Source organism: Cohnella thailandensis, from assembly GCF_014212135.1.
Lineage (GTDB): Bacteria > Bacillota > Bacilli > Paenibacillales > Paenibacillaceae > Cohnella > Cohnella thailandensis.
Window position 1 is genome coordinate 401,227 of sequence record NZ_JACJVQ010000006.1, and the last position, 57,671, is coordinate 458,897.

The 57,671-nt window shown below is 59.3% G+C and carries 42 protein-coding genes (1 of these 42 running past the window's edge); 30 read left to right on the forward strand and 12 right to left on the reverse strand.

Features of this window, described 5'->3' with window-relative positions; all coding sequences use genetic code 11:
* The 12 genes from H7B67_RS09760 to H7B67_RS09815 form a co-directional block, all read left to right on the forward strand.
* Window positions 1–742, forward strand: partial view of an alpha/beta hydrolase family protein gene (locus H7B67_RS09760; RefSeq protein ID WP_185119603.1) — the 3' end only. Its footprint begins 1,514 nt before the window's first position; only the last 742 of its 2,256 coding nucleotides appear in the window; the start codon falls outside the window, past its left edge; its stop codon occupies window positions 740–742.
* A gap of 187 nt (window positions 743–929) precedes the next feature.
* Window positions 930–1,586, forward strand: a complete 657-nt coding sequence (locus tag H7B67_RS09765; protein ID WP_185119604.1) for a nitroreductase family protein — start codon at window positions 930–932, stop codon at window positions 1,584–1,586.
* 127 nt (window positions 1,587–1,713) lie between these two features.
* Window positions 1,714–2,076, forward strand: a complete 363-nt coding sequence (locus tag H7B67_RS09770; protein WP_185119605.1) for a response regulator — start codon at window positions 1,714–1,716, stop codon at window positions 2,074–2,076.
* Window positions 2,077–2,115: 39 nt separating this feature from the next.
* Window positions 2,116–5,211: a hybrid sensor histidine kinase/response regulator gene (locus H7B67_RS09775; protein WP_185119606.1), complete on the forward strand. Its 3,096-nt coding sequence runs from the start codon at window positions 2,116–2,118 to the stop codon at window positions 5,209–5,211.
* Complete coding sequence (locus H7B67_RS31085) at window positions 5,186–6,358, forward strand: response regulator (RefSeq protein WP_185119607.1); 1,173 nt, start codon at window positions 5,186–5,188, stop codon at window positions 6,356–6,358. The genes H7B67_RS09775 and H7B67_RS31085 overlap by 26 nt, the downstream gene beginning before the upstream one ends.
* 544 nt (window positions 6,359–6,902) lie before the next feature.
* Window positions 6,903–8,036, forward strand: a complete 1,134-nt coding sequence (locus H7B67_RS09785; protein WP_185119608.1) for an acyl-CoA dehydrogenase family protein — start codon at window positions 6,903–6,905, stop codon at window positions 8,034–8,036.
* An 82-nt stretch (window positions 8,037–8,118) separates the two neighbouring features.
* Window positions 8,119–10,125, forward strand: coding sequence for a GTP-binding protein (locus tag H7B67_RS09790; RefSeq protein WP_342592364.1), 2,007 nt, complete (start codon window positions 8,119–8,121; stop codon window positions 10,123–10,125).
* Window positions 10,126–10,196: 71 nt separating this feature from the next.
* Window positions 10,197–11,150 carry an alpha/beta hydrolase gene (locus tag H7B67_RS09795; protein ID WP_245363144.1) on the forward strand — a complete coding sequence of 318 codons (954 nt, stop codon included), beginning with the start codon at window positions 10,197–10,199 and terminating at the stop codon, window positions 11,148–11,150.
* Window positions 11,151–11,369: 219 nt separating this feature from the next.
* Entirely contained in the window at window positions 11,370–12,668 is a 1,299-nt protein-coding gene (locus tag H7B67_RS09800; protein WP_185119609.1) for a GGDEF domain-containing response regulator, read from the forward strand.
* Window positions 12,665–13,738 carry a HEAT repeat domain-containing protein gene (locus tag H7B67_RS09805; RefSeq protein WP_185119610.1) on the forward strand — a complete coding sequence of 358 codons (1,074 nt, stop codon included), beginning with the start codon at window positions 12,665–12,667 and terminating at the stop codon, window positions 13,736–13,738. Before H7B67_RS09800 ends, H7B67_RS09805 begins: the two co-directional genes overlap by 4 nt.
* The gene (locus H7B67_RS09810) at window positions 13,731–15,176 is read left to right on the forward strand and encodes a glycosyltransferase family 2 protein (RefSeq protein ID WP_185119611.1); all 1,446 of its coding nucleotides are present in this window, start codon (window positions 13,731–13,733) and stop codon (window positions 15,174–15,176) included. Before H7B67_RS09805 ends, H7B67_RS09810 begins: the two co-directional genes overlap by 8 nt.
* 15 nt (window positions 15,177–15,191) lie before the next feature.
* Window positions 15,192–18,530: a hypothetical protein gene (locus H7B67_RS09815; protein WP_185119612.1), complete on the forward strand. Its 3,339-nt coding sequence runs from the start codon at window positions 15,192–15,194 to the stop codon at window positions 18,528–18,530.
* A gap of 76 nt (window positions 18,531–18,606) precedes the next feature.
* Here the strand turns inward: H7B67_RS09815 and H7B67_RS09820 are convergent, their stop codons facing one another.
* From H7B67_RS09820 to H7B67_RS09840, 5 genes are all read right to left on the reverse strand, one after another.
* Window positions 18,607–18,759, reverse strand: coding sequence for a hypothetical protein (locus tag H7B67_RS09820; RefSeq protein ID WP_185119613.1), 153 nt, complete (start codon window positions 18,757–18,759; stop codon window positions 18,607–18,609).
* Window positions 18,760–18,837: 78 nt separating this feature from the next.
* Complete coding sequence (fumC, locus tag H7B67_RS09825) at window positions 18,838–20,220, reverse strand: class II fumarate hydratase (RefSeq protein WP_185119614.1); 1,383 nt, start codon at window positions 20,218–20,220, stop codon at window positions 18,838–18,840.
* A 439-nt stretch (window positions 20,221–20,659) separates the two neighbouring features.
* Complete coding sequence (locus tag H7B67_RS09830) at window positions 20,660–22,495, reverse strand: ABC transporter ATP-binding protein (RefSeq protein ID WP_185119615.1); 1,836 nt, start codon at window positions 22,493–22,495, stop codon at window positions 20,660–20,662.
* A complete protein-coding gene (locus tag H7B67_RS09835; protein WP_245363142.1) occupies window positions 22,485–24,263 on the reverse strand; it encodes an ABC transporter ATP-binding protein in 1,779 nt (592 codons plus the stop codon). Before H7B67_RS09835 ends, H7B67_RS09830 begins: the two co-directional genes overlap by 11 nt.
* A 34-nt stretch (window positions 24,264–24,297) precedes the next feature.
* Window positions 24,298–24,705 carry a MarR family winged helix-turn-helix transcriptional regulator gene (locus tag H7B67_RS09840; protein ID WP_185119686.1) on the reverse strand — a complete coding sequence of 136 codons (408 nt, stop codon included), beginning with the start codon at window positions 24,703–24,705 and terminating at the stop codon, window positions 24,298–24,300.
* Window positions 24,706–24,901: 196 nt separating this feature from the next.
* Here H7B67_RS09840 and H7B67_RS09845 point away from each other — a divergent pair, with 196 nt between their 5' ends.
* Both H7B67_RS09845 and H7B67_RS09850 read left to right on the forward strand, forming a co-directional pair.
* Complete coding sequence (locus H7B67_RS09845; RefSeq protein ID WP_185119616.1) at window positions 24,902–25,912, forward strand: aldose 1-epimerase; 1,011 nt, start codon at window positions 24,902–24,904, stop codon at window positions 25,910–25,912.
* 173 nt (window positions 25,913–26,085) lie between these two features.
* On the forward strand, window positions 26,086–28,095 hold the full coding sequence (locus tag H7B67_RS09850) for a Na+/H+ antiporter (RefSeq protein ID WP_185119617.1): 2,010 nt from the start codon (window positions 26,086–26,088) through the stop codon (window positions 28,093–28,095).
* 55 nt (window positions 28,096–28,150) lie between these two features.
* Here the strand turns inward: H7B67_RS09850 and H7B67_RS09855 are convergent, their stop codons facing one another.
* The 3 genes from H7B67_RS09855 to H7B67_RS09865 form a co-directional block, all read right to left on the reverse strand.
* Complete coding sequence (locus H7B67_RS09855; protein WP_185119618.1) at window positions 28,151–29,410, reverse strand: ammonium transporter; 1,260 nt, start codon at window positions 29,408–29,410, stop codon at window positions 28,151–28,153.
* A 46-nt stretch (window positions 29,411–29,456) separates the two neighbouring features.
* The gene (locus H7B67_RS09860; protein ID WP_185119619.1) at window positions 29,457–30,143 is read right to left on the reverse strand and encodes a type 1 glutamine amidotransferase; all 687 of its coding nucleotides are present in this window, start codon (window positions 30,141–30,143) and stop codon (window positions 29,457–29,459) included.
* 351 nt (window positions 30,144–30,494) lie between these two features.
* Window positions 30,495–30,650, reverse strand: a complete 156-nt coding sequence (locus H7B67_RS09865) for a DUF1540 domain-containing protein (RefSeq protein WP_185119620.1) — start codon at window positions 30,648–30,650, stop codon at window positions 30,495–30,497.
* 158 nt (window positions 30,651–30,808) lie between these two features.
* On the opposite strand from H7B67_RS09865, the gene purT reads away from it, so the two are divergent.
* Together purT and H7B67_RS09875 are read left to right on the forward strand one after the other, a co-directional pair.
* Entirely contained in the window at window positions 30,809–31,969 is a 1,161-nt protein-coding gene (gene purT, locus H7B67_RS09870) for a phosphoribosylglycinamide formyltransferase 2 (RefSeq protein ID WP_185119621.1), read from the forward strand.
* Window positions 31,970–32,092: 123 nt separating this feature from the next.
* A complete protein-coding gene (locus tag H7B67_RS09875) occupies window positions 32,093–32,515 on the forward strand; it encodes an Rrf2 family transcriptional regulator (RefSeq protein WP_185119622.1) in 423 nt (140 codons plus the stop codon).
* Window positions 32,516–33,019: 504 nt separating this feature from the next.
* Here the strand turns inward: H7B67_RS09875 and H7B67_RS09880 are convergent.
* Window positions 33,020–33,517 carry a VanZ family protein gene (locus H7B67_RS09880; protein WP_185119623.1) on the reverse strand — a complete coding sequence of 166 codons (498 nt, stop codon included), beginning with the start codon at window positions 33,515–33,517 and terminating at the stop codon, window positions 33,020–33,022.
* Window positions 33,518–33,752: 235 nt separating this feature from the next.
* Between H7B67_RS09880 and H7B67_RS09885 the strand changes: the two genes are divergently transcribed.
* The 9 genes from H7B67_RS09885 (at window position 33,753) to H7B67_RS09925 (ending at window position 48,165) form a co-directional block, all read left to right on the forward strand.
* A complete protein-coding gene (locus tag H7B67_RS09885) occupies window positions 33,753–35,129 on the forward strand; it encodes an extracellular solute-binding protein (RefSeq protein WP_221468712.1) in 1,377 nt (458 codons plus the stop codon).
* A gap of 96 nt (window positions 35,130–35,225) precedes the next feature.
* Entirely contained in the window at window positions 35,226–36,617 is a 1,392-nt protein-coding gene (locus H7B67_RS09890) for a sugar ABC transporter permease (protein WP_185119624.1), read from the forward strand.
* Window position 36,618: 1 nt separating this feature from the next.
* Window positions 36,619–37,461, forward strand: coding sequence for a sugar ABC transporter permease (locus H7B67_RS09895; RefSeq protein ID WP_185119625.1), 843 nt, complete (start codon window positions 36,619–36,621; stop codon window positions 37,459–37,461).
* A gap of 27 nt (window positions 37,462–37,488) precedes the next feature.
* Window positions 37,489–39,879 carry a glycoside hydrolase family 31 protein gene (locus H7B67_RS09900; RefSeq protein ID WP_342592361.1) on the forward strand — a complete coding sequence of 797 codons (2,391 nt, stop codon included), beginning with the start codon at window positions 37,489–37,491 and terminating at the stop codon, window positions 39,877–39,879.
* 192 nt (window positions 39,880–40,071) lie between these two features.
* Window positions 40,072–46,494: an S-layer homology domain-containing protein gene (locus H7B67_RS09905; protein ID WP_185119626.1), complete on the forward strand. Its 6,423-nt coding sequence runs from the start codon at window positions 40,072–40,074 to the stop codon at window positions 46,492–46,494.
* Window positions 46,495–46,644: 150 nt separating this feature from the next.
* Window positions 46,645–46,872 carry a hypothetical protein gene (locus H7B67_RS09910; protein WP_185119627.1) on the forward strand — a complete coding sequence of 76 codons (228 nt, stop codon included), beginning with the start codon at window positions 46,645–46,647 and terminating at the stop codon, window positions 46,870–46,872.
* Window positions 46,873–46,893: 21 nt separating this feature from the next.
* A complete protein-coding gene (locus H7B67_RS09915; RefSeq protein WP_185119628.1) occupies window positions 46,894–47,154 on the forward strand; it encodes a hypothetical protein in 261 nt (86 codons plus the stop codon).
* Window positions 47,155–47,267: 113 nt separating this feature from the next.
* Window positions 47,268–47,594 (forward strand): DUF3024 domain-containing protein, encoded by a 327-nt coding sequence (locus H7B67_RS09920; RefSeq protein ID WP_245363139.1) that lies wholly within the window; start codon window positions 47,268–47,270, stop codon window positions 47,592–47,594.
* 10 nt (window positions 47,595–47,604) lie between these two features.
* Entirely contained in the window at window positions 47,605–48,165 is a 561-nt protein-coding gene (locus H7B67_RS09925) for a nucleotidyltransferase family protein (RefSeq protein WP_185119629.1), read from the forward strand.
* A gap of 16 nt (window positions 48,166–48,181) precedes the next feature.
* On the opposite strand, the gene H7B67_RS09930 is transcribed toward H7B67_RS09925, so the two are convergent.
* Complete coding sequence (locus H7B67_RS09930; RefSeq protein ID WP_185119630.1) at window positions 48,182–49,111, reverse strand: AraC family transcriptional regulator; 930 nt, start codon at window positions 49,109–49,111, stop codon at window positions 48,182–48,184.
* Window positions 49,112–49,292: 181 nt separating this feature from the next.
* On the opposite strand from H7B67_RS09930, the gene H7B67_RS09935 reads away from it, so the two are divergent.
* The 5 genes from H7B67_RS09935 to H7B67_RS09955 all read left to right on the forward strand — a co-directional run bounded on the left by H7B67_RS09935 (window position 49,293) and on the right by H7B67_RS09955 (window position 55,803).
* On the forward strand, window positions 49,293–50,030 hold the full coding sequence (locus tag H7B67_RS09935) for an SDR family oxidoreductase (protein WP_185119631.1): 738 nt from the start codon (window positions 49,293–49,295) through the stop codon (window positions 50,028–50,030).
* Window positions 50,031–50,220: 190 nt separating this feature from the next.
* Window positions 50,221–51,768: an ABC transporter substrate-binding protein gene (locus H7B67_RS09940; RefSeq protein ID WP_185119632.1), complete on the forward strand. Its 1,548-nt coding sequence runs from the start codon at window positions 50,221–50,223 to the stop codon at window positions 51,766–51,768.
* Window positions 51,765–53,564, forward strand: coding sequence for a sensor histidine kinase (locus H7B67_RS09945; protein ID WP_185119633.1), 1,800 nt, complete (start codon window positions 51,765–51,767; stop codon window positions 53,562–53,564). The genes H7B67_RS09940 and H7B67_RS09945 overlap by 4 nt, the downstream gene beginning before the upstream one ends.
* Entirely contained in the window at window positions 53,561–55,153 is a 1,593-nt protein-coding gene (locus H7B67_RS09950; RefSeq protein WP_185119634.1) for a response regulator transcription factor, read from the forward strand. The genes H7B67_RS09945 and H7B67_RS09950 overlap by 4 nt, the downstream gene beginning before the upstream one ends.
* A 308-nt stretch (window positions 55,154–55,461) precedes the next feature.
* On the forward strand, window positions 55,462–55,803 hold the full coding sequence (locus tag H7B67_RS09955) for a winged helix-turn-helix transcriptional regulator (RefSeq protein ID WP_245363137.1): 342 nt from the start codon (window positions 55,462–55,464) through the stop codon (window positions 55,801–55,803).
* A gap of 37 nt (window positions 55,804–55,840) precedes the next feature.
* Here the strand turns inward: H7B67_RS09955 and H7B67_RS09960 are convergent, their stop codons facing one another.
* Together H7B67_RS09960 and H7B67_RS09965 are read right to left on the reverse strand one after the other, a co-directional pair.
* Window positions 55,841–56,956: a response regulator gene (locus tag H7B67_RS09960; protein ID WP_185119635.1), complete on the reverse strand. Its 1,116-nt coding sequence runs from the start codon at window positions 56,954–56,956 to the stop codon at window positions 55,841–55,843.
* 144 nt (window positions 56,957–57,100) lie between these two features.
* The gene (locus tag H7B67_RS09965) at window positions 57,101–57,526 is read right to left on the reverse strand and encodes a MarR family transcriptional regulator (protein WP_185119636.1); all 426 of its coding nucleotides are present in this window, start codon (window positions 57,524–57,526) and stop codon (window positions 57,101–57,103) included.
* Between the last annotated feature and the right edge of the window lie 145 nt (window positions 57,527–57,671).

Below are 57,671 nucleotides of genomic sequence, written 5' to 3' on the forward strand. Positions count from 1 at the left end.
GTTTCTGGAAGACGCCTTGCACGGCAACGCGGGCTATCGTCCTCTCTTCCGCGATTACCGGGCGGGAGCCGGCTTCCTTCCCGACACGTCGTATTGGAGCCAATACGAGGATGCCGGCTTTGTCCCCGTCGCTCGTTACGAGAATGCCGGGAGCTCGGAGGAACGGCCGGAAGCGGGAATAACCGCTTCGGCGGCAGGAGCGGACGCTTGGGAACGCGAAGAGGCTCTTGACCGGCAGAAGCATGGCAAAGGGAACAGCGGCGTCGTGCTGAGCTGGAGCGAGGAAGGGGCTTCCTACGCGCTCCAAGCCGACTCCTCCTTCCGGATGTCCGTGACGAACGCCGAGGATGGCTCTTTGCCTATGCTGAGCTTCTCCATGGCGAACCTGAGCTGGCTCTTGAAGGAGAATCAAGGAGCCGAAGCCGCAGCGAAGGATCTGAATATCCGAGTAGAAGCGGAGGACGCGGCCGGCCGTACGGCAAACGTCTCGCTAAGCGGCATCTTCCCCATCCAGGCGACGCCGAGAACGTCGTTTACTTGGTTAGGGTGGCCGGAAGCCGGGCTTGGACGGGGACAATACGCTCAAGAGGCCGAATCGGTATTCCAGACGTATCTTCTGCCTCTGGAACGATTCGGGGCCGCGGGCCATGACGTCGATTGGAATCATCTTCGCCGCATCGTCTTTTATTTTGGAGGGGCGGCAGGGCAAGTCATGCTGGACGATATCGGATTTGCGCGGTAGGGCGGGGGGCCGGAGACGGACGTGCGTTCAAAGGCCCCCATCGCTTGCTCGTTGACAAAACCTTCAAGCGGGGCGTATACTGTGCGTAAATGAACACAGTATACGGATGAACGTCATAAAACTTTCCTTTTCCTCGACCGATACTGTGCTAATTAAAATCATAGATAGACGAAGGAGAGTGCCATTCATGAGTACCGTTCAAGAGCAAAGCGTAGCCGCGGATTATTCCGCCGTCGTAAGGGAACGCCGTTCGGTTCGCCACTACGATCCGTCGGTTCAAATTCCGGAGAGCGTGCTGACGGAGATTCTCGAAGAAGCTTCGCTGGCTCCTTCCAGCAGCAACACGCAATCGTGGAGATTCCTCGTCATCAACGACGAGGCGGCCAAGCAAAGATTGCATCCTATTGCCAACAGCCAGAAACAAGTGCTGACCGCCTCCGCAACGATCGTGGTGCTCGGAGACCTCGACGGCTACAAGGAGATCGGGCGCATCAACGAAGAGTCCGTTCGGAGAGGCTACATGCCCGCCGACTTCGCGAAACAATTCACGGAGAACAGCTTGAGGCTGTATAGCGGCCTTCCGGCCGAGAAGATGAAGAGCATCGTACAGATCGACGGCGGCCTGGTGAGCATGCAGCTGATGCTGTCCGCCAAAGCCAGGGGCTACGATACCGTGCCGATGGGCGGCTACGACGAGCAGAAGCTGATCGAGGAGTTCCGGATTCCGAAGAACCTTGTCCCGATCATGCTGATCTCGGTCGGCAAAGCCGCGGCTGACGCCCCGGGACGGCTGACCGCCAGACTCCCGATCCAAGACATCGTATCCTGGAACGAGCTGAAGTAACTTTTGATTGGACACTCGAATAGCGGACTTCCGAAGCGGCCGATCTTATCGGCCGTTTTTTGGCGTGTTAAGAAGTTGTTCAGTCCTTATTGCTAGGATAGGAGTATGGAAGAAAGGATGATAGACCATGTCTAGCAAAATACTAGTGGTGGACGACGCCGTATTTATGAGAAATATCCTGAAGGATTATTTGGAATCGAACGGGTACGAAGTCGTCGCGGAAGCTTGCAACGGGGCCGAAGCCGTCCATTTATATAGGCAATACCTGCCGGATTTGGTTACAATGGACTTATCCCTGCCCGTGGTAAACGGGCTGGAAGCCCTTAAGGAGATCAAACAGTTCGACCCCGATGCGAGAATCGTCATTTGTTCGACTCTCGGCCAGAAGAACATGATCATCCAGGCGATCGAGGCCGGGGCGAAAGACTTTATGATCAAGCCGATCCTCCAAGACCGCCTTATCGAGAGAATCGAAGCGATTCTGGCCTAGGGGGGCTGGGACCGGCATTACAGTCCAGAGGTACGGGGAATGAATCGGATGCTTATCGGAAGGAAGACGGATCGATTTCAATGGATTCTCGCGGCGGCGGTCGCGGCGGTTCTCGCCGTGATCGCTATTACCTATCTGTCCAAATCCGATTCCCCGCAAGCGAAGAACGGGATTCTGGATCTTACGGCATGGGATCTCCAGGTTCAAGGGAATCTGCCGCTAGACGGCGAATGGGAGTTCTACCCGAATCGTTTGCTGGAGCCGAAGGACTTCGCCGGGGAGAACCCGAGCCCGGAGGGCGGCCTGCTTAACGTTCCCGGAGTCTGGAACGGTCCCGACATGAAGGCGCTCGGCGCCGGAACCTATCGGCTCACCGTCCTGCTTCGGCCCGGCTTGGACGAGCAGCTCGCCATTCAGAAACAAATCATTCGCTTCTCGGATAAATTTTACGTGAACGGCGAGCTTCTGGGGCAGTCAGGAATTCCTTCGGAGAGCCGCCGGGACTACAAGCCGGGCAACGCCCCTTATACGATCTACTTTACGGCGCCTGCCGACGGCAGGCTGGAGATCGTCATTCAAGCGGCCAATTACGAATATCGTCAGGGAGGCGGATTGTTCTTCTCGCCGACCTTGGGGCTTATCGGCAATATCGTCATGGACAGGCAGGTACAGATCTCTCTGGAGTGGGCCGGAGTGATCGTGCTGTTCATTTTCGGATTTTTCTTTATCGTGCTGTTCGGCCTGTTCAATCGCAATACCGGATTTCTCTTCTTCGGAATCTTCTTCGCGATCTTCGGCATCATGATCTTCCTGAACGGGCAGCGTTCCTTCCTGGAGATGTTCCCGGACGCGCCATTCCAGCTAAGCTGGAAGCTCAAGGATGTCACCCTGAACGTCACCTATCCGATTACGATTCTATATACGAACAGCTTGCTGAAGCTGGGCAGGTGGAAAAGATTCCTTCAGGCTGCAGCCGCCCTCTACGCGGCTTATGCCGTCTGCATCGTCCTGCTGCCCTACTCCGTCTATTCCGCCTTCTTGGAATACTTTATCTACGCGCTGCCGTTCTTCTTCGGCTTGCTCGTCTTCGTGCTGCTTCGAATGTATCGCAAACGCGACTACGGCGTGTTCGACCGGCAGGAGATGCAGCTGTTTATCGCGGCGATCATGTGCATCGTTCTTTTTCCGATCAATATTTTCGTCAGCTTCTCGGATGCCAGCGATATCGCGGCCAGAGCGCTGACCGACGTGCTCGTTCTGGCGTTTATCGTTCTGGCTCTCATGATGGTGGCGAGGCGTTACCTCAGCCTGTATACCTCTATGGAGGGGCTGACGGACCAACTCAAGCGCTCGGACGAGCGAAAGGACGAATTCCTGCTTCAGACGTCCCACGAGCTGAACACGCCGCTTAACGGCATCATCAACCTGTCGCAGTCCGTCCTGGACGATCCGGCGCGCACTCCGAACGCGAAGCGGACCCGGGAGAAGCTTCTGCTTATCCGCAATATGGCTTTCCGGATGTCGAACATGGTACACGACGTCATCGACTTGGCTCAGCTGAAGGACGAGCGCCTGGTCGTCTCCCGGGAGCGGGTCGACCTGCAAGCCTGCGCGAGCAACCTGTTCAGCGTCTATGGCTTTCTCGCCAACGAGAAAGGGGTCCGGCTGGACAGCCGGATCGGGCCGGACTCCATGTACGCGCGGGCGGACGATAGGCGGCTTCTGCAGGTGCTGTCCAACATCCTGGACCTATGCTTGAGGCATATGGAGCAATCCCTTCTGCAGGTGTCGGCGACGAGCCTGGGAGAAGAGATCCTCCTGACGGTGGAGGCGATGCAGCATCGCAAGCCGTCCGAGCAACAGTTGGAATCGGAGGGCTTCGGGATCGGCTTATCGATCGCCGGCGAGCTCGTTCGTCTGATGGAAGGGCGGTTGGAATGGAAGGAAGCCCGGGACGGGGAAGGCATCCGCTTCGAGATCTTCTTGCCTGCCTATAAAGCGGAGGCAGATTCCCCGCACGAGAAGGAGCCGCAATCGGCCGAGACGCTCGTCGCGGCGTCGTCCGAAGGGGGAGAGGGCGGGCGAGGAGAGGATCAGTCGATCTTGGTCGTCGCGGCTCCGGCCAATCTCGAACTGCTCGTGAACCTGCTCGCGATCGAAGGATACCGGGTGGAGACCGCCCACAGCGCGGCTGAAGCGATCGAGGCGATGCGCGAATCCGGCCCGCCGCCGGATCTTCTGCTGCTGGACGTCATGATGCCGGGCGGGGAGAGCTACGAGGTGGGCCGTTGGATACGCAGAACCTATTCGCCTATCGACCTTCCGATCCTGTATCTTATCGCGAGGAATACGCCGGCGGATATCGAAGCGGTGCTCTCCGCCGGCGGCAACGATTTCATCGTCAAGCCGCTGGACGCGGGGGAGATCCGGGTGCGGATCCGCACGCTGCTGGCCATGAAGAACCTGGCCAAGGAAGCGGCCGCGAGCGAGATGGCGTTCCTGCAATCCCAGATCAAGCCTCATTTTCTATACAATGCGCTCGGAACGATCATGTCGCTCTGCTATACGGACGGTCCGAGGGCGGGAGAGCTGCTGGCGGTGCTCAGCCGCTACCTGCGTATCATCTTCCATCAGGACCAGCGGAGCGACGCGGTGACTCTCGCGCAGGAAGTGGAGCTCGTGCAAGCCTACGCGGACATCGAGCAGGCGCGCTTCGGCAGTCGTCTCGAGCTGAACATCGAGATCGACGACGCTCTGCTGTCCGTGCCGGTCATGTCGCTCACGATCCAGCCGCTTGTCGAGAACGCGATCCGCCACGGAGTGGCGAAGAAAGTCGACGGCGGAACCGTGCGGCTTGCCATCGAGAAGGCAGGCCAGTACGTGAGAGTCGTCGTCGAAGATAACGGAATCGGAATGACGGCGGACGAAGTGCGGCGATTGCTGGAGGGAGGCCAAGGGGAAGAAGGGGTCGGCTTCCGCAATATTCTCAAGCGGGTCCTTCACCTGTCCGGCAAGCCGCCGGAGGTGGAAAGCGCTCCGAATGTAGGGACGAGGGTAACGCTGTGGCTTCCGGCTTCCGATAGTAAAGACAGGCACGGGAGGGATAAAGATGATACGAGCGTTGCTGGTCGATGACGAAGAGCATGCTCTAAGAATATTAAGGATTTTGCTGGAGAGGGTCGGAGAGGTCGAGATCGTCGGAGAGGCGAATAACGGCTTCGACGCGTTGGAGAAGCTGAAGCGGCTGCGTCCGGACGTCGTCTTCTCGGACATCGAGATGCCGGGAATGAACGGAGTCGAGCTCGCCGAGAGAATCGGCAACGAGAATCTCGATATTCAGGTGGTGTTCGTGACCGCGTACGATCGCTATGCGATCTCGGCCTTCGAGCGGGATGCCGTGGATTACTTGCTGAAGCCCTTGGAGATGGACAGGCTCGTCAAAACGGTGCAGAGAGTGAAGAAGGAAGCGGCGAAGAACGCCGGAAGGGACGAGATCGCCGCCGCGGCGGCGGTTGCCGACGAGCGGAAGGCGGCGGACGAGTCGCCCCTGCTCCGCGTCCGAATCCTGGGCGGAATCTCCGCGTGCAACTCCCGTCAAGAGCGAATGAAGTGGCGCACGGGCAAGGAGAGGGAGCTGTTCGCTTACCTGACGTTCCGGAAGGGGGAGAGGATCCACCGGGACGTCATCGTGGATGCCCTTTGGCCGGAAGAGCATTACCAGAAGTCCAAGGTCTATCTGCATACTTGCGTGAGCTTCCTGCGGAAGGATCTGAAACAGCTGGGCTTCGAGGGCGCCCTGCTGTACGAGGGAGAAAAATATCATATCAAGGAAGAAGTCATCGAGACGGATTACGAGCTTTTCTTAAGCCGGGTGCAAGAGCTGAAGGCGGCTCCGGCAACGACGCCGGAAGCGCTGGAGAGCGTGCTCGCCCTGTATAAGGGGCAGCTATTCAAGGATGAGGATTACGCCTGGGCGGAGGAAGACATCCTGAAGATCGAGCAGGTCGCGGGAGAGCTGCGCATGGAGCTGGCCGCTTTATACGAGAAGAGCAGGGAGTACATGAAGATGACGGACGTCGTCTTCAAGCATCTCTCCGTATCGCCTTACGACGAGGAAGCCTACCGGCTGATGATGAGGGCGCAATTCGCCTCGGGCAAGCACGAGGAAGTGTTCCGAATCTACCATGTCCTGCTGGAGAGACTCGGCGAGCTGGGCATCGAGCCCTCGGCCATGACGGTCGAGCTGTATAACGAGATCAGGCAGAAGAAGGAGCGGGCTTAGGCTGGGTATCGGAGGCTAGTTTAAACTGGCTGAGATATTAAAAGGCCGAATTATTAATAGGCTTAGATATTAATAGACTGGAATACCGGCTTCAGGCGAGCAAGGGGGAATGCCCCGGCGTCTGAAGCATTTTTTGATTGAAAGAAAGATTGGATTCGGTTTTTAGGCTGTTGAGAAAGTATCGGCTCGGAGAATTATGTATGTAATTTCAACTATAATTCTTCCTTTTTTCGAATGGAGCCCATTAAGCATGAAATATCAGCTATAATCATCCCATTTTTCGATATGAAGATAATTATGGATGATATTTCATCTATAATTTCCGATTTTGGTCTTCAGGCGAAAAATAAACATGAAATTTCATACCCATTTGCTTAAGCGAGGACCTATCCCCCGGACGAACATTCGGTGCTTTCCGAGCGCCGCCTTCGACAAAAGCTCCTCTTTTTCATCGAAGGAGAATGAGGGTCTTTCAAGGAATTTAGAGCGGTTGGACGAGAGTCCATCGCGACGAAAGACTTGGAAGGATCAGGTGAGAACGGAAATGAACGAAGCTTTGTATCGCAAGCTGCAGGAGGATGTGAAGGTTTACGTGAACGGTCCGGCCCGCGCCTTGTCCGAGCGGATCGAGGAGACGGGAGAGTGCGGCGCCGAGGTGCGGGAGGAGCTGAAGGAGCGGGGCTTCCTAAAGCTGGCCGCGCCTGAGGAATACGGGGGAATGGGGCTGAACTTCCTTCAATACCTGGAGCTGCTGGAGCTGTTCTCGCAGCTTCACGGATCCATTCGGATGATCGTGCACGTGAGCAACGGCATCTGGAGACCGATCCATTACAAGGCGTCCAAGGAGCAGAAAAGGAGGTTCGTCAAGCCGCTCGTCCAAGGGGAGCTGACCGCGGCGTTCGCGCTGACGGAGCCGACGACGGGAGCGGGGACGGACATCCGGACGTCGGCGAGGAAGGAGAACGGCGAGTTCGTCCTGAACGGGGCGAAATGGATGGTCGCCTTCGGCGATACCGCCGATTACGTTCTGCTCTTCGCCCGTATGGAGAATTCGAGCGGGCAGGAGGGAACGATCGCTTTGATGGTGCCGAGCGGTTCGCCGGGCTTATCGATCAAGAAGATGCCTCCGACTCTCGGCCTGACCGGCACGGGGCACGCGCACCTATACTTCAAGGACTGCCGGGTGCCGGAGGACTGCCTGATCGGGGAGGTCGGGCAAGGGCTGTCCGTCGCCATGAACGGGTTCTTGAACCCGAGCCGGATCAGCGTGGGGATGACGTGCGTCGGGCTGGCGCAGAGGGCGCTGGATCTGTCCGTCGAGCGCAGCCGCAAGCGGGTCACCTACGGGAAGCCTCTTAGCCAGAGGCCGATCGTGCAGACCTGGCTGGCCGAGATGGCGACCGATATCGAAGCGGCGAGGCAGCTCTGCCTGCACGCGGGCAGGGCCCAGGTCGAGGGGGAGCTGACGCCCGCCCATGCTTCCATGGCGAAGCTGTTCGCCCTGGAGATGCTGCAGCGGGTGACGGATAAGGCGCAGCAGATTTACGGAGGAATCAGCTACTTCAAGGGCATGGAGATCGAGAGGATTTACCGGGACGCGCGGGCTCAGAAATTCGAGGAGGGAACGTCCGAGATTCAGAAGGCGGTTATCGCCCGTCAGCTGCTCGCGAAGGATTGAGGAGCGGCTGCGAATTGACACGCCCGGACGATCGGGTACAATGGGGGTCAGAACGACAAGCGGACCCCAGGGGATGAGAGAAGTGCGGGATGAGATGCGGCGGATGAGGAATATCGGAATCTTCGCTCACGTCGACGCGGGCAAAACGACGACGACGGAGCAGATTCTCTATATAAGCGGCAAGATCCGGGCGGCCGGCAGCGTCGACGACGGGACGGCCCAGACGGATTACCTGGACGTGGAGCAGGAGCGGGGAATCTCGGTCCGGGCGGCGGTGACCCGGTTCGAATGGAAGGGGACGGCCGTCAATCTGGTCGATACCCCCGGGCACGTCGACTTCCTGTCGGAGGTGGAGCGGGCGCTTAGGGTAATGGACGGCGCGGTGCTTATCGTCTCCGCGGTTGAGGGCGTTCAAGCTCAGACCGAGGTCGTCTGGCATGCGCTGCGGGAGCAAGGCATTCCAACCTTGATTTACGTGAACAAAATGGATCGGATCGGCGCGGATCCGGCCGCGGCCGTGGAGCAGATTCGGCGGCTGCTGTCGCGTTCGGCGGTGCCGATCCAGACGCCCGTCGGAGCGGAGGCGGATTACGCAGGGGCCGAGAGTCTTCTGCCCGCGGCATTCGAATCTGAAGCGGAAGGGCCCTCCGAATGGGGGGCTCTGTTCCGTTCCGTCCTTCAAGAGACGATGGCCGAGAGCGACGAGGCTTTGCTTGCGGCATACTTCGAGAAGGGAGAGCTTGCCGAAGAGGAGCTGGTCTCCGCGCTGAAGGCCTCTTCCCGGCAAGGAACGGCGTTCCCGATCCTGTTCGGAGCTTCCGCCCGAGGGCTCGGGGTGAAGGGGCTGTTGGACGCGATGGCGGAGCTTCTTCCGCCGCCGAAGGGAGACCCGGAGGCTCCCGTCTCGGGCGTCGTGTTCAAGCTCGACCGGGATCCTTCGATGGGGCGCATCGCTTATGTCCGACTGTATAACGGAACGATCAAGAACCGGGACAACCTCTATAACGAATCCCGGGACGTCGTGGATAAGGTGACCCAGATTCGCCGGATCGACGGCCGGAAATCGGAGGATCTCGGCATCCTTCAGGCCGGGGATATCGCGGCGGTATACGGTCTTAGCCGGGCACGGATCGGCGACATTCTCGGGACGGCGGAAGGGGTGCCCGGCGAGAGAAGGCTGGCGGTTCCGCTGCTCACCGTGCAGGCGAAGTGGCGCACGGAAGCCGATTATCCGGCCGTCGTCGCCGCTTTCCAGGAGCTGGCCGACGAAGATCCGCACTTGGATCTGCAATGGCTTCCCGACGAGCGGGAGCTTCATCTGAAGGTCATGGGACCGATACAGATGGAGGTTCTCGTGCACGTGCTCCGAAGCCGTTACGGCCTTGACGTCGACCTGGGAGCTCCTTCCGTCATCTACAAGGAAACGCTCGCGGGAGCCGGCGAAGGCTTCATCGCCTATACGATGCCCAAGCCATGCTGGGCTATTCTGCGCTTCCGAATGGAGCCGGGGCCTAGAGGCAGCGGTCTCGCCTACCGGTCGATCGTTCGGCCCGAGCATCTGCTCGAGAGCTATCAGAACGAGGTCGCCAGACGGGTGCCGGAAGCGCTGCAGCAAGGCATGAAGGGCTGGGAGGTAACGGATCTTACGGTGACGCTGGTCGAAGGCGAGCATCACGTGTGGCACACCCATCCGCTCGATTTCGTCGTGGCGACGCCGATGGGGATCATGGACGGCCTCGCCCGGATCGGAACGAAGCTGTTGGAGCCGATGCTGCGCTTCCGGCTCTCCGTGCCCGAGGAATTCGGCGGCAAGGTCATGAACGAGCTCATTCTCATGCGCGGCGCATTCGATTCCCCGGAGCTAAGGAACGGGAGAATGGAGCTGGAGGGGACGATTCCCGTCGCCACCACGCTCGACTGGCCGGCAAGGCTCGGCTCCATGACGAAGGGGCGGGGCATCCTGTCGACGTTCTTCGCAGGCTATGCGGAATGTCCTCCGGACGTGCGGGAAGAACGCCCTCGCAGGGGAGTCAATCCGCTCGATCAGGCGAAGTACATTCTGGCCACGCGCAATGCTTTGTCTTCGTAAGCGCGCATGTTCCTCCATCGCCTTGCCAAACTAAAGAGAGGATTCAGGGATATCCGGGAGGGGGAGAACCGTTGACGAGAGGTTGGATGATCGTGCTGGTCGGCGTCGTCGCCATGGGAACCCTTCTCGTTCTTTTTTGCTGCAGCTTATACCGCATGGCCATTCACCGAAGCCGCAAAGCTTTTTTGTCCGCGGACCCGAATATGCCCAAAGTCGAGGATTCCCGGATTCGCGAGGTGAAGGAATGGTTCCATGCCCAATCCTTCGAGAAGGCGGAGATCGTCTCGGACGACGGCTTGAAGCTTCGCGCCCATTACCTGGAACCGGAGCAAGGCGGACGGGACGCCGTTATTCTGGCGCATGGCTATTCCGGCAAAGGGGAGGACATGGCGGTATTCGCCCGGTTCTACCGCGAGCGCGGCTTCATCGTGCTTATGCCGGACAGCCGCGGGCACGGCCGGAGCGACGGGCATTACATCGGCTTCGGCTGGCACGACCGGAAGGATTACGTAAGGTGGATCGAATATCTGGTGAAGAGGCTCGGCGAGCAGGCCCGTATCGTCCTTCACGGAGTGTCGATGGGCGGCGGCACCGTCCTGATGACGGGAGGGGAGCCGCTTCCGCCGCAGGTCAAGTGCATCATCTCCGATTGCGCTTATACCTCCGTGAAGGGAATTCTGACGTACCAGCTGAAGCAGATGTTCAAGCTGCCGTCGTTCCCGTTGCTGCCGATTACCAGCCTTATCTGCAAGCTTAGAGCGGGCTACTTCTTCGGGGAAGCCTCGGCGATCCGGCAGCTCCGGAACTGCTGCAAGCCGATTCTGCTCATCCATGGCGGCAAGGACACCTTCGTTCCGACGAAGATGGCCGACGAGCTCTACGAGGCCATCAGAGGGGAGAAGGAGAAGCTGATCATTCCCGAAGCCCAGCACGGGACTTCCGTTCTGGTCGATCCCGCCTCTTACGCCGAATCCGTTCTTCGTTTTATCCAGGCCTCCTTCGGCAAACAAACTCAAAATGCCTGATACCCAGCCTCGGGGATGGACGTCATCCTTGAGGTTTTTTCGTTTGAAGGCTTATATATCCTATGTTTCATCCCCTATATTTTGGGTTAATAGAGTTTACGATTTGTGCTTAGTTTTTGTGAAGAATCGTGTGTTATAATCTCAGAAGCTTGATATAGACCTGTGACAACCGCCAGAATTCGACAGATATTCAATAGGGCTATGTAGGTGAAGGACACCATGATTGAACAACATAAGAGGACGCAGCCGCTTATTGGCGTGGCGAACGATCCGCGCGGGAGAACCGTCGGGGATCGGCATTTGGAACCCTACCGAGCGGTTCGCATAGACGGCGGCTCGGCGTCGGAGCTGGTCGCCCGGTTCGACCAAACGCGTCCGGACTGCGCCGTTATCGTGCTGGAATCGGAAGATCTGGCTAGCGGGGATCTCGCCGCTTGGAAGGAACTTAGACAATATTGCGATTCCATGCACATTCCCTTCGTTATCATAACCGGGGCCTATGATCGCGAACTGACCGGCATGCTATTGGCCGATGCGGTTCTTCGTCAGCCTCTGGATTCCTCTGAGCTTCGAATGAATCTCGACCATTTGATCGAGAGAAGATTTCGCATTCTCGATCAGATCCTTATCGACCCCGCTACAGGAACTTACAATTATCGATACATGCGACGCGAAGTGCAGAAGCAGCTTCAGGATATGAAGCGTTCCTACATAAGCTTCTCTTTGGTTTATATGGAGATCGATTCCGCTCGGCGGCTGGATCTTAACGATAGGCGATCGGCCGAAAGGGCGCTGGCGGATTTTATTCAGGCCAGCGTGCGTCCCATGGATTGTTTGGGACAGGACAACGGGCGAGGCTTCGTTCTGCTGCTTCCGAAGACCGTCAAGGCGGATGCCATCAAATTGATGACCAGGCTGACATCCCTCTTCTCCAAGCAGATGGCAGAGACCTCGGGGGGAACCCGATCGGTTACATTTTCCGCCAAAGTGAGGGATTTCAACGATCCCGACCTGACGGCGGAGGAGTGCCTGGCGGCAATGCCCTTCTCCGAAGAGACGGATCCGCCGGAGCGTGCCGGACTGGTGCTGGACGGCACCATGCACGATAGCAATCCCCATACCCGCAAGCTGATGATCGCCGTTATCGACGACGACCGGCTGATTCGCGAGATGCTCAAGCATCAGCTGGCGGATGTCGGGGGCGGCCGGTTCGACGTGGAGATAAGGGACTTCGCCGACGGCGAGGATTTCTTCAACGACCCGTGGCATCGTCAGAACGAGCGGTACGTGCTGATTATCGATCGGATCATGCCCAAGATGGACGGCTTGGAAGTGCTGCATCGCATTCGCAACGGATACGACAGAAATCGTTACATTTGCGTTATGCTCAGCAGCAAAGGAGCGGAGACGGACATTACGCTTGCCATTCAAAGAGGCGCCAACGATTATCTGGTCAAGCCGTTTCGAATGAAAGAGCTTCGGGCCCGGCTCCATCGGCTTGTAGGCGGCGCGACATGACGTTCGTTCTCGTTTTTCTGCTGACCGCCGTATCGTTGGCCCTGCTGGCGACGATCTACTTCTATCTGTTGATTAGAAAATGGGTGAATATCCGCGAGAGGAACAAAAGAAAGAAATGGTATGACGAACACTCCCGCGCGATCGACGCTTTTCTATTTGCCGGGGGGAGCGCCGATTCCTTCGTTCCCCGCAAGAAGCACCACTTCGAGGCGCTGGAAAATACGTTCGGCGATTTTCTGAGCAACGTCAGAGTAGAGGGGGACTTCTCGCATTTCAACGACGTTATGGAGCGGTATTTCGTGCCCTGGTACCGGGAGCAGCTCCGCTCGCGGTCCTGGAGCGAGAGGATGAACGCGTTGTATTTTATCCATCGCTTTCGCTTGGCATCGATGCAGCCGGAGCTGATTCGCCATTTATCCGGCAAGAGCTGTTCGGAGGAAGAGAAACACGAAATTTTCTTGTTGCTGGCGGATTTCGGTTACGAGGGCCTGCCCGATCTTATGGGGGGCAGCAGAGAGCTCCCGACCTTTCTGCTGAACGAACTGATGTGCAGGATCGTCTCCCAGGACAAGATCGACGAGTATGTCGAACGCTTCGAGGATTTGTCCGCCCCTTGGCAAAGCGCTCTGCTGGAAGCCGCGAGGGAGCTTCATCTGCGAACGGACAAGCTGCAGGAGCTGCTCGAAAGGCTTATGAGCTCGGACCGGCCCGAACTCCGGGTCAAGGCGCTGAAGACCCTCGCCGCTCTGGGACACCTTTCCTCTATCGAGGCTTTCCTGAATTGGTTGGAGACCAGCAAGAAGAGCGGCGAATGGGATCGTCCTCAGTCTGCCGGGGAGAAGCTCATGGCGGCCAGATTGATGGGCAGCATCCGCCGGGAGCGATTCCTTCCCCACCTGCAAGAATTGATCGGAGATTCCGCGTATGGCGTGCGGGCGGAGGCGGCCCGATCGCTTCGGCAATACAGCCAGGGCAAGAGAATGCTGTCCGAGCTGTCCGTCAATCATCCCGACGCTTACGCTCGCTCCATTGCCCAAGAATGGATAGAAAGGAATCCGGATCATGAATGAGCTGACGGAGATCATCCGCTCTATTTTCCTTATTGTCAACAAACTCATCTTCGTTTATTTTATCCTGCTCTGCGGCTTCTATCTATTCTTGTTTCTCTTATCCTACAGCCGGTTGAAAAGGGAATGGGGCTTGCACAAGATCGAGCCCTACAAAAGAATGAAAAGCTCGTCCTTCACCCCGCCGTTGTCGATTATCGTGCCGGCCTATAACGAGGAAGCGGGAGTCATCGGCACGATCCTGTCCCTGATCACGGGAAGCGGCAGGCTTGACTACCCGGAATACGAAGTCATCGTCGTGAACGACGGTTCGAAGGACGAGACGCTGGCGAGGGTAATCGAGCGGTTCAAGATGGCGCCGGTTCGCAACAAGGTGCATCTGAAGCGCAACGGCATCGAAACGAAGCCGGTCAAGGAAGTGTACCAATCGGAAATTTATCCGTATCTCTATATCGTCGATAAGGCGAACGGCGGAAAAGCCGACGCTCTGAACGTGGGAATCAACCTGGCCAAGTACCCTTACTTCGCCTCCATTGACGGGGACACGGTCCTTGAACCGGATTCGTTCCTTAAGATCATGAAGCCGATCGTCGAGCACGCGGACGACGAGATATTGGCCGTAGGCGGCAACGTCCTGATCGCCAACGGCAACCGGTCCGCGAAGGGGCAGGTCCAGGAGGCCAAGCTGTCCCGCAAGCCGATCGTCATGATGCAGAGCATCGAATACATGAGGGCATTCTTGATGGGACGGATCGGCCTTAGCAGCCGAAACCTGCTGCTCGTCATTTCCGGCGCGTTCGGCGTGTTCCGGACGCAGCGGGTCATTCAAGCCGGGGGTTACAAGGCGGATACGATCGGGGAGGACATGGAGCTCGTCGTGCGGCTTCATCGACTGAACAGGGAGCTGAAGTGGGGGGCGAGAATCGAATACGTAGCCGACCCGATCTGCTACACGGAAGCGCCGGAGGCGCTGAAATATTTATACCGGCAGCGAACTCGCTGGCATAGAGGCTTATTCGAGAGCCTCTGGACCCATCGCCGGATGATGATGAATCCGAAGTACGGCGCGATCGGGTTCGTCGCCATGCCGTTTTATTTTTTTGTCGAGTTTCTCGGGCCATTGGTCGAGTTTTTCGGATATGCGACCTTCGTCGTCGATCTGCTTCTCGATCGGGTCTTTCTCCAATACGCGGGGATGCTCTTCGCGCTCATGGTGATTTACGGATCGTTCCTGTCCATGGGAGCCGTGCTCCTCGAGGAGTGGAGGCTTAGCAAATACCAGAAGATCTCCGACCTGAACCGGCTGTTGCTGTACGCGCTGTCGGAAGCCTTCTGGTACCGGCCGCTGATGACCGTTTGGCGGGTAGTCGCCACGATATCGATCTTGTTCCGCAGACGGCAGGGTTGGGGCGAAATGAAGCGCAAAGGCGTCTCGGCTTAGAGAGGGCGGTAACTTATGAGAAGATCATGGATCTTGCTGACATCATTGTTCGTCATCATTCTCGCGGCGGCGGCCGTCCCGGTTCTGGCATGGCAGGGCAAATCCGACCATGTGCTGAACGCGGCTATCTTGGACAAGACGGTCCCCGATACGAGCTATCGCGAGCATAAGGGCTTGATGTGGCTCCTAAACCAATCTAAATATGTGAAGAGCGATCGTTCCGCTTACTCGATCAAGAACGATTATTTCGGGTACGTTCCCAAGGGCGACGGCTCCCGCGCGCTGCGGGATCTGAAGCTGGAAGACGATTACGATCTGCTCTATATCGCGGACACGTACGGCGTGTACGAGGACGATCTGAACGAGACGACGGCGGTTCGCGGCAACCGTTCCGACAAGATTTACGGCGGACTCGAGCAATCGGATATCGAGCAAATCAAGAACGGGATCTATAAGGGGACGACGTTGGTCGCGGAGTTCAACACCTTCGGAAGTCCTACCGGAGAAGCGGAACAGAAGGAGCTTGGCGAAATTCTGGGGGTCCGGTGGACGGGCTGGATCGGCCGCTACTTCCCCGATCTGTCGAGCGGGGGAGAGGTGCCCGAATGGGCGGAGACCAACTATGAAGCCCAGACGGGACGGAAATGGGAATTCGACGGTCCGGGGTTCCTGTTCGTGGACGACGACGACCGGGTGGCCGTGCTCGAGGAAGGGAAGGATACCGGCAAGGGAGGCAACGTATTCAGGCTGACGGACGAGGGCAAGGATTTCGTCGGCAAGTCGGCCAAAGCGCGATACAATTACTGGTTCGACGTCATTGAAGCCGAAGACGGCGGAAGCGTCCTGGCCGACTACGATCTCGACCTGACCGAGTCCGGGGAGGAGAAGCTGAAGGAGCTGGGCATCCCCTCTACCTTCCCGGCCGTCGTCAAGAACGATACGGGCGTATATACGTCGTATTATTTCGCGGGCGACTTTGCCGATAACGACGAGGTTCCGGATTTCTACCAGGCGCAATGGTTGGACAAGCTGTTCGCCTTGCTGTCCTGGAATTCCGGCAAAAACCAGCAGAGCTTCTACTGGAAGGCCTACCGGCCGCTCTTGAAGCGGGTTCTGCAAGAGATCGAAGAGAAGAAGAAGAAGCCGGCCGTCATCCCGGACAATGCCCCTGTCGTCACGACGAACGGCATTACGATTCCGTCCCGCGTCGGCGAACAGTATTTGCAGGTTTACGAGAATAACGGCTGGAAGGACCTGCTGCTTAAAGGCGTCAACATGGGGATGGGCAAGCCCGGGGCATTCCCCGGGGAGGCCGCGATCGCCAAATCGGAATATCTTCGCTGGTTCGAAGAGATCGGCGAGATGAACGCCAACGTCATCCGGACGTATACGATCCACCCGCCCGGGTTCTACGAAGCGCTGCTCGAATATAATCTTCGCTCCGCGAAGCCGCTCTATCTGCTTCAAGGCGTATGGATCAACGAAGAGGAGCTTGTCTCCTCGCAGGATGCTTACACGGAAGCGCTGTGGAAGGAGTATATCGAAGAGATGCATCGCACCGTCGATATCATTCACGGCAACGCGACCGTGCCGGCGAACCCGGGCCATGCTTCGGGGGCCTACCGGGCCGACGTCTCGAAGTACGTGCTCGGATGGGTGCTCGGCATCGAATGGGATCCGGAGGTCGTGACCGCGACGAACGAGAAGCATAAGGGACAGCCGGACTACGACGGGAAGTATTTCCGGACGGAGCAAGCGTCCCCGTTCGAAGCTTGGCTGGCATCCACGATGGACGAGATCGCGACTTACGAGACGGACAAGTATCAATGGCAGCGGCCGGTCAGCTTCACGAATTGGCCGACGACGGACCTCCTGGAGCATCCGTCCGAACCTCTGGAGGAAGAAGACATGGTCTCGGTCGATCCGAACGTCATCTGGGCCAAGCCGACGTTCCAGGCCGGTTATTTCGCTTCCTACCATGTGTACCCCTACTACCCGGACTTCATGAATTACGAGACGAAGTATACGGATTACGTGGATTCCCGAGGGGAGAAGAACAGCTATGCGGGTTATCTGAACGATCTTAAGCGGCATCACCGCATGCCCGTCCTCGTGGCCGAATTCGGCGTTCCTCAATCGAGGGGGATGACTCACCGCAACGTTCAAGGCTGGAACCAGGGTGCCCACAACGAACGAGAGCAGGGCGAGATTGCGGCTCATTTGTTCGAGGATATCGCGGAAGAAGGAATGGCCGGGGGGCTCGTCTTCGCCTGGCAGGACGAATGGTTCAAGAGGACGTGGAACACGATGGACCTGGACGATCCGAACCGAAGGCCGTTTTGGTCGAACGTTCAGACGAGCGAGCAAAACTTCGGCTTGCTGGCGTTCGATCCGGGCGAGCCGGGCGAAGGGGTGTTCGTCGACGGGGATGCGAGCGATTGGACGCAAGAAGGGGCGGTTCCGATCCCGATGAAGGGATCGGCCGTTGCGGCGGCCGTCCCGGATGCGGAGATTAAGCAAATGTTCGTCTCCAGCGACGAACGAAGCGTCTATTTCCGCCTCGACTTCGGCCAAGAAGGCGGGCCGCTCGACTGGTCCAAGCTTGGGGCGACGATTCTGCTCGATACGATCCCGAATCAGGGGCAGCATAGGATTCCGGGAGGAAGCGGCCTGACGACGGACGCCGGAATCGACTTCGCTATCGACTTGAAGGGTCCCGGGCAGTCGCGGATCTGGGTCGACAGCTATTACGATTCGACGTATTACCAATACGGAAGCATGCTGAAAATGGTCCCTTGGCTCGAGTACGCGAATAAGAAGGACAACGGCATTTTCCACCGCATGACTCTTGTTTTGAACAAAAGAATGAGCGTTCCGAACGTTCGCAGCCGGACGCTGGAGCTGCCTCTTGAATCCTACGAGACAGGGAGCCTGCGCTTCGGCAACGGCAATCTGAACAGCCCCGACTACGATTCGCTGGCCGACGTCGCCTACGACGAGAAGACGAACGTCGTCGAGGCGAGAATCCCGTGGCAGCTGCTCAACGTGAAGGACCCGAGCACGCGGGAGATCATGGGCGATCTCTGGCAGGTCGGGCTGGAAGGCTCCGAGAAGACGGCGGGCATCAAGATCGCGGCGGTGACCTATCGGGCGAATGCGAAGACCGGCGAGGACGCCCCCGCCAGCCGGGACATCGCGTACGCGATGCCGGCCCTCTCCGGAACCGTGCTGCGCGCTCAGGATATGTATCTCTATCAATGGGATAAATGGGTGACGCCGACGTACCGCGAACGGCTCAAAAAATCGTATTACATCATGCAAGATTTGTATGCGAAGACGGTTTTGCCGAATTAACGGCCGAACCAAATAATACCGAACAAGGCATCCTGGCGGACAGGATGCCTTGTTCGATATTCGCGCTTCCTAGGAGTCATTGCTCCTTGCTTGGCTGCTGCTGTTCCTCGTAAGCGATCAACGTAATCGGATGGCCGCTCGATTCGGCCAAACGCTCCTCCAGCTGCCGGATCTGCTGAATGTCCTCTTGGCGCAGCTGGGCGAACGAGTAGGGATCGGTATTATTCATGCTAGGGCTGCTCCTCCTTTTATCGTGATCTTGTTAGTATGTGGCAAAAAAGGAGGATTCATAAGCGCGCCCCGCGTTCTAGTTACCGATCATGTCCTCGGGACGAACGTAAGCATCGAACTGCTCCTCGGTCAGAAGTCCGGTCCGGAGCGCGGCTTCCTTCAGGGAGAGGCCTTCTTTGTGCGCCAGCTTGGCGATCTTGGCCGCGTTCTCGTAGCCGATATGCGGGTTCAGCGCGGTCACGAGCATCAGGGATTGCTCCAGGTTGCGGCGGAGCACCTTCTCGTTCGGCTCGATGCCCACGGCGCAATGCTCGTTGAACGAGCGGATCGCATCGGAGAGCAGGCGGACCGATTGCAGGAAGTTGTGCAGGATGACCGGCTTGAACACGTTCAGCTCGAAGTTGCCCTGGCTGGCGGCGAAGCCGATGACCGCGTCGTTGCCCATGACCTGGCAGGCGACCATCGTCAGCGCTTCGCATTGGGTCGGATTCACCTTGCCGGGCATGATCGAGCTTCCCGGCTCGTTCTCGGGGATGGTGATCTCCCCGATGCCGGACCGCGGGCCGCTCGCGAGCCAGCGGACGTCGTTGGCGATCTTCATCAGATCGGCGGCGAGCGCCTTAAGCGCGCCGTGGGCGTACACCATCTGGTCGTGGCTCGTCAGCGCGTGAAACTTGTTCGACGAGGAGACGAAGGCGTGGCCCGTGTAGGCGCTCAGCTCCGCGGCGACTTTGTCCCCGAAGGAAGCGGGAGCGTTGATGCCGGTTCCGACTGCGGTGCCGCCGATGGCCAGCTCGGACAGCGATTTGACGCTCTCATAGATCATCAGGCTCGATCGGTCGAGCATCGCCCACCAGCCGCTGATCTCCTGTCCGAGAGAGAGCGGGGTAGCATCCTGAAGGTGGGTGCGCCCGATCTTGACAATATCCATGAACGCCTCCATTTTCTCGCGCAACGTCTCTTTAAGCTCGTCGATGGCCGGAAGCAGATTCTCCATTATGGCGACGGTCCCCGCGATATGCATCGCCGTCGGAAACGTGTCGTTCGAGCTCTGGGAGCGGTTCACGTCGTCGTTCGGATGGACCTTAAGCTCGCTCTCCGTCGCCTGAAGCCATTGATTCGCGCGGCGGGCGAGCACCTCGTTCACGTTCATGTTCGTCTGGGTTCCGCTGCCCGTCTGCCAGACGACAAGCGGGAAGTGGTCGTCCCAGCGCCCGTCGAACACTTCTTCGGCGGAGGCGATGATGGCTTCCGCCTTCTGCGGGGCCAGCGTGCCCAGTTCGCGGTTGGCGGCGGCGCAGGCCTTCTTCAGCAGCGCGAAGGCGCGGATCAGCTCCAGCGGCATTTTCTCCGTTCCGATTCGGAAGTGCTGGCGGCTGCGCTCGGTCTGCGCCCCCCACATCGCCTCCGCCGGGACTTGAATTTCTCCCATCGTGTCGTGCTCCGTACGGTATTCCATAGATGCGATCCGTCCTTCCTCGGTTGGTTGGGTTCATCCAGATTTTACACCGAAACGGAGTGATCGGGATGAATAAAGATGAAGTTATAGGCTCCCTATCGATTCTTACCCTTATGGGCGGATTTATTGCGCGGGGAGGCAAACTATTCCTAAGAAAACATTTTTGGCGGTTTACGGAGGGTGGGGTGAGTTGAAAGCGCCGAGGGTGGCCGACAGGGAGCGACGAGGGTGCGGAGATCGTCTCGCATGAGTTTATCTATCGTTATCTTGACAGCCCGATAGGTACCGCACTTTGCGTAACGCAGGCGAGGGGATTAGGGAGAGGCGCTGAGCATAACGCGCGAACGAACAAAGAGCCGAGCAGCCCCATCCGGGAGCTCTCGGCTCTTTGTTTATGCTTCTGGCCTTTGGCGATCATATGCTTCAACAAGCCGACAAATTAAATCGCTTCGCCCGCGAACTGGGTCCGGTACAGGCGTTCGTAAAAGCCGCGTTCGGCCAGCAGCTCCTCGTGCGTGCCGCGTTCGACGATCCTTCCGCCGTCGATGACGAGGATCTGGTCGGCATGGCGGACCGTGTTCAGGCGGTGGGCGATGACGAAGCTGGTGCGCCCCTGCATCAGCGTCTCCATCGCCTGCTGGATGTGAACCTCCGTTCTCGTGTCGACGCTGCTGGTCGCTTCGTCGAGGATCAGGATGGCGGGATTCGCGAGGATGGCCCTCGCGATCGTAATCAGCTGGCGCTGCCCCTGGCTCAGATTGCCGCCGTCCGCGGTCAGCATCGTATCGTAGCCTTGCGGAAGCTTGCGCACGAAGGAGTGCACGTTCGCCAGCTTCGCGGCGGCAACGATCTCCTCGTCCGTCGCGTCCAGGCGCCCGTAGCGGATGTTCTCGCGGATCGTATCGGAGAACGTGTACGCGTCTTGGAGCACGATGCCGAGCCGGCCGCGCAGGCTGTCCTTGTCCAATCCCCGAATGTCTTCGCCGTCGATGGAGATGCATCCGTGCCCTTCCTCGATGTCATAGAAGCGCGTCAACAGGTTGATGACCGTCGTCTTGCCGGCGCCGGTCGGACCGACGAGGGCGATAACGTCGCCGGGCTTCGCGCGGAACGAGACTTCCCGGAGCACGGGCTTATCTTGGCGATAAGCGAAGCTGACCTTGTCGAAGACGACCGCTCCCGTCAGCGTATCGACCGGCTTGCCCGGATCGGACTCCGAATATTCGCTCTCGGCGTCCATCAGCTCGAACACCCGCTCCGCTCCGGCGATGCCGGCTTGAATCAGGTTGTATTGGTTGGCGAGGTCGTTGATGGGCGCGCTGAACAGCTTCGAATAGTTGAGGAAGCTGACGATAACGCCGACCGAGGTCCATTCCTCGTAAGCCATCCAACCGCCGACCGTGGCGATCAGAATAAACGTGAGGTGGCCCATCGTGTTCATGACGGGACCCATATAGCCGGATAAGGTTTGGGCTTTGACGGAAGCGGACTTGAGGGCGCCGTTCATCTCCGAGAAGTCCTCGATCGCTCTGCCTTCGCGCCGCAGCGTTTTGACGACCTTCTGCCCGGACAGCGTCTCCTCGATAAACCCGTTCAGGCGGCCGAGGCTCGCCTGCTGGTCCGAGAAGTGCTTCTTGGTTCGGGAGGCGATGCTCTTCGAGGCCCGGGAGACAAGCGGAATGGTGATCAGGCAGACCAAGGTAAGCCATACGTTCAGGGCGAACATCAGCGCCAGGGAGCCGATCAGCGTGATCGCGCTGGTGACGATCTGAATCAAGCTCTGATTCAGCGTCGTCGAGACGTTCTCGATATCGTTGGTCGCCCGGCTCATCAAGTCGCCTTTGGCCGAGCGGTCGATGAACGGAATCGGAAGCTTCTGAAGATGGCCGAACAGGTCCTTGCGCATGACCCGCACCGTCTTCTGCGAGACTCCGGCCATGAGGTGGGCTTGAAGCCAGGAAGCCGCCGCATTGCCGAGATAGACGGCGCCGAGCATGACGCAGAGGCGCAGCAGCCCGCTCTTGTCATGATCCAGGATATAATCGTCGATGGCCCTTCCCAGCAGATAGGGAGCAAGCAGGCCCAGGCCCGTTCCGACGATCGCGAACAGGATCGTGAACACGAGCCCGGCGCGCTGGCGGCTCAAGTAACGCCAGATACGGGAGATCGTCCGCCGGGTGTCGCGGGCCCGCTGCTTCGGAACCGGCATTCCGCGGGCGGGAGGGCCTCCCGGGCCTCCTCCGGGCCCGGCATTGGGTCTGACATTAAGTTGCATGGGACGCTTCCTCCAATCCGAGCTGGGATTCATAGATGTCGCGGTACACCTCGCTGGAAACCATGAGCTCGGCATGGTTGCCCTGGGCGACGATCCGGCCGTCCTCGATCACGAGAATCCGATCCGCATCGGCGACCGAGGAGATCCTCTGCGCGATAATGAAGCAGGTGCTGCCCTGCAGCCGGTCTCGGAGTGCGGTTCTTATGCGGGCTTCGGTGCGGAGATCCACCGCGCTCGTGCTGTCGTCGAGAATCAGGATGCCCGGCTGCGCGAGCAAGGCGCGCGCGATCGAGATTCGCTGCTTCTGGCCGCCGGACAGGGTGACGCCGCGTTGGCCGATCTGCGTATCGTAGCCTTCGGGGAAGGATTGGATAAAATCGTGCGCCTCCGCCGCCCGTGCGGCGGCTTCGATCTCGTCTTGCGAAGCGTCCGGTTTGCCGTAGCGGATGTTGTCCCGGATCGTCCCGCCGAACAGAACCGCCTGCTGCAGCACGATTCCGACTTGGCTCCGCAGCTCCTCGAGAGGAATGCTTTTCACGTCGACGCCGTTCACGAGTACGGAGCCTTCCGTCGGATCGTACAGCCGGGGCATCAGATTCACCAAGGAGCTCTTGCCGGCCCCGGTCGAGCCGAGGATGCCGATCGTCTCTCCGGGCTTCGCGAGGAAGCTGACGTCCTTCAGGACCGGCTCTTCCCCTCCTTCCTCGTAGCCGAAGAAGACATGGCGGAATTCCACCTGCCCGTAAAGGGCAGAGAGAGCGGAAGGGGCGGAAGGGGCCGATGGGGTCCCGGCCGCAAGCGGAGCCGCTACCGGCTCTGCCATCGAAGAAGGGGTGTCCAGCACCTCGATGATGCGGTCGGAGGAAGCCTTCGCCCGGGAGATGTTCATCAGCGTATTCCCGAGCGAGACCATCGCGTTCAGCGTCTGGGTGACGTACGTGATAAAGGCGGCCAAGCTGCCGATCGCGAGACCGCCTTCCCACGTCTGCGCTCCCCCGATCCATAGAATACAGACGATGCTGGCGTTCAGCAGCAGCGTCATGATCGGGTTGTTGATGGCAAGCAGGCGCGCGGCTTTAAGGCCCACCTCGTAATTCTCTTCATTCGCCCGCTTAAACCGGACCTTCTCGAAAGCCGCCCTGACGAACGCTTTGACGACGCGAATTCCGTTCAGGTTCTCTAGCAGAACGGAGTTGACCCGGTCCAGCTTCGCCTGCAGGGTTCGGTAGAGCGGGATGGATTTGCTCAGCAGCGCATACAGGAAGATAAAGAAGAGCGGCAGACTGACCGCGAAGACAAGCGAAAGCTTCGGGCTGATCAGGAACGCCATCGCGATGCTGCCGAAGAACAGCATGCTGCTGCGAATCAGCATCCGGAGGAAAATCTGAACCAGCATCTGAACCTGCATGACGTCGTTCGTCAGCCGTGTGACGAGGGTGCCTCCCGAGAATTTGTCCAGCTCGCGGAAGGCGAAGGCCTGAACCTTGCGGAAAAGCGCGTTGCGCAGATCGGTTCCGAATCCGACGGACGCGCGGATGGCGTAGTAGGCGCAGCCCATGCCGCCGAGCAGTCCGCAGACCGCGGCAAGAATCATCCATATGCTCATAAGGCCGATATGCCCGAGATCGCCTTTCATGACCCCGTCGTTCACGATGCTCGCCATCAGGCTGGGCTGAAGCAGATCCATGACGACTTCGAGCACCATGAGCAGCGGAGCGGCCAAGGCGGCTGCGCGGTAAGGCTTTAAGTAACGGAGCAGCTTAACCAATCGAACCTTCTCCTTCTTTCGTTAGTTGACTAATTTAATCTTCGGGCGTCCAGGTCGTCAGATTGTCCTTCATCTGGAGCAAAAATCGCCGCAGAAGCAGCTTCTCTTCCGGAAGGAATCCCTCGAAGCAGCGTGCCTCCACTTCCTCCATCGCCTGCTTGACCGCCTCGGACGCCCCGCGGCCTTTTTCGGTCAGATAGACTCGCGTAACCCGTTGATCCTTCTCGTCGGCCGCCCGCCGGATCAGCCCCGTTTTCTCCATTCGTTGCAGCATGACGGTAAGCGTCGCCGGCTTCACTCCCTTGCTGTCCGCGAGCTCGCGCTGGCTGAGGCCATCCGTGTCGGAGAGCCTCAGAAGCAGAGGGGGCTGGCCGGGATAAACGTCGTAGTCGCGAATCAGACGATCCACGTGGGAACGGTGGTTTTTGAGCACATGTCGCATAAGGTGGGTGAGATTCGATTCCGATCTCAATGGCAATAGACCCCCTGGGCAAAAAAAAAGTTAGCTAGCTAATTATAATATACGAGGGGGAGGCGCGGCTGTCAAAACGATTGTTTCGTTCGGCGGATGTCCCTGCCGGCCCTGGATATGATATGCTAGTGAAAATTGGCTTTTTGCGCCTATCGAGGGGGATCTCATGTCTACGGTTATTCGCGCTTATGAAGGTAATTTTCATGATGAGCAAGCCATCTGGCTCCAAGCGGGCCCTTACGAAGCGGCCGTTCTGCCGAGAATCGGCGCCAACCTGATCGCTTTCCGCGACACGAGCCGGGGCTACGTTTTCCTTCGCGAGCCGGGAGCGTCGGAGATGGACGCGTTCCGCGGCAACCCGGGCGTGCATGGCATTCCCGTGCTCTTCCCGCCTAACCGGTACGATGCGGGGAAATTCCCGTGGGAAGGGACAACCTATCAATTGCCTGTCAACGAGACGGCCCGCGGCAACCATCTGCACGGCTTCGCGCATACGACTCCGTGGAAGGTCGAGCGGTTCGGGGCGGACGAGGCGGAGAGCCGGGTCGCGCTGTCGCTGACCGTATCGGAAGGTCATCCGGTCTACGAGCACTATCCGTTCGAATTTACTCTTAAGCTGGAATACGTATTGAGCGAAGAGGGGCTGCTTCAGCGCGTGAGCGTACGCAACAACGGAAAGAAGCGCCTGCCTTGTCTCCTTGCGTTCCATACCGCGATCAACGCTCCTTTCGCGCCGGGGAGCGAAGGGGCGGACATGAGCTTCAAGCTGACCATCGGCGATCGTTGGGAGATGGGGGCGGACGACCGCATGCTGCCGACCGGCCGATTCCAGACGCTTACGGAGGGCGAAGCGAAGATGCGCGAAGGCACGCAGTCGCCGTTCTTCGAAGCGATGGACAACCACTACACCGCGAAGACCCAGAACGGCCGCAACTACATGGAGCTGACCGATTCCCGCGAAGGCGCGAAGCTTGTCTACGACGTGGGGACCGGCTATAAGATGTGGATGATCTGGAATAACTTCGCGCGCGGGGGCTTCTTCTGTCCGGAGCCGCAGATCAACCTGGTCAACGCCCCGAACGTCGATCTGCCGGCGGAGGAGATCGGCCTGATCGGGCTCGAGCAAGGCGAGATCTGGGAAGAGACCAGCCGCCTCTACGTGATCGATAAGGCATAGTTTGGCCATGGGCGGAATTTCGGGTGTCGCGAACGTCGCTCCGAAGTTCCGCTTATTTTTGTTGGCCTTTAGCTGAGAGGATTTTCTGGATTTCGTCAAAAATAAGTGCACTTTCGCTCTTCGCCTAACAGCATCTTATAACATTCAGTCACAGGGAAAGGGCAGGTTGCTGCATGGAGTTATTTCTCCTTATTCTAGGGCTGCTGGCCCTCATCGCCGTGTCGAACGTGCTGAGCCGCATCGTCCCGGCCGTTCCGGTCCCTCTGTTCCAGATCGCGCTCGGCGCCTTGCTCGTGCTGCTTCCGACGGGGATCGAGCTGGAGCTGGAGCCGGAGCTGTTCTTCGTCTTGTTCGTCGCCCCGCTGCTGTTCAATGACGGGAAAAGAACGCCGAGAGACGAGCTGTGGAAGCTTAGAGGCTGGATTCTGGTGCTGGCGGTCGGGCTCGTCTTCGTGACCGTGGTCGTCGGCGGATACGGCATCCACTGGTTGATCCCTTCCATTCCGCTGTCGGCGGCGTTCGCCTTGGCGGCGATTCTCTCGCCGACGGACGCGGTCGCGGTCGGAGCGCTGGCCGGCCGGATCAGCCTTCCGAAGGGAATTCTCCGCCTGCTGGAGGGCGAAGCCCTTATGAACGACGCCTCCGGCCTGGTCGCGTTCAAGTTCGCCGTCGCCGCCACGGTGACCGGCGCCTTCTCGCTCGCCAACGCAAGCTGGAGCTTCGTCGTTATCGCGATCGGGGGCGTTCTGGTCGGCATCGTGCTGTCGTTCGTCTTTATCGGGGTCCGGTCGTTCCTGCGCAGGCTCGGCATCGAAGACGCGACGATGCACATGCTCATTCAGATCCTGACTCCCTTCGTCATTTACATGCTGGCCGAGGAGCTCGGCGTGTCCGGCATTCTCGGCGTCGTTGCGGGCGGGATCTTCCACGCGGTCGCGAAGGACCGCCTGGAGCCCTATGCGACGAAGCTGCAGGTCGTCTCCGCCAGCACGTGGTCGGTCCTTCTTTTTATCCTGAACGGTTTGGTCTTCCTTATTCTTGGCTTGCAGATACCGCATGTTGCCGAAGTCATCTGGGAGGATCCGAAGTTCAACAACGCGCAGGCGATCGGTTACGTCCTGATCATCACGCTGGCGCTGTACGTGCTCCGATTCATCTGGGTGTATCTGTTCTCCTCGCTGGAGAAGATCGGCAAGCCGGGGAAGGTACGCCTGAAGTCGACGTTGCTGACGACGTTGTCCGGCGTTCGCGGGGCGGTCACTTTGGCGGGCGCGTTCTCGATTCCTCTCGTGCTCGATGACGGGAGCGCTTTTCCCGAACGGAACCTCATTATCTTCCTGTCGGCCGGGGTTATTCTCGTCACGTTGATCGTGGCCAGCGTCGCTCTGCCGCTTCTATCGAGGAAAAAGGTCGGGGAAAACGAGGAGAACAAGCATTTAAGCGAGCACGAAGCGCAGGTTCGGATCTTGGAGATGGCCGTTCGTTCGCTGAAAGATGAGATCACCGACGAGAATCGCGGCGTCGTGATGGCGGTGCTCGGAGACTATGGGCAGAAGCTTCGACAAGTCGGCTCCGAGCCGGGCTTCAGGCAGAATAGGGCGTGGAGAACGGCCGTGTGCGACAGGTGGCTGTACGCCATGCAGGCGGAACGGGAGGAAGTGGCCCGCTTGGTGGCCAGCGGAGAGGTCGCGGCGGATACCGCGAAGCGATTCGATTCCATCCTCTCGCGGATGGAATCGATTCTGGCGAATCGATCGCTGGCCGTCTTCTATTCGCTTCGGCTTGCGGCGAAGAAGTTGTGGAAGAGCCTGACGGGGCATAAGAACGCCCGTTGGTCCGCCGCCGAGATGGACGCGCTGCGCGAGCTTCGCTTGAAGACGTCCAAGGTCGCCATAGCCGAGCTGCAGGAGACGATGCGGGCGACCGACAACCGCGCCTGCTCCGCCGTCATTCAGCATTATCAGGAAGGAATTCGCCGAACGAACGAAACGCTGTACTCCTCCGCCCAGAGCGAGCAATTCCAACAGGAGAAGAAGGAGTGGGAGCGGAGAGCCATTCAGATGGAGAGAGACGCGCTCCAGACGATGTACGCGAACGGCGAGGTCTCTCTGGCCATGGTGAACAACTTGCGTTTCTTCATCAATACGATGGAAGCAAGCTTGACCGAAGGAGAGATGGAGTAAATGAAAGAGCACCGTCGCCGATTAATTGGCGCGGTGCTCTTTTTTTCTATAACATTTAGATCGATTGCTTCATCTGCTCCGGATAGCCGTAAGAGCCGTGCTCGCTGATGTCCAGGCCGACGATTTCCTGTTCTTCCGTGACGCGCAAGCCGATCGTCTTCTTGATCGCGAACAGAATGACGTAGGAGACCGCGAAGGCGAACAAGCCGCAGACGACGACGCCGAGAGCTTGAATGCCGAGCTGGTGGAGACCGCCTCCGTAGAAAAGCCCTTCGCGGCCGACCCCGACTTGCTCGGCGAGCTCTTTGGTGGCGAAGAAGCCCGTCGACAGCGTGCCCCAGATCCCGGCCAAGCCGTGGGCGGAGATCGCGGCGATCGGATCGTCGATGCGCAGCTTGTCCACCAGGCGCATTCCGGCGAAGACGAGCAAGCCGGCGATGAGGCCGATGACGAGCGCCGCCCAGGATTCGACGAAGGCGCAGGAGGCGGTGATGGCGACGAGGCCGGCGAGAGCGCCGTTCAGCATGACCGGAATGTCCGCCTTGCCGGTCACCGCCCAAGCGATAAGCAGCGCCGCGATCGCTCCGCCGGCGGCGCCGAGCTGGGTGTTGACGGCGATGAAGCCGAAGAAGCTGCCGTCTCCCGCGGTGATGGAGCTGCCGGCGTTGAAGCCGAACCACCCGATCCATAGAATCATGACGCCGAGGGTCGTGAACACTTGGTTATGTCCGGGAATGTGGTTCGAGACGCCGTTTTGGCCGAACTTGCCGATTCGGGGCTTAAGCAAGAGGGTGGCGGCGAGGGCGGCCATCGCGCCCGTCAGGTGGACGACCGTGGAGCCCGCGAAGTCTTGGTCGCCGTGCTCCGAGAGCCATCCGCCGCCCCAGATCCAGTGCGCGATGACCGGATAGACGATAGCCGAGAACAGGACGGCGAAGATCAGGTAAGCGGATAGCTTGGCTCTCTCCGCGAAGCCGCCGAAGGCGACCGACATCGAGATCGTCGCGAACGCGAGCTGGAAGAGGAACATGACGGTCGGAGCGACGGTCGAGCCTTCCGGAACGGCGAGAACGTCGAAGCCGAAGTAGTCGCCCCAGCCGAGGAAGCCGTTGCCCTCGGAGCCGAAGATGAACGCGTAGCCGACCGCCCAGAAGACGACGGAGGTGACGCCGATCGTGAAGATGGTTTTGCCGGCGATGTGTCCGGCATTCTTCATCCGGGTGGAGCCCGCTTCAAGCAGGATAAAGCCGCATTGCATAAAAAGCACGAGAATGGCGCCCAGCATCGTCCAGACGGAGTTGAGACCTAATTCCATACGAAGTTCCCCCTAAGTTGTGCGTCATGCGCTTATTGAATCGGGATCAGATATTCTCGAACCGATCGAGAATGCTCCGGAGATAGCCGTGAGAGTCTTCTATCCGACTCCATTGCTCGCGAATCTGCTTCTCCGGCTGAATGTAAGGCGCGTCCTTGATCTCGCCGCTCCACTGCTCGAGCATCGTTTCGGCGCAGGAGCGCGTCGTCTCGAGATGGAATTGCAAGCCCAGGATGCTCGTGCCGTAGGCGAACGCCTGGTGGCGGCAAGCCTCGGAGGAGGCGAGAGGCAGGGCGTCCTCGGGAAGCTCGAAGGCATCCCCGTGCCATTGGTAGGAATGGAACTTCTCCGGCATTCCGGAGAATAGGGGATGCTCGTTCCCGTTCCGTTCGATCGGGTGAAAGCCGAGCTCCTTATGCTCGTTGCGGAAGACCCGTCCTCCCAGCGCCTCCGCGAGAAGCTGTCCTCCGAGGCAGATGCCGAGGATTTTCTTGTCCGCATCGATGGCATCCCTCAGGAATCGCTTCTCCGCCGCGAGCCATGGGTAGGACTCCTCCTCGTAAACGCTCATCGGCCCGCCGAGAACGATAAGCAGCTCGAAGGAATTCATGTCAGGTAAGTTGTCTTCGGAAGACGGATCGATGATGGTATATGGATGCCCTTTGGAGCGGCACCAGCTCACGATCGCGCTTTCGTCGTCGAAGTCGAAATGCTTCAGAATCGCGATATTCATGCCGGATATCTTCCCTCCTTCAACTGCGGAACACTTGCGCCGAATAAACCATTATCAAAGTTATGTCGGTAATTCTACCAACGTTATTATTTGTTGTCAACATATCTAACATTAATAAACAGAGAACATAACATGTCTTTTTGGGGAGATTCGCTAATTCGGTAGGTATGCTCCGAAGTTCGGAGGCTTCCGGAAGGATTCGAACTTCGGAGAGGAAGAGAGAAAAAAATTCTCAAGAAGCTGATAATTGTTCTCACTCGAGGGAATAATGCTGGATGGAGACGGTCAAAGCATAAGAGCGGCCCTCGCCGGACCGCTCTCGTGCCAATCATCTTAAGGGGAAAGCTCGAATTAAACCTTGGGCTCGAAGGTTTTGCAATCGGTCTCTCCGGAGCTGCGCGCTTGATCGCCTCGATTGTTGACCACATAAATCGAAGAAGCCGCGCATTGGTTGCCGGGTGCCCAGTACTTGCAAGAGTTTACTTCGCAAAGGACGTCTTTGGCCATCGTGATTCACCTCCCATTCCTTCTTAGGATGGGTGAATCGCGTTCGGTTCATACCTTGAAGCCAATTCGATCGCGGACTGGCTTCTTTGGCGTGGGCAGGGGAATAAGAAGGTGTATAATGTAGGTATTCCATTTTGCTCAGGGGGTTTAAGGCACGGATGTTTCACACGACGAGATTGATGCTTCTCGGTTCCGGGGAGCTTGGCAAGGAAGTTATCATCGAAGCGCAGCGGCTCGGCGTCGAGACGATTGCGGTCGACCGATATGAAGGAGCTCCGGCCATGCATGTCGCGGATCGGAGCTACGTGATCGATATGCTGGACAAGCAAGCTCTTAGGGAACTGGTGGAAAAGGAGAAGCCCGATCTCATCGTTCCGGAGATCGAGGCGATCGCGACCGCGGAGCTGATTAAGCTCGAAGAGGAAGGCTACCGCGTCATTCCGACGGCAAGGGCGGCCCGGCTTACGATGGACCGCGAGGGAATTCGCCGCTTGGCCGCGGAGACGCTCGGCCTGCCTACGGCCAAGTACCGCTTCGCCGATACGTACGAAGAGTTCGAAGCGGCAACGCGGGAGATGGGCTTCCCGTGCGTGGTCAAGCCGCTCATGAGCTCCTCCGGCAAAGGCCAGAGCGTCTGCCGCTCCGAGGAGGAGATCGGCCGCAGCTGGCAGATCGCGATGGAAGGCGGACGCGTGCAGCAAGGACGAGTTATCGTAGAAGAGTTCATTCGCTTCGACTCGGAGATCACTCTCCTTACGGTAAGGTCGGTGAACGGGACGCAGTTCTGCGCCCCGATCGGGCATATTCAGAAGGACGGAGACTACATCGAGTCCTGGCAGCCTCATGAGATGACCGAGACCCAAATCGAGGAATCCAAGCGGATCGCCAAGATCATCACGGACGAGCTGGGAGGCGCGGGGATCTTCGGCGTGGAGCTGTTCCTCTCGGGCGACAAAGTCTACTTCAGCGAAGTGTCGCCGCGACCGCACGATACGGGACTGGTCACGCTGGTCAGCCAGAACCTGTCGGAGTTCGCTCTGCATGCGAGAGCCATTCTCGGCTTGCCGATTCCGGAGATCAAGCTGACGGCGCCGGGGGCGAGCCGCCCGCTGAAGGCGGATGCGGAATGGTCATCTTACCGCCTGCTCGGCGCGGAGGAAGCTCTGGCGCTGCCGGACACGCAGCTTCGCATCTTCGGCAAGCCGGTCACCAAGGCGGGCCGCCGGATGGCGGTCGCTCTCGTGACGGCGGAGACGGTGGAAGCGGCTCGGGAACGGGCGACGGAAGCTCTCGGGAAGCTTCGGCTGGAAGGGAAGTAAGAAGGGGATTCTCGGCCGGTTGCAGCCGCGGAGATGGCGCTCGAATCGGGGCTTCCTTCCATTGACAGTTTGTTCGGCTGTAACTATACTGAGTACACTTGAGGGAGAAGGAGGGAGCCTCCCATGGCGATAAGCAGCCGATTCTCCGTAGCGGCGCACATTCTGACCCTGATTCATCAGAGCGAGGGCACTCGCATCACTTCGGAATATATCGCATCCAGCGTCAATACGAACCCCGTCGTCATTCGCCGGATTCTCGGCATGCTGAGCAAGGCGGGGCTCGTCCGGACGAGCGCCGGGGTCGCAGGGGCGACTCTCGCCCGCCCGCTCGGGGAGATCACGATGCTCGACGTCTACCGCGCGGTTCAGCCCGAGCAGGAGGAGCTGTTCTCCATGCACGAGCATCCGAATCCGGCCTGTCCGGTCGGCCGTAACATCCAGGCGTCGCTGGACGGCGTCTTCACGGGCGCCCAACGGGCCCTGGAAGCCGAACTCGCAAGCGTGACGATGGAGCAGGTCAGTCTGGACGTGGCTAGCAGGGCGTAGAATAAGATCGCATAGTATAGCGTTTCGTCGCTTCATACAGGGGAGAATCTCTCCTTAGGAGCTGCGAGACGCTTTTTTTCGTGCTAGGAGATGATCAAGATTATCGCTGCCCGTACCATACATCAGCCGCCTGGAGCAGGATGCCGCGAAAGTATGGTACCCCGTACCACACATCGGCCAAATGGCGCAGGATGCCGCGAAAGAATGGTACCCCGTACCACACATCGGCCAAATGGCGCAGGATGCCGCGAAAGAATGGTACCCCGTACCACACATCGGCCGAATGGCGCAGGATGCCGCGAAAGTATGGTACCCCGTACCACACATCAGCCGCATGGAGCGGGATATCAATGGGAACCCTGTCCGGCGCCCGTTCAGTGAACAAACTGGATACTCTTTTGAGGCACATTCGGTGGATGTGCGCGCGGGAGGGTAGTCTGGTTGCTCTCTTAAGCTACTTTCGGAGGAATCCTGCTCATGAGCGTAGTCTAGTTACTCTCCGTACTAACCTGAGCGGGACTTCGATACTGCGAGGTGGATCGGAATTCGAGCGATAGAGTAGAAGACAAGCCCGATCAGGCTGCCGGCCATGTTCAAGATAACGTCGTCGATGTCGGCCATGCCGAGGCCAGTGAACTGTTGGATGATTTCGACGGCGAGGATAATAAACAGAGCCATCGACATCGCCTTCCAAGCGGAGGGCTTCTTCATGATCAACGGGAGCAACAGGCCGAGCGGCGCAAAGAAGAAAACATTATAGGTAGCCGTTCGAAAAGCCCGACTGTCCCAGCCGTAGCGCTGATAGGAGTCGAGCGCGTCTTTTATCGTCAGGAAGGGGCGAAAGCTCAGGTCCCAGTAGCCGTATTCCCGCCTTGCCTCCCAGGCGGAATGAATTCGATACCACACGTCCTGAAAGCTCATGTCGTTGCGTTTCATGATAACCAGATCGACGACCAACCAAAGATAGATGATAAAGGCTACCCAAGAGATTTTTCGTAGCAACTTGTTCTCCCTCTCTTCTATCTCTCTATTCTTTCCGTACTCTCTCCTGGCGAGGAAACCCACAACCTCCTAATAATACCATTTTCGCCCACTTGTTTAAAAGCAGCCTACAGGGCCGTCATGTCACAATCGTGTTCTTACGAGTCATAAGAGTGGTAGTGAGCCCCTCCCCGGATTTCCTATGATGAGATCAAGAAATCATTCATTCGATCCATCACTAGAGAGGGGTTTTACGATGTCTACCGAGATCAAATCCATGAGCAAAAAAATCGCCCTGCCGCTCGGAGTCGTGCTCGCCGGCTCGCTGGTCCTGTCGGCTTGCGGAAGCAACGGCAACAGTAACAACGGCAACGAAGGGGCGGCGCCGTCCTCTAGCGCTCCGGCCAGCGAATCCGCCTCGGCCAGCCCAAGCGCCAGTGCGAGCGCGAGCGAGAGCGCAAGCCCGTCGGCGGAGGCTAACATGCCGGAGAAGCCGGCCGAGCTGACGATCTGGCCGGACGACAACGCGGATAAGCTCGACGTCATCAAGGGCTTCGCGGACAAGTACACGGAGAAGACGGGCATCAAGATCAACATCCGGCCGGTGCCGATGAACGACCAGCCGGACACGCTGTCTCTCGACGGCCCGGCGGGCAAGGGGCCGGACCTGTTCTACCAGCCGGGCATCGGAGCCCTCGTCGTGAAGGGCCTCGTTCAACCGCTGAAGACGACCGAGGACGTACTCTCCACTTACACGCCGGAAGCGCTCGCCGCGCTGAGCCAGGACGGCACGCTGTACGGCCTGCCGCTCGTTACCGAGACGTACGCGCTCTTCTATAACAAGAAGCTCGTTCCTCAAGCGCCAGCCACTATCGCCGACCTCGAGAAAATCATGCAGGAGCAGACGGACGCGAAGAAGCAGAAGTACGGCTTCCTGTTCGAAGCGACGAACTTCTACTACGCCTGGTCACTCATGGGCGGCAACGGCGGCTACATCTTCAAGGACAACGGCGGCAAGTTCGACGTGAACGACATCGGCCTCAACAAGGAAGGCGCGGTCGCGGGCGGCAAGCTGATCCAGGATTGGGTCGACAAGGGCTACATTCCGAAGGACGTGAACGGCGACATCGTGGGCGGCCTGTTCACGGCGGGCCAAGTCGGCGCCGTCATCAACGGTCCGTGGGCCGTGCAGGATTACAAGAAGCAGCTCGGCGACGACGTCGCGGTCGCTCCGCTGCCGACGCTGGCGAACGGCAACCGCCCGACCTCCTTCATCGGGGTCAAGGGCTGGATGCTCTCCAAGTTCTCGAAGAGCCCCGAGTGGGCAGCCGACTTCGCGGCGTTCCTCACGAACGAAGAGAACGCGCTCGAGTACTTCAAGCAGACGGGCGAGACGCCTCCGGTCAAGAACGTGCTTAACAACCCGGCGCTGACCGACGACCCGATGGTAGCCGGCTTCTCGCAGCAGATCCAATACGGCATTCCGTTCCCGACCGTGCCGGAGCTCGACCACGTGTGGGATCCGATGGCGAACGCGCTCAAGTTCATCGTCGACAAGAAGGACGTGCAGACGTCCCTCGACGACGCCGTGAAGCAGGTCCAAGACAAGATGAAGATGGCGGGAGCGAAGTAATCCGCAAGCTTCGCCGCTAGCCGCTAGACACAAGCTGGGAGGAGAAGGGGCTGTCCGCAGTCCCTTTTTCCTCTGCCTAAGGAAGGTGGAACACGCATGACTACCGAACATACCCCGACCCCGGCCGCGAGCCGCGTCACTCCAAGCGGCGGAACCGGCAGCGGCCTCGGCGCGAACCCGGGGACCAACCGCGGCCCCGACCCGGGCACGCCTCCGGGCGCTAACGCCGGCGCGAGCCCGGCGACCGCCGCCTGGCTGTCCGTCGTCCCCGGGCTCGGCCAATATTACAACCGCCGCTGGATCAAGGGGACGATTTTCCTCGCGCTTGCGGTCCTCTTCGCCATCGCGATGACGGCCCCCCTAATCAACGGAATCTGGGGCCTGATCACCCTGGGAGACGACCCGGCCGCCGACGACTCGCGCACGCTGCTCGTCCAAGGCATCCTGTCCGCCATCGTCGTCGTCATCCTGGCGATCGCCTATGTCCTGAACATCAAGGACGCCCATAGGGACGCGGTTCGGCGCCGCGAAGGCTTCGCGATTCCGTCCGTCCGCAAGGCGTTCCACGACAGCTGGGAGCACGGCTTCCCGTACTTCATCGTCGTGCCGACGTTCATCCTGTTGACGATGATCGTCATTTTCCCGCTGCTGTTCATGGTGCTCCTCGCGTTCACCAATTACAACCTGTACAACTCGCCGCCCGCTCACCTGCTCGATTGGGTCGGCTTCGAGAACTTCGTCCAACTGTTCACCGAATCGATCTGGTCGCGCAGCCTGCTGGCCGTCATGGCCTGGACCGTCGTCTGGACGCTCGTCGCCACTTCGCTTCAGATCGCCCTGGCCTTCTTCCTCGCGATGATCGTGAACGACCCCCGGGTCCGCTTCAAGAAGCTCATAAGAACCGTCTTCATCCTCCCGTGGGCCGTGCCCTCGTTCATGACGGTGCTCGTCTTCGCGGCCATGTTCAACGACACGTTCGGCACGATCAACCGCGACATTCTCTCGATTTTCAACGTTTCGATTCCGTGGCTGACCGACCCGACTTGGGCTCGCATCGCCATTATTTTCGTCCAGGTGTGGCTCGGCTTCCCGTATGTGTTCACGCTCGTGACGGGCGTCCTGCAGAGCATCTCCAAGGACTGGTACGAGGCGGCGGACGTCGACGGCGGCACCCGCTTCGCCAAATTCCGCTACATCACGATGCCGCACGTCCTGTACGCCACCGCGCCGCTGCTCATCATGCAGTATGCTTACAATTTCAACAATTTCAACATCATCTATCTTTTCAACAAGGGCGGACCTCCCGTTCCGGGGCAGAGCTCGGGCGCGACCGACATCCTCATCTCGTGGGTTTACGGCCTGACGTTCGACCAGAACAATTACAAAATGGCCGCCGCGATCTCGATCATCATGGGCCTTGTCGTCGCCTTCTTCGCTTTCTATCAGTTCCGCAGATCCCGCTCATTCCGAGAGGAGGGCATGTACTAGAATGAAACGCACGATGAAATCGAATCTGGAAGTGTCGGGAATCTACCTGATCATCCTGGTCATGTTCGCGGTCATCCTGTATCCGCTCCTGTGGGCGGTCGGGATCTCTCTCAACCCGGGAACGAGCATGTTCAGCGCCAAGCTCATCCCGGATAATTGGTCGTTCGACAACTACAACTGGCTGTTCAACGATCCGCGAAGCGATTATACGCTCTGGTACAAGAACACGCTGATCGTCGCTTCCTTCAACGCGCTGGCTTCGGTCGTCATGGTCGGGCTCACGGCATTCGTGTTCTCCCGTTACCACTTCGTCGGCCGCAAAAACACCATCTACGCGACGCTCCTCATGCAAGTATTCCCCGTGCTCATGGGCATGGTGGCGATCTATCTGCTGCTGAACCTGGTCGGCTTGCTCGACACGTTTACGGGGCTCGTTATTTTCTACACGGTGGGCGGACTGCCGATGAACATCTTCCTGGTCAAGGGGTACATGGACACGATTCCGCGAGACCTCGACGAATCCGCCAAAATGGACGGAGCCGGGCACATCCGAATCCTGACCCGAATTCTGCTCCCTCTGATCGCTCCGATCCTGGCGGTCGTGGCTCTGTTCACCTTCATGGCGCCGTTCATGGACTTCCTGACCCCGCGCATCATTCTTCGGTCCCCGGAGAAGTACACGGTGGCGCTCGGCTTGTTCAGCTTCATTAACGATAAGATGGGCAACAACTTCACGAGATTCGCGGCGGGCACGATCCTGATCGCTCTCCCGATCTCGACCGTATTCCTGTTCTTGCAGCGCTACCTGATCTCCGGATTGGCGGAAGGCGGCACCAAGGGATAAACGGACATCAGGCAGGAGGTAGTTAACGTGGAAAATAGTTCGGCAATTCACCCGGATCAATACGCTGGTGGAGGGCTGGCGGGTGCGAGGTGGCGCGACATCGGCAATTTGGTCCGATTCTCCGAGGAGTCCTCGTTTTATCGGTTGGAATGCGAGGGGGGCGTCGTCGCGATCGCGTTCCGCACGGACCGCATCGTGCGCGTTACGATGAATCCGGCCGGGGAGCCGGATCTCACGCGCAACGCGGGCCTGCTGGAGTCGGCGGAGGCCGGCCCGGGGCGCATTCTCGTGGAGGAGAAGGAGCGGGAGATCTGGCTAAGCTCCTCGCAGCTCAAGGTCGTGATCCGCAAGGAGCCGCTGCGCCTTTCCTTCTTCGACCCTTCCGGCAGGGAGCTCGTCTCCGAAGGGGAGCGGGGCATGATGATGAATTCGAAGGGCGAGGTGCTCTGCGTCAAGAAGACCGGGGAGGACGATCGCTTCTACGGCTTCGGAGAGAAGTCGGGCTTCCTGGACAAGCGGGGCGAGAGGTTCGGCATGTGGAACACGGACGTCTACGCTCCCCACAATCCGGACACCGACGAGCTGTACGTGTCGATCCCTTTCTATCTGACGCTTCGCGGCGGCGCGGCCCACGGGTTGTTCTTCTTCAACACGTTCCGGTCTGCGTTCGATCTTCGAGGGGAGAGGGAGCATTCGTTCCAAGCGGAAGGCGGCCAACTCGATTACTTCGTGATGGCGGGTCCGACGCCGAAGGACGTTCTTGCGCAGTACGCGTCGCTGACGGGACGCGCCCCGATTCCTCCGCGCTGGGCGCTCGGCTACCACCAGTCCCGGTACTCGTACGAGACGGAGACGGAGGTTCGCGAGCTGGCGGCGAGGTTCAAGGAGAAGGGCATCCCGCTGGACGTCGTTCACCTCGATATCCACTACATGTACGGATACCGGGTGTTCACTTTCGATAAGGATCGCTTCCCGGATCCTCGAGGGCTGGTGGAAGAGCTGCGTTCTCAAGGGATTCGCGTCGTGCCGATCGTCGATCCGGGCGTCAAGGCGGACCCGGAATATAGGGTGTTCCAGGAGGGCGTCCGCGAGGGCATGTTCTGCGGGTACTTGGACGGGCAGCTTTTCTACGGGCAGGTTTGGCCGGAGAAGAGCGTTTTCCCGGACTTTACGGACGGGAAGGTTCGCGAGTGGTGGGGAGACCTGCATTCGTTCTACTCGGAGCTCGGCATCGAGGGCATCTGGAACGATATGAACGAGCCGTCGGTGTTTAACGAATCGAAAACGATGGACCTGGACGTCGTGCACGCGAACGACGGACGTCCGGCATCTCACCGCGAGCTGCACAACGTGTACGGCTATCACATGTCGGCGGCGACGTACGGCGGCATGCGCCGGCAATTGGAAGGGCGCCGGCCGTTCGTGCTCACGCGAGCCGGTTACGCGGGCATCCAGAAACACGCCGCCGTCTGGACGGGCGACAACCGCAGCTTCTGGGAGCACCTCGAGATGAGCGTGCCGATGTGCCTCAACCTGGGGCTGTCGGGCGTGCCCTTCTGCGGGGCGGACGTCGGCGGGTTCTCGAACGACTCGAACCCGGAGCTGCTGGCGAGGTGGACGCAGCTCGGCGCGTTCCTGCCGTTCTTCCGCAACCACAGCGAGATGAAGTCCATCCGGCAGGAGCCGTGGGTTTTCGGAGAGCGGACGGAGGCTGTGGCGAGGAAGTACATTAAACTGCGCTACCGCTGGCTGCCTTACCTGTACTCGTTATTTAAGGAGGCTAACGATAGCGGCGTTCCGGTCGTGAGGCCGCTGTTCCTCGAGTTTCCGAAGGACGCCGAGACGTACGCGATCTCGGATCAGTTCTTGCTCGGCCCGTCGGTGCTGGTCGCGCCTATCGTAAGGCCGCACGCCAGGAAGCGGATGGTTTATCTGCCCGCGGGCGGCTGGGCGAATTACTGGACGGAGGAGAGAGTCGAAGGGGGACGGTACGTTCTGGTCGACGCTCCTCTGGACACGATTCCGCTGTTCATTCGCGAAGGAGCGGTGATTCCGCTGGCTTCGGAGCGGATGAACACTTCCGAGAGAGTGGAAGAGCTGGCGCTGCACGTGTATCCGCCCGCGGCCGGAGAGAGCGTGGAGTTCGTCCTGTACGAGGACGACGGCGCGACCTTCGGGTATGCGGCGGGGGCTTGCTACTCGGAGAGGGTGAACGTGCGGCGGAGCGGCGAGAGCCGATTGGAAATCGTCAGCCGCGTCGAGAAGGAAGGCTATTCGCCCGACTGGGGCGGCCGCAGGCTGGTCGTTCACGCGGGAGCCGCCGGGGCCGAGAGGCTCGAAGTGACGATTAACGGCGTTAAGGCGGAGCTTCTGGAGGCGCGTTCGGGATCGGGCGATGTCCAGGTTTATTCCTTTTAAGCGGCGGGCTGCTGCAGCCCTATAGAACCTAAGCGATGCCGATAGTCGAAAAATTCGACTAACGCCGTCCGCTGAAGGGCGAACGCGATGCTGATAGTCGAAAAAATCGACTAACACCGGTTGCCACATGGCGACTGCGAGGCCACGGCCGTTGCGGTGTTAAGAATCCAAATTCAGAAAGGGAAGAGGAGAATGGCTCTGATCCGCAAGCTTATCGCAAGCGTATTGGCACTCGTCCTGCTGTCTCCGCTGGGCGCCCTGGCGTCCGTGTCGGCGGAGACGGATTCTCCCTCGGGCGGCGGCGCCGTCTCGGGAGGCATGGCCGGGGATTCGGAGGCGTATGTCCGGTTCAAGAATCAGTGGCAGGGCACGTATTTGTACGAGGATAGCGCAGGCAAGGTCCGCTACGGCTACACGGCCGTGGAGGACCCGGCGGCGCAATGGCTGCTGGAGGAGGCGGGAGACGGACTCAAGACGATCCGGAACAAGGCGACCGGCCGTTACCTGAACATGGCCAGCGTCGTTCCGAGCGACAAAATCACGCAGCCGTTGGAGAGCACGGACATCTCGCCGGGGCTGACGACGGCCCTGTGGAAGGTGCAGGATTCGGAGCCCGGCTACGTCAACGTGGTTAGCGCGGACTTTTCGAACCGGGTGCTCAACATTCAGACGCTGGACGGCTTCGCGCACGTGAACGACTGGGCGCAGGCGTCCTGGGGCAGCGCCCAGTGGCAGCTCGAGCCCGCGAGCGATCTCGCTCCGGTGAGGATCGTCGATCAATGGCAGGGCGGCTATTTGTATGAGGCGGACGGCGTCGTAAAGGTCGGCCGGCCCGCGATGAACGACGCCTCGTCCCACTGGTACGCCATCGACGCCGGCGACGGGAAGAAGCGGCTTCGGAACCGGGCGACCGGGCATTTTGTTAATGTCGCTAATGTAATCGCTTCCGAGGACAAGACGATCCCCATATCGGTCACGGAACTCGGGGACGGCGCCGTGACGGAATGGACGATGACGGCATCCGGGGAGGCGAACGTCTACGGATTGGCGATCGACGGTTATCCGGAGCTCGTGCTTAACGTTCAGTCTCAGGACGGCTTCGCTCATTGGAACAATTGGGCTCAACCCGGATGGGGGAGTGCCCAGTGGAGGCTGGAGCCGGCCTCCGATACGCTTCCGGTCCGGCTGAAAGACCAATGGCAGGGCCAGTACTTGTTCGAGCAGAACGGGGTTGTCGCCTACGGGACGCCGGCAGCGACGGATAAGAGCTCGCAATGGCTGGTTGAGAGCGCCGCCTCCGGAACGACGCTGCGCAACTTGGGCTCCGGCAACTACGTCGTCGCCTCCGCTTCGGGCGAAGAAGCGGCGGACGTCCGCGCCAAAAGCGTGGCCGGGACGGTATACGACACGGACTGGACCATGAACGCGGCGGTGAACGACGCGGGCGGCTCGGTGAGCGGCTACTACACGTTCTCCGTTCCGGGGGCCGAAGGCAATCTGCTGAACGTGCAGGCCCAGGACGGCTTCGCTCACGCGAACGACTGGGCGCAGCCGACCTGGGGAAGCGCGCAATGGAAGCTGGAGGATCCGCTGACGGAGCCGGAGCCGGAGAACCCGGACCCGACTTACATTCGGATCCGCAATTCCTGGCTGCAGCTTTACCTGTATGAAGAGAACGGCATCGTGAAGTACGGCAACGCGGCATCCGGGGATCAAGCGGCCCAATGGCAGCTGGTCGACGCGGGAGACGGGAAGACCCGGATCCAGAACCGCGCGACCGGGCATTTCGTGACGCTGGAGGGAGTGGACGGATCCCGAGCGGCTGTGCGGGCGGGCGATCTGGCCGAAGGCTCGACGGCGGGCGACTGGGTCGTCGTCGACTACCAGGGACTTAAGCTGATCCGGTCAGCCGGCGATCGGAGCGAGAACGAGAGCGCTCAGTCTTATCTGAACGTGGAGAACAAGCTGAAGACGCTCCAGTACGGAATCGTGCCGCGGGACTGGGGCAGTCCGAAGTGGGAGTTCCTCCCGGTTTCGGAGGATGCGAGCGGCTATGTGCGGCTGAAGAACGGCTACCGGGGATCGTATTTATACGAGGAAGACGGCATCGTCAAGGACGGCCAGCCGGATCTCCTGAACGCGGCTTCCCATTGGGAACTGAAGCAAGGGCAGCAAGGAACGCTGATCGTCAACCGGGCGACGGGTCATCTCATTACCAACGAGAACGTAGGAAGCTATGAGGATCCGCTGGAGAGCTTGGCGCTCGATCCGACCTGGGGCAGCGTCCAATGGACGGTGGAAGACGTCGACGGCGCGGAAGCCAAGGTGCTTCGCAGCGTCTGGAAGAACAACGTCTTAATCCACGACGAGGATAACAAGGGCTTCGCGCAGGCAAGCGACATTCCGGCGAACTGGGGCAGCGCCCAGTGGCTGCTCGAAGAGGCGCCGGAGCTTCCGGCGGAGCTGCCGGAAGGCTTCGTTCGCATCCAGAATCGGCAGACAGGGCAGTATCTCTTCGAGAATGGCCGTCAAGTCGTTCGATACGGAACGCCGGATGCCTCGGATGCCTCTTCCCATTGGAGCTTCGTTGTCGGAGAAGACGGAAACGTGAGCCTCGTGAATCGGGCGACGGGCCGCGCGATGTCGATCGAGAACGGCAGAGCTTACCTGGAAACGAGCGGCGCGATAGCGGAAGATTCCTCGAGCTGGCGGCTCGAAGAGGCCGGAGCGGCCGGCTACTACCTGCTCCGCAGCGCCGCGGCAGGCCATGACGACGAGTATATCCACCTCGCGGACGGGCTCGGCTTCGCCCAATACGATCTGGTCTCCGCCGAGAGCCAAGCGGCGCAATGGAAGCTGGAGAACGCTCCGGATGAGGCCGTCCCCCCAAGCGTCGAGACGGACGACTTGAATGGATCGACGGCGGTCCTGAAGGAGAAGAACGTCATTCGCATCGCGAGCGAACGAAGCGGCGAGCTTCTTGCGATGTCGGGGACCGGGGTTACTTACGAGGCGGCCTCGTCCAATAGCCTGTCCGCCGCGTGGATCGCGGAGAGCTACAACGGGCATAAGCGATTCAAGAACGTGCAGACCGGCCTATACCTCGCGGCGAACGCTTCCGGGGACGCGCTGATCGGAAGCGCCGTAGGCGGAGAACGGGCCGCCCAGTGGGACGTGACGGACGTACTCGGTTACAAGACGATCCGCAGCGCGTCTGCGCCCGAGCTCATGGTCGCCCAAGGGAATGGCGGTTCGGCGAGGTGGACGTTCGAACCGATTCCGACAACGGCGAGCTACGCGGCGTCGGAAGCATTCGCCTCCGGAGGAGTCGCGCTTCCGGCCGCTTCGGACGGGTTCGCGGGCGGCTTCTCCGGCGAAGGCGCGAGCCTGCTGTGGTCGGTTCATGCGGAGGAGGCCCGATCTTACGCGGCGACGATCGCTTACCGCAACGCCTCCGGAGCAACTGGCAAGCTAGGTCTTTACGTTAACGGGTTGAAGGCCGGGACGCTGAAACTTGCATCTACGGGGGAGAATGCCGGAACGCTTCCGGTCGAGCTTAAGCTGCGAGAAGGCTTCAATACCGTCGCTCTTCGTTATGAAGACGACAGCGGAACGGGACTGGAGATCGGCTCACTGAAGCTGGCGAAGTCGGTATATGGGGCTTCGCGCGGGGCGACCGTGCCTTATCTCGCATATGAGCTTGAAGACGCGGCGACGAACGGCCTCTTGATCGGCCCCGGCCGGGATTACGGCACGGTTGCCGCGGAGTCGTCGGGGCGCAAGGCGGTCCGGCTGGACGAAGAGGGCCAATACGCGGAGTTTAAAGCCGCGGAAGCGGCGAATGCGCTGACCCTTCGTTACGTCATTCCGGACAGCGCGGACGGTTCGGGGCTTAACGCGACTTTAAGCCTGTACGTCAATGGCGAGAAGAGGCAGTCGCTTGAATTGAGCTCCAAGCACAGCTGGGTGTACGGCAAGTACCCGTATTCCAACAACCCGGCGGACGGGGACGCCCATCGCTTTTACGAAGAGGCGCACTTCCTCGTCGGGGACATCCCGGCCGGAGCGACGGTGCGGCTGCAGCGGGATGCGGGCGACTCCGCCGAATACTACGTGCTCGATCTGGCCGAACTGGAGCGCGCGCCGGAAGCTTACGCGATGCCGGACGAAGGCTATCGCTCCGTCACGGAATTCGGAGCGGCGCCGAACGACGGCGTGGATGACAGCTCGGCGTTCCGGGCGGCGATCGCGACGGCACATGAACAAGGCTTCGGCCTGTGGGTGCCGGCAGGAAGCTTCGACTTAAGCGGCGGCCCGCTCGGGGTGGCCGGCGTGACGATTCGCGGAGCGGGCATGTGGCATACCGAGCTGCGCGGCGAAGGCTTCATGGGCGTCGGTTCGAACGTCGGGGTGTACGACCTTCTGCTCGATGTCGGGGTGACCGGCCGCCATGACGCCGAGAAGGAAGCGGGCTTCGACGGCGCGTTCGGCACCGGATCGACGATTCAGAACGTGTGGATCGAGCACGCCAAAGCCGGCATCTGGACGACGCTCAGCGACGATCTGACCCTGAACACGGACGGCCTCTACGTCGGAGGCGTTCGCGTGCGCAACACGTATGCGGACGGCATTCACCTGTCCACGGGTACCCGCAACTCGGTCGTCGAGCACTCCGTCCTTCGCAACACGGGGGACGATTCCATCGCCCTCTGGTCCGACCAACGGGAAGGAACCACGGCCGAGCAGGCGCGGACGCAGAACAACAAGATCCGCTTCAATACGGTCCAGTTGCCATACCTGGCCGATAACGTGGCGGTGTTCGGCGGCACGGACAATCAAGTGACGGACAACCTCCTGGCCGACACGATGGGCTACGGGGCGGGAATCGCGGTCTCGACCCGCTTCGATCCGGTGCCGTTCGGCGGCACGACCCGCGTCGAGCGCAACACGCTCCTTCGCACCGGCGGACATGAGGCGAGCTGGAATCAGGACTTCGGAGCGATCTGGATCTTCGTCGAGAATAAGCCGATCGACGCCGATATTCTCATCCAAAACAACGAAGCGATCGACAGTACGTTCCAAGGGCTGTACGTCAGCGGACCGAACTCGATCAACGCCTCCGGCGCGCATAAGGTTATCGTTCGCAATTACGTGATCGACGGAGCGGGAACGTGGGGAATCAACGTCGCGGCCGGCGTCACCGGAAGCGTTGAACTGCAAAATGTTCTTATCCGGAACGCGAAGGTCGGAAGGCTATTCAGCACGATGGGCGACTCGTTCAAGCTGAACGCGGCGGATCCGGTGCCGGAACCGGAGCAGCCGGACCCGGTGCTCGTTCCGGATGACGGAGGGGCAGGCAACCCGGGCCCCGGCACGGGGATCGGAACCGGCAACCCTGGCGGCTCTGGCGAGGGGGACGCTTCGGATCTTCGGAAGAGAGCCTCCGAAGGAGATAAGAAGCTAGCGGACGCGCTCTCGGACGGCGCCGGCGTTATCGAGTTTGCCGGCAGGGAAGCGTCCGGCGAGGCAGCCGCCGTCTTCAGCTCGAAGGCTCTCCGCGAAGCGGCTAGCAAGAAGCCGTCCGCGAGAATCCTCGTGAGTCTTCCGAACGCCGAGTACGAGCTGACGTTGGCCCAAGCAGCCGCGCTGCTCGGCAAGGCCGCGGACGATGCCTTGCTGGAATTGACGATCCGCGAACTGGATCAAGCGATGGCAACGTTGTTGAATGGAGCCGCGCGGCGGGAAGGCGTAACCCCGATCGCAAAGGGAGCTTTCCGGTTTGAGGCTGCCCTTCACTCCGATGGAGAAACCAGTCCGATAACGAACTTCGGACGTCTATTCCTCGATCGCCGGATAATCGTCGATCAAGAGCTGGATCCGAACGCGTCGACCGTTCTGCTTTTCGATCCGGCAGCCGGCAGTCTCCGCTACGTTCCGGCACTCTTCGAGATTGCCGAAGACGAACGGACTTCCGTGACGATACGCAGCGCCCATAACGGCATCTTTGTCCTGGCCTCGTCCGCAAGGGCGTTCGCCGACCTGCAGGGACACTGGGCGCAGAAGGACCTGCAGCTTCTCGCGAACAAGCGGATCGCGAGCGGCGACGAAGACGGACGCTTCTCGCCGAATCGCCCGATGACCCGCGCCGAATTCACGGCCCTTCTCGTCCGCTCGCTCGGTTTGACCGGCACGGGCGAACCCGTCTTCGGCTTCGCCGACGTCGCTCCCGGAGCCTGGTACGCGGCCGAAGCGAACGCGGCGGCCGAATTCGGCCTCGTGCAAGGCGACGAAGCCGGCCGCTTCCGGCCGTCCGAAGAGATCACCCGCGAGCAGATGGCCGTCCTCCTCGCCCGGGCGATGGAGCTGGTTCGGCAATCGCTCGAGAACGGCTCTTCCTCGGCCGTCGGCGCGCCTCCGTCCGCAAGCGCCAATCTTGCCGGCTTCGCGGATGCCGGCCGCGTCAGCCCATGGGCGGCGGAAGCGTTGAATCGGCTGCTGTCCGAGGGCATCCTGAACGGAACCTCGGAGACTTCGCTCTCCCCGCAAGGACTCGCGACCCGAGCCGAGGGCGCGGTTCTGCTCGAAAGAATGCTAAAGGCACTCAAGTTGCTCTAGATTGCGGAAACCCGCCGGGAGAAGGCTCCCGGCGGGTTTTTGCCGGAATAGGGCTGCCTCTGGCAAAGGAATAACTCCCTTAAATCGCGAATAGTTAGAAGAATTAAATGTCTTCGCGTTTCTCAAACCGACGAGGGGAAGGGGACGCCTATGAGAAAAGGAATCGTCGCCATTGCGCTGTCCGTTCTAACCGTCGTGCTGGCCGTTTATCGCTGGCGGGCATTGAACCAGCCTAAAGTCGGTCCGGTGGGGAATGGGAACGGCTATCCTCGAATCGTTTATGCGGCCTTGGTTTTGCAAATTGTCGTCGGAGTTTGCGCCTTCGTTATCGGGATCGTTTTGATGGCGAGAGATATTCGGAATAATCGGCCGAAATAGAAGAAGCGGGAGATCATCGCGATGAGATTATTAATTCAGTTAATCTTTGTATTTGCCCTAGCGGGATGCGCCTCTCGCTCCGATTCCGCGGAGCCGGTCGCGAGGGCGGTCTTGGAGAAGTACGAGCAGGGCGGGAGGTATTACGTGTCCGTCACCGGACCGTCCGACTCGATCATTCAGGTGGAAGTCGAAGAAGCGGAATGGGAAGAGATCAAGAAGGGCGGAACGGTCTTTTTCGATGAGGACTGGGATGTGACGGCGATTGACGGGTACGAAAGATAAAGGGGAGTTAATGATCGCGATGTATATCCCGAAGATTTTATTAAGCATGTAAAGGGAATGCGTTCCAGCCGATAATAACCTCAACCGAAATTAACCAAAGGAGAGAAAATGCCTTGCTGGACGCCTTCACCAAGAGGAGAATCGAGAAGATTCTGGACCAATATATCGATAAGAAAATTCCCAAGCATCTGAGAGCCGAAATCCAGATTCATTACAAGTTTAGAGGGAACGCCGTGACCTTGACGCAAGAAAGGCCGGGCTACTTGCCCGGGAACCGGCTCGAGCTGCCGATCGCCCAGTTCCGGCTGGAAGAGGAGGAGTGGAAGGTGTATTGGAAGGACAGCCGGGACAAGTGGCACTTCATCGACGATATTCCGCCGAGCTCCAGCTTCGAGACTCAGCTTAAGAACGTGGACGAGAACGGCATTTTCTGGGCGTGAGCAAGAGACGATGAACCGCAAGAACCTCGCAGACGATCTCATTGCCATCTTAACCGCACAGCCGAACCTGAGACGGGATCTCGAGCTCGTTCGGTCTTTGAACCTGCCGGACTGGTGCATGGCCGCCGGATACGTCCGGAATGCCGTCTGGGACAACCTGCACCGCTACGAGATTCGCACGCCTCTGGACGACATCGATATTCTTTATTACGATCGATCCAACCTGTCGGAAGAGTACGAGAAGACGCTGGAGAAGAGACTCGAGAGCGTAAATCCGCAGCCGAAATGGTCCGTCAAAAACCAAGCCCGAATGCATATCCGCAACAACGAGCCCGAGTACGTTTCGATCGAGGACGCCATGAAGCGTTGGCCGGAGACCGCGACGGCCGTCGGCGTCCGCCTGACCGATGAGGGCCGCCTTCAAGTCATCGCTCCCCACGGTCTGGATGACCTGTTCGGCCTGAACCTCCGGCAGAGCCCTTTCTTTAAAGACAGAGAGTTCTTCCTGAGCAGAGTCCGGAACAAGGGCTGGCTTGCGACGTGGCCCCGACTAACCCTGCCGGATCCCTAGATCATGCCGATTCCCCTCACGCATGCGTACCCTCCAGCGATCCCCGAAGCTCCCGAACGTCCCGGGTCGGCGGCTGCCCGTACATCCGGGCGTACTCCCTGCTGAACTGGGAAGGGCTCTCGTAGCCGACCCGGAACGCCGCGTCGGACACCTGTACGGTCTCCGTCAGAATCAGTCTTCTCGCCTCCTGCAGGCGGACCGTCTTCTGGTACTGCAGCGGGCTCATCGCCGTAACGCGTTTAAAATGCTTGTGAAACGCCGACGTGCTCATGTTCACGGATTCGGCGAGGCGATCCACCGCGAGCGGCCGGTCATATTGGCGGTTAATCAACCGGATCGCCTCCGAGATGTTGTGCGCTTGGCTGCCGGTTACCCCGAAATGGTGCAGGAGGGTGCTTTGGTTGCCCTGCATGACGCGGTACAGGATTTCGCGGACTAGGAGCGGAGCCAGAATCGGAATATCGCCGGGCGAATCGAGCAGCTGCAGGAGCCGCACGAGGGCCTCGAGCAGCGCGGGAGACGGCCGGTTCACGGAGATGCCGCGGCCTCCTTCCGGCGGTTGGCCGCCCTGCCGGTTCATCTCCTTGGCGAGGTCCAGGATGACGTCGGCGTCGAAGCTCAGCTTCAAGCTGAGATAAGGAATCTCCGGCGAAGCCTCGACGATTCGGCCGAGGATCGGAAGCTCGACGGAGGTGACCAGGTAAGTCGAAGGATCGTACCGGTAGGTCTCGTCGGCGAGGGTGGCCGTCTTCGCCCCTTGGGCCACGACGCAGATGGACGGTTTATAGACCGATTCCAACGGCTCCGAAGGCTCCGCGGCATGCATCAGCGCCAGCGTTGGCACCGCCGTCGGATGAGTGCCGCTCGTCGGGGCGTGGCGGCGTATCAGAAGCGCCATTTGACGCAACCTATTCTCCATGCTCTCGGATTCGTTCGTTTCTTCCATTAGGAGCGACTCCCTTCCGCATCTTCTTTTCCCTATACTATATCGGCATCGTAGAGAATTAGGCAAGGATCGAACAGCTTTGATCTAACGGGGCGAAGGCTTCTCTCCTTACAATAAAGAAGCAAGGTCGAACGCGGCGGATCGCCGAACGGCCAACGATGAAAAAAAGGAGAGAGCGCAAATGAGCATGAACGGAAAAGTCGCGATCGTTACGGGAGCATCGAGAGGCATCGGCCGTCAGATCGCCATCCAATTGGCGCAAGCGGGAGCGAAGGTAGTCGTCAATTATTCCTCGAACCGGGAGAAGGCGGAGGAGGTCGTGAAGACGATCGGGCAAGCGGGAGGCGAGGCGACGGCCATTCGCGCCGACGTGGGGCGCGTGAGCGAGATCGAGGACTTGTTCTCGAAGACGCTGGAGAAATTCGGTCGCGTGGACATTCTGATCAACAACGCCGGCATTATGGGGAACGCGGCCATCGGGGACGTGACGGAAGAGTTCTTCGACCGGAACTACAGCATCAACGTCAAAGGAACCTACTTCGCGTGCCAGCAGGCGATGAAGCATATGGAAGCGGGCGGAACGATCGTCAATTTCTCGACGTCCGTGGCGGGGGCGATGCTTCCGACGTACAGCGTCTACGCCGCGACGAAGGGCGCCGTCGAACAGCTGACCCGTCAACTGGCGAAGGAATTCGGCCCGAAGGGGATCACGATCAATTGCGTCGCGCCCGGACAGGTGGCGACGGAGCTGTTCCTAAGCGGCAAGTCGGAAGAGCTTATCGATTCGTACCGCCGCATGAACGCTTTCGGCCGTCTCGGCGAACCCGAGGATATCGCGAACGCGATCGAGCTGCTCGTCGGCGACAAGGCGCGTTGGATAACGGGACAGACGATCCGCGTCAACGGGGGCTTCAACTGAGGAGCGCAAGAACCGAATAACCGGACGAGGGACGATCGGACCGCGCGGCGACGCGCGGAAGCGGTCGTCCTTTTTTGACCATTGAAGTCACAATCGTATCCTTCCAAGTCACATTTGTTGTAGTCGGCTCCCTCCGTTTCGGGTTAAGATTAAGGAATCGAAACACCGGGCGGACAAAGGGGATAGCAGCATGGTGGACGCGCAAAAGAAAGCGGTTACGGCGTGGCTGGCGATCGGAATCGCCGCGCTCGGTCTCGCCTTGCTCGCGGCTGCGTGGATGCAGAGAGACAAGGGGGAAGGATCGGGCGCTCTTCCGAACGCCGGCGAGAACGCCGGGAACCCGGGATCGGATCGTCTCGTCATGGTTTTCCCCGCGGGGAGCGTTCCCAAGGACCTGCCGCTCGTCGAAGAGGAGATCAACCGTTACCTCGAGGGGACGATTCAAGCCGAGCTCGATATCATCCCGATCAATCTGGCTGGATGGTGGGACAAGACGGGGCTCATGTTCGCCTCGAACGAGCAGATCGACCTGATGTTCACCGCCGGTTGGATGAGATTCGGCGACGAGGTGGCGAAGGGGCGGTTTCTTCCGCTGGAGGACCTTCTGGATCGATACGGGCAGGGGATCAAGGAAATTCTGAACCCTTCGATTCTCGAGGCGGGCAAGATCGATAACCACATCTACGGGATCGTGACCAACAAGGAGTTCGCCTCCAGCAAAGGTCTGGTCATGCGCAAGGATCTGCTCGACAAGTACGATATCAACCTAAGCCGCGTTCGGAAGCTGTCCGACCTGACCGAAGCGTTCGCCGTCATCAAGGAGAACGAGCCCGGGGTCGCTCCGATTCAAGCGAAGTCGGACCGCAGCCCGTTCATCTTCATGATGCAGAACGGCTTCTTCGATATGCTCGGCGAAGGTCCCGGAGCGTTGGAGCGCGAAGGGAATTCCACCGCGATCGTGAACATGATCGAGACGCCGATCTACCGGGAATACGCGAAGCTGATGCACGAATGGAACCTGGCGGGCTACTTCAACGCCGACGCGGCGACGAGCCGGGACAGCGAATACGAAGCGGTCAAGGCGGGGCAGGCGTTCTCTTACGCCGAATCGCTGAAGCCGGGCTTCGACCTGCAGGCGTCCCGGGATACCGGTACCGAGATGGAGATGGTCGAGCTTACCGAGCCCTACACGACGACGGCCGACACGACGAGCGCGATGTTCGGGATCACGAGCAACGCGAAGCATCCGGAGAAGGCGATGAGGCTGCTGAATCTGCTCTATACGGACCCGTATCTGCTCAACCTGTTGAACTGGGGAATCGAAGGCAAGCATTACGTGAAAGTGGCGGACGGCATCATCGCCTATCCGGAAGGCGTCGACGCCAGGACGGTAGGCTACAACATCAACGAGCCCTGGATGTTCGGCAACCAGCTGAATTCCTACCTGTGGAGCAACGAGGATCCGCGGCTGTGGGAACAATACCGCGAGTTCAACGAGCAGGCCGACAAGTCGAAGGCGCTCGGCTTCGTTTTCAACCCGGAGAAGGTCAAGAAAGAGATCGCGGCTTGCAACGCGGTCGACGAGAAGTACGGACCGGCGATCAACACGGGGGCGCTCGACCCCGATCAGGTCATTCCTCTCTACTTAAGCGAACTGAAGGCGGCCGGGGCGGACCGCGTCATCGCGGAGAAGCAGCGGCAGCTCGACGAATGGCTCGCGGAGAGGGGCGGCCCATGATTCCCATGCTCCCAAAGAGATCCTCGAAGCCCCGGACGATTCGCTCCCGCTTGATACTCGGGTTCTGTCTCGTCACGATTCCGCTTCTGGTCGTCGTCCTGTCGAACAACCTCTACGCGACCCGGGTCGTGCACTCCCAGGTGGCGGAGTCCAACCGTAACCTGCTGACGGTGTACATGAACGACATGGACAAAGCGCTGGAAGAGATCGAGAACTACCTGTACAAGACCGCCGAGCAGGATCAGAACGTCAGCTCGCTCAGTCAATATCCGAAGGATAGCCTGGAATATTACCTGGCGGCGAATCGGACGGTAAACGATCTGTTCCTCAATCGGAACTATTACGAGGCGGCGGACGTGCTGTTCGCCTACAGCGCCGAACATGACGAGCTGTTCGTGGCCCCGCAGCAGGACGTTCCATACGAACGCAAGAGAGCCATCCAAGATCGGCTGTCCGACCTCATGAGGGAGAAACAGGGAGAAACGCTCTTCTACACGGGATGGAACGTCGCCCGGATCGCGGACGGCACCTCTGCCCTCGTAAGGGCCGTCGATACGGGATCCCGAACGATGGTCGGAGCCTGGGTCGACTTAAGCCGTCTGATGCAGCCGCTGAACCGGTTGACCGAGAACGGCGGAGGGGCGGCGCTCCTCGTGACCGACGAAGGCGAGGCGCTTTCCCCGATCGACGGGGGCATGCGGGAGGAGCTCGAGCGGATCGGACTGCGAGCCGAAGCGGTGCAAGGCGACGAGAGCGCGGACTACAACATCGTGGAGCTGGATCAGCGCTATCTGCTCGTCTCGAAGCATTCCGCAACGGTTCGTTTAAGCTTGATTCTGCTCTTGCCGGAGAAAAAGGTGCTGGAGGGGCTTCCCTACTTCCGGGTATTGACGTATTGGGTGCCGGCGCTGGCCGCGATTCTGCTCGTCGTCTATTTGATCTTCCTGCAGAAGTGGATCGCGTCGCCGATCACAAGGCTGATCAAGGGGATGCGAAGAATCCGTTCCGGCGACTTGTCCGCGCGTCTCGAGGACAACAAGCTGGTCGAATTCATGGCCATCAACGAGACCTTCAACGGCATGGTCCGGCAGATCGAGCACCTCAAGATCGATATTTACGAGGAGCAGATCCGCACGCAGAAAGCGGAGCTCAAGCATCTCCAAGCGCAGATCCATCCGCATTTCTTCATGAATTCCCTTAACATCGTTTATCATCTGGCGCAGATTCGCAGCTTCGATATCATTCAGAGCCTGGCGATGCATCTGGTCCGCTACTTCCGCTACGCGACGAGAACCCAGGTGTCCTCTTTGACCATGCGGGAGGAGATGGACCATATTCAGGATTATCTGTCTATCCAGAAGTACCGGTTCCCGGAGGCGCTCGACTACGCCATTCAGGTGGAGCCCGAGCTGGAGGCGTTCGCGCTTCCCCCTCTGACGGTTCAGCCGCTGGTCGAGAACGCGATGGTGCACGGCTTCGCGTATCTCGGCGGGACGCCATACCGAATCTCGATTCGGGTATATGCCGAAGCGGGCGAGCCGAATTCTCCGGTCTGCATCGAGGTCGCGGATAACGGGAAAGGCTTCGCCGAGGGCAAGGCGGAGGAGCTTCGGGAGACGGTGCACCGGAGCGAGCCGGGCGAACGCCACGTCGGCCTGTGGAACGTCGTGCGCCGCTGCCGGCTTTTCTATAAGGGGAACGTACGCATGAGTTTTGAGAACGCGGAGCCGCGGGGGGCGAAGGTGACGCTGATCCTGCCGCCCGCTCCGTCCGGCAAAGGAGGTCCATCCGCATGACCCGGGTTCTTATCGTCGATGATGAAATTTATGCCGTTAAAGGGTTGGTGTCGGGCGTCCGCTGGGACTCCATCGGAGTCGAAGGCGTGTTCGAGGCGTACCATGCGGCCATGGCGAAGGAAGTTCTGCGGCGGGAAGAGATCGACATCATGATCTGCGATATCGAGATGCCGGAAGCGAGCGGACTTGAGCTGATGGAATGGGCGGCGGAGCAATGCTTGCCGATCGAGACGATCGTGCTGACGTGCCATTCCGAGTTCGCTTACGCGCAGAAGGCTCTTCAGCTCGGAGGGAACGATTATCTGCTGAAGCCGGTCATCTACTCCGATCTGGAGCGGGTGCTGGAGAAGACGATCCGGAAGGTCCGGGAGAAGCGCAAAGCGAGCGAGCTCGGCGATCTCTACCTCCAGTATGCGGAGCTGTGGAACAGCCGCAAGCCGCTTCTGATCGAGCGTTTCTGGGAGGACCTGCTCGAGCGGCGTTTCCGGCCGGACCGGGAGTCGATCGATGCGGCGCTGGCCGGCTGCGACATCTCCTACAAGGACATCGAGCGGATAAGGCTGGTCCTTATCAGCCTGGAGCAATGGGAGAAGCCGTTGACCGAGCGCGAGGAAGAGATCATGGAATACGCTCTTCGCAAGGCGGCGGAGGAGCTTCTGCCGATCCTTCCTTCCGGGCATGTCTTTCGGGATCGGCGGGGTCACACGATCGCGGTCGTTCCCGTCGGCGACGACGAGAGGTTGGGGCTATCCGCGCTCTGCAAGAGCTATATCGAGGCTTGCCGGCGCTATTTCTACGGGCGCGTGTCCTGCTACGTCGGGGAGCCGGTCGCGATCGAAGAGGCGATCCGTTCGTACCTCTCGCTGCAGAATGCGGAATACCGCAACGTGAGCCGCATGAATGCCGTCATCGAACTCGGGGAGGAGCCTTTGGACGCGGAGTTTCCTTCCTCCTCCCAGCCTTCGATGCTGGAGCTTGCCGATTTGCTGGAGCAGGGGAAGCGGGCCGAGCTTATGGCCGCGCTGGAGGAGAAGCTGGGGCAGGAGGCGCTGTCGGTCGAGGCGTTGACGGCGATGTACCATTCCTTGCTTCAGGTGGTTTACTACGCTTTGCATCGCAAGGGCTTCTCCGCCGCGCTGCTTTACGAGAACGAGAGCTGGCTTGACGCGAAGCAGGCCGCGAAGTCGGTCGGGAGGTTCCGAAGCTGGGCGGAAAAGGTCGTGGAGGCGGCGGATCGCCTCCTGTCTGCTCAAGCGTCCTCCAGTCCCGTCGTTCAGAAAGTGAAGGCCATCGTGGCGGAGCGCCTGAACGAAGAGTTGACCCGCGAGGAGCTGGCGGCCGGCGTCTTTCTGAACCCGGCTTATCTATCCCGGCTGTTCCGCAAGGAGACAGGGATGGCGCTGACCGAATATATCCTGCAGGAGAAAATGCGCAGGGCTTCCGATCTGCTCGCGACGACCGAGCGCAGCGTCAGCGAGATCGCGGGAGAACTGGGGTACGGCAACTTCTCGTATTTCGCCAGGCAGTTCCGCAAGGTATACGGGGAGACTCCCCACGACTACCGCAAGCTTCTTAAGCGGGCTAAATAACTTATGAACGAACGGCCATGCGGACGGAAGGGGAAGAGGCTTCGCGTTCTCTCGGAGGATCGGTCTGCGGGAATCCGGGAAGCCCGGTCCTCCTCCGTGACCGTTTGCTTCTCAAACGCCGTTTTTTTCTCCTGCTCTCCTCGCAAGTGGTTTTACCCCGCAATATAGGTGCCAGGGCGTTCTTATCTCAAAACATGAAAAAAATTCTGAAGAGCACAAAAAGGGAACTCTTTTCAGAATTTGTTCAGCCCTTAGTGGTACAACAGAAATATTGGGGGAATATTCCACTATCGTAGAAGGAGATTAACATGGCTAAACTTATGGAAAAACTACCTGGAAACAACGCGAGCGCAGGCGCCGAAGTCGAGATCACGATGAGCGTCATCGGGGGCAAATGGAAGGGCATTATTCTCTTTCACTTGGCTAAAGAGGAGACAAGATTCAATCAGCTTAGACGGCTTATTCCGGGAATTACGCAGCGAATGTTAACCCTTCAATTGCGGGAACTGGAGAAGGACGGCATCGTCGAGAGGATTGCCTATCAAGAGATTCCCCCGCGAGTCGGATATCGCCTTAGCGAGCTGGGCTACTCGTTGATGCCGCTGATTCACATGATGAGGCAATGGGGAGAGAAATATAGCCAACGTTAAGAGAGAGCCCGCCTTGAGGGCTGCTCTCTTGGGTGCTCTATTCTTTTTTCCAATTAAGATACCAGGTTTGAACTTCCGCGGACGGCTCCGTTCCGTATTCGCTCTGCGTCATCGCGCTCAGGCGGCTATAATGCTGTTCGACGAGGCTTCGTTCCCCTAAACGGGCATAAAGCTCCATTAACGCGAAGTAGATCTCTTCCGAATAAGGGAATCTCTGCAGAATGCGGTTGTACCATGTGGAAGCCATTATCGCGTCGTTATTCTCGTCATGCCTCTTGGCGAGGCGCTTGGCGTGATGGAACCACAGGCTGCTGAGCCGCTCGCGCTCATGCTCGGCCCATAGATATCCGCTGTCCTCGAACAATTCTCCTCGATTTAAGATCATCTTCTCCTCGTAGTCCTCAAGGGCAAGGGAAGCGATCTCGGCTTCGCTCGGAAGCTGCCGTTCCCATTGCTCGGCGTCGGTCTCCATCCCGTTTCGTTCGAGAGAATAGCTGTTGCTCGAATTGACGATCCGGAGAGGAAGGCGGGCGGCCTCCAAGGTGCGGCGAAGCTGGTAGATCGTCGTATATAGCTGGGTGTAAGCCTTCTTCTGATCGGATTCCGGCCACAGGATCTCGACCAGAACATCCTTACGCACGGGCTGACCTGCCCTTAACGTCAAGTAAGCGAACAGCTCTTGGGCCTTGGCCGTCCTCCATGCCAGGAACTCGTTCGGACCGACCTCTACCTGCAATCTGCCCAGACAGCGGATCGCGCCCTTGCGGAGCTCGTCCGGCGTATCGGAAGTGGCTTGAAGTCTCTCGGCGACTCTCTGGAGCGTAAGCGCCAATCGTTCGGTCCGGCAGGGCTTCAGAACGTAATCGAGAGCTTCCAGCTCGAACGCTTTGACGGCGTATTCCTCGTATGCGGTTACGAATACGATCTGCGGAGAAGGGGAGAGATCCTGGAAGTCCAGGGCGGCTTCGATGCCGCTCACCTCGGGCATTTCGATATCGAGAAAGACGACGTCCGGCTTCGACCTGGCGGCCGCTTCCAACGCCTCGACGGGATTCCGGTACGTCCCGACGATCTCGATTCCTCCAAGCTTGCGTAATTGGTTCTCCAGCCCTCTCAACGCGAGAGATTCATCATCGACCAAGATGCCGCGCACAGCCATATCCTCCTACGACGCAATAGAAAATAGACGTCTAACTTATGTATCGTATATAAGTACGTAAAAGTATAGATAAAGGAACCGTTTGGCGCAAAAAAACTCCATTCCGATTCTGGCTGCGGAATGGAGGGGACGTAATCGTTATTCGCGGGAAAGGAGGAGCTTGCGGTAAATGCTCAGCAGTTGTTGGACTTCCTCGTCGCTGAGCGAACTGAACATCTTCTCCATCAGCTCGACTCTCTTCTCCTGGATGGAGGCGAGCAGGCGCTTGCCCTCTTCCGTAATCTCGAGCTTAACGACCCTCCGGTCGCTCGGATCGCTTACGCGCTCGACGAGCTTCTGCTTCACCAGCTTGTCCGAGATAACGGTCATGCCCCCGGAAGTGACGCCTAATATATTCGAGAGATAGGAGCTTGGTTTGGATCCTTCCGCCAGAAGGATATCGAGCGCTTGAACCTGGCTGATCGAGAGGTCGTTCTCGATGTCCTTCGCCCATTCGTTCCGCCATAGTCGATTGTGCTGCCGAATCAATCCGAACAATTCCACGATATTGTCGTGTAAGGTCACGGCCATGCCTCCACAATAATTAAAGTATTTCAATTTTCCCATACTTTGCGGAAGAAGACCAGTCTTTTGGGACTAAGTGCGGAAAGTTTCAAGATTTAGATTCGGAACGGAAAATGAATTCAAACCGCCTCCTGCGTCCGAGGAC

Excerpts from the sequence above, each read along its gene's own strand:
- H7B67_RS09765 (WP_185119604.1), top strand. The coding sequence starts at position 930 with ATGAGTACCGTTCAAGAGCAAAGCGTAGCCGCGGATTATTCCGCCGTC.
- H7B67_RS09915 (WP_185119628.1), top strand. The coding sequence starts at position 46,894 with ATGAGATTATTAATTCAGTTAATCTTTGTATTTGCCCTAGCGGGATGC.
- H7B67_RS09895 (WP_185119625.1), top strand. The coding sequence starts at position 36,619 with ATGAAACGCACGATGAAATCGAATCTGGAAGTGTCGGGAATCTACCTG.
- H7B67_RS09905 (WP_185119626.1), top strand. The coding sequence starts at position 40,072 with ATGGCTCTGATCCGCAAGCTTATCGCAAGCGTATTGGCACTCGTCCTG.
- H7B67_RS09935 (WP_185119631.1), top strand. The coding sequence starts at position 49,293 with ATGAGCATGAACGGAAAAGTCGCGATCGTTACGGGAGCATCGAGAGGC.
- H7B67_RS09950 (WP_185119634.1), top strand. The coding sequence starts at position 53,561 with ATGACCCGGGTTCTTATCGTCGATGATGAAATTTATGCCGTTAAAGGG.
- H7B67_RS09885 (WP_221468712.1), top strand. The coding sequence starts at position 33,753 with ATGTCTACCGAGATCAAATCCATGAGCAAAAAAATCGCCCTGCCGCTC.
- H7B67_RS09815 (WP_185119612.1), top strand. The coding sequence starts at position 15,192 with ATGAGAAGATCATGGATCTTGCTGACATCATTGTTCGTCATCATTCTC.
- H7B67_RS09910 (WP_185119627.1), top strand. The coding sequence starts at position 46,645 with ATGAGAAAAGGAATCGTCGCCATTGCGCTGTCCGTTCTAACCGTCGTG.
- H7B67_RS09855 (WP_185119618.1), bottom strand. The coding sequence starts at position 29,410 with ATGGAATTAGGTCTCAACTCCGTCTGGACGATGCTGGGCGCCATTCTC.
- fumC (WP_185119614.1), bottom strand. The coding sequence starts at position 20,220 with ATGGAATACCGTACGGAGCACGACACGATGGGAGAAATTCAAGTCCCG.
- H7B67_RS09875 (WP_185119622.1), top strand. The coding sequence starts at position 32,093 with ATGGCGATAAGCAGCCGATTCTCCGTAGCGGCGCACATTCTGACCCTG.
- H7B67_RS31085 (WP_185119607.1), top strand. The coding sequence starts at position 5,186 with ATGATACGAGCGTTGCTGGTCGATGACGAAGAGCATGCTCTAAGAATA.
- H7B67_RS09820 (WP_185119613.1), bottom strand. The coding sequence starts at position 18,759 with ATGAATAATACCGATCCCTACTCGTTCGCCCAGCTGCGCCAAGAGGAC.
- H7B67_RS09850 (WP_185119617.1), top strand. The coding sequence starts at position 26,086 with ATGGAGTTATTTCTCCTTATTCTAGGGCTGCTGGCCCTCATCGCCGTG.
- H7B67_RS09770 (WP_185119605.1), top strand. The coding sequence starts at position 1,714 with ATGTCTAGCAAAATACTAGTGGTGGACGACGCCGTATTTATGAGAAAT.
- H7B67_RS09800 (WP_185119609.1), top strand. The coding sequence starts at position 11,370 with ATGATTGAACAACATAAGAGGACGCAGCCGCTTATTGGCGTGGCGAAC.
- H7B67_RS09940 (WP_185119632.1), top strand. The coding sequence starts at position 50,221 with ATGGTGGACGCGCAAAAGAAAGCGGTTACGGCGTGGCTGGCGATCGGA.
- H7B67_RS09845 (WP_185119616.1), top strand. The coding sequence starts at position 24,902 with ATGTCTACGGTTATTCGCGCTTATGAAGGTAATTTTCATGATGAGCAA.
- H7B67_RS09860 (WP_185119619.1), bottom strand. The coding sequence starts at position 30,143 with ATGAATATCGCGATTCTGAAGCATTTCGACTTCGACGACGAAAGCGCG.
- H7B67_RS09785 (WP_185119608.1), top strand. The coding sequence starts at position 6,903 with ATGAACGAAGCTTTGTATCGCAAGCTGCAGGAGGATGTGAAGGTTTAC.
- H7B67_RS09830 (WP_185119615.1), bottom strand. The coding sequence starts at position 22,495 with ATGCAACTTAATGTCAGACCCAATGCCGGGCCCGGAGGAGGCCCGGGA.
- H7B67_RS09775 (WP_185119606.1), top strand. The coding sequence starts at position 2,116 with ATGAATCGGATGCTTATCGGAAGGAAGACGGATCGATTTCAATGGATT.
- H7B67_RS09810 (WP_185119611.1), top strand. The coding sequence starts at position 13,731 with ATGAATGAGCTGACGGAGATCATCCGCTCTATTTTCCTTATTGTCAAC.
- purT (WP_185119621.1), top strand. The coding sequence starts at position 30,809 with ATGTTTCACACGACGAGATTGATGCTTCTCGGTTCCGGGGAGCTTGGC.
- H7B67_RS09805 (WP_185119610.1), top strand. The coding sequence starts at position 12,665 with ATGACGTTCGTTCTCGTTTTTCTGCTGACCGCCGTATCGTTGGCCCTG.
- H7B67_RS09945 (WP_185119633.1), top strand. The coding sequence starts at position 51,765 with ATGATTCCCATGCTCCCAAAGAGATCCTCGAAGCCCCGGACGATTCGC.
- H7B67_RS09955 (WP_245363137.1), top strand. The coding sequence starts at position 55,462 with ATGGCTAAACTTATGGAAAAACTACCTGGAAACAACGCGAGCGCAGGC.
- H7B67_RS09925 (WP_185119629.1), top strand. The coding sequence starts at position 47,605 with ATGAACCGCAAGAACCTCGCAGACGATCTCATTGCCATCTTAACCGCA.
- H7B67_RS09865 (WP_185119620.1), bottom strand. The coding sequence starts at position 30,650 with ATGGCCAAAGACGTCCTTTGCGAAGTAAACTCTTGCAAGTACTGGGCA.
- H7B67_RS09890 (WP_185119624.1), top strand. The coding sequence starts at position 35,226 with ATGACTACCGAACATACCCCGACCCCGGCCGCGAGCCGCGTCACTCCA.
- H7B67_RS09930 (WP_185119630.1), bottom strand. The coding sequence starts at position 49,111 with ATGGAAGAAACGAACGAATCCGAGAGCATGGAGAATAGGTTGCGTCAA.
- H7B67_RS09840 (WP_185119686.1), bottom strand. The coding sequence starts at position 24,705 with ATGCGACATGTGCTCAAAAACCACCGTTCCCACGTGGATCGTCTGATT.